The organism is Microcoleus sp. PH2017_09_SFU_O_A, from assembly GCF_020738625.1.
Classification (GTDB): Bacteria; Cyanobacteriota; Cyanobacteriia; order Cyanobacteriales; family Microcoleaceae; genus Microcoleus.
Window position 1 is genome coordinate 56,512 of the sequence record NZ_JAEQCF010000005.1, and the last position, 55,938, is coordinate 112,449.

The 55,938-nt window shown below is 46.5% G+C and carries 65 protein-coding genes (2 of these 65 cut by a window edge); 16 read left to right on the forward strand and 49 right to left on the reverse strand.

The window, feature by feature from the left end; all coding sequences use genetic code 11:
- From prfA to rplC, 31 genes are all read right to left on the reverse strand, one after another.
- Positions 1-226, reverse strand: partial view of a peptide chain release factor 1 gene (prfA, locus tag JGK16_RS02895; protein ID WP_293175967.1) — the beginning only. The gene continues 872 nt to the left of window position 1, outside the view; 226 of the gene's 1,098 nt are visible here — the first part of the coding sequence; the start codon lies at positions 224-226; the stop codon falls past the left edge of the window.
- A 321-nt stretch (positions 227-547) separates the two neighbouring features.
- Entirely contained in the window at positions 548-856 is a 309-nt protein-coding gene (gene rpmE, locus JGK16_RS02900) for a 50S ribosomal protein L31 (RefSeq protein WP_293175969.1), read from the reverse strand.
- A gap of 332 nt (positions 857-1,188) precedes the next feature.
- Entirely contained in the window at positions 1,189-1,599 is a 411-nt protein-coding gene (gene rpsI / locus JGK16_RS02905) for a 30S ribosomal protein S9 (protein ID WP_236504525.1), read from the reverse strand.
- Positions 1,599-2,054 carry a 50S ribosomal protein L13 gene (gene rplM, locus JGK16_RS02910; protein ID WP_293189578.1) on the reverse strand — a complete coding sequence of 152 codons (456 nt, stop codon included), beginning with the start codon at positions 2,052-2,054 and terminating at the stop codon, positions 1,599-1,601. Before rplM ends, rpsI begins: the two co-directional genes overlap by 1 nt.
- A gap of 117 nt (positions 2,055-2,171) precedes the next feature.
- Positions 2,172-3,014 (reverse strand): tRNA pseudouridine(38-40) synthase TruA, encoded by an 843-nt coding sequence (truA, locus tag JGK16_RS02915; protein WP_293175974.1) that lies wholly within the window; start codon positions 3,012-3,014, stop codon positions 2,172-2,174.
- 29 nt (positions 3,015-3,043) lie between these two features.
- The gene (gene rplQ / locus JGK16_RS02920; RefSeq protein ID WP_293133831.1) at positions 3,044-3,394 is read right to left on the reverse strand and encodes a 50S ribosomal protein L17; all 351 of its coding nucleotides are present in this window, start codon (positions 3,392-3,394) and stop codon (positions 3,044-3,046) included.
- A 131-nt stretch (positions 3,395-3,525) separates the two neighbouring features.
- On the reverse strand, positions 3,526-4,470 hold the full coding sequence (locus tag JGK16_RS02925; protein WP_293133983.1) for a DNA-directed RNA polymerase subunit alpha: 945 nt from the start codon (positions 4,468-4,470) through the stop codon (positions 3,526-3,528).
- A 174-nt stretch (positions 4,471-4,644) separates the two neighbouring features.
- A complete protein-coding gene (gene rpsK, locus JGK16_RS02930) occupies positions 4,645-5,046 on the reverse strand; it encodes a 30S ribosomal protein S11 (RefSeq protein ID WP_265233150.1) in 402 nt (133 codons plus the stop codon).
- A gap of 87 nt (positions 5,047-5,133) precedes the next feature.
- Entirely contained in the window at positions 5,134-5,517 is a 384-nt protein-coding gene (gene rpsM / locus JGK16_RS02935) for a 30S ribosomal protein S13 (RefSeq protein WP_293175976.1), read from the reverse strand.
- A gap of 88 nt (positions 5,518-5,605) precedes the next feature.
- Entirely contained in the window at positions 5,606-5,719 is a 114-nt protein-coding gene (rpmJ, locus tag JGK16_RS02940) for a 50S ribosomal protein L36 (protein ID WP_015178722.1), read from the reverse strand.
- A 362-nt stretch (positions 5,720-6,081) separates the two neighbouring features.
- Positions 6,082-6,306 (reverse strand): translation initiation factor IF-1, encoded by a 225-nt coding sequence (gene infA / locus JGK16_RS02945; protein ID WP_006276978.1) that lies wholly within the window; start codon positions 6,304-6,306, stop codon positions 6,082-6,084.
- A 413-nt stretch (positions 6,307-6,719) separates the two neighbouring features.
- The gene (locus JGK16_RS02950; RefSeq protein ID WP_293175978.1) at positions 6,720-7,301 is read right to left on the reverse strand and encodes an adenylate kinase; all 582 of its coding nucleotides are present in this window, start codon (positions 7,299-7,301) and stop codon (positions 6,720-6,722) included.
- Between the two features lie 5 nt (positions 7,302-7,306).
- Positions 7,307-8,611: a preprotein translocase subunit SecY gene (gene secY, locus JGK16_RS02955; protein ID WP_293175980.1), complete on the reverse strand. Its 1,305-nt coding sequence runs from the start codon at positions 8,609-8,611 to the stop codon at positions 7,307-7,309.
- A gap of 103 nt (positions 8,612-8,714) precedes the next feature.
- A complete protein-coding gene (rplO, locus tag JGK16_RS02960) occupies positions 8,715-9,161 on the reverse strand; it encodes a 50S ribosomal protein L15 (RefSeq protein WP_293133857.1) in 447 nt (148 codons plus the stop codon).
- A gap of 136 nt (positions 9,162-9,297) precedes the next feature.
- Positions 9,298-9,843, reverse strand: coding sequence for a 30S ribosomal protein S5 (gene rpsE / locus JGK16_RS02965; RefSeq protein ID WP_293175982.1), 546 nt, complete (start codon positions 9,841-9,843; stop codon positions 9,298-9,300).
- Between the two features lie 144 nt (positions 9,844-9,987).
- The gene (rplR, locus tag JGK16_RS02970) at positions 9,988-10,350 is read right to left on the reverse strand and encodes a 50S ribosomal protein L18 (RefSeq protein WP_293175984.1); all 363 of its coding nucleotides are present in this window, start codon (positions 10,348-10,350) and stop codon (positions 9,988-9,990) included.
- 2 nt (positions 10,351-10,352) lie between these two features.
- Positions 10,353-10,901: a 50S ribosomal protein L6 gene (gene rplF, locus JGK16_RS02975; protein ID WP_293133866.1), complete on the reverse strand. Its 549-nt coding sequence runs from the start codon at positions 10,899-10,901 to the stop codon at positions 10,353-10,355.
- A gap of 249 nt (positions 10,902-11,150) precedes the next feature.
- Positions 11,151-11,555: a 30S ribosomal protein S8 gene (rpsH, locus tag JGK16_RS02980; RefSeq protein ID WP_194010353.1), complete on the reverse strand. Its 405-nt coding sequence runs from the start codon at positions 11,553-11,555 to the stop codon at positions 11,151-11,153.
- Positions 11,556-11,578: 23 nt separating this feature from the next.
- Positions 11,579-12,124 carry a 50S ribosomal protein L5 gene (rplE, locus tag JGK16_RS02985; protein WP_293150725.1) on the reverse strand — a complete coding sequence of 182 codons (546 nt, stop codon included), beginning with the start codon at positions 12,122-12,124 and terminating at the stop codon, positions 11,579-11,581.
- A gap of 127 nt (positions 12,125-12,251) precedes the next feature.
- Entirely contained in the window at positions 12,252-12,614 is a 363-nt protein-coding gene (gene rplX, locus JGK16_RS02990) for a 50S ribosomal protein L24 (RefSeq protein WP_293175986.1), read from the reverse strand.
- Between the two features lies 1 nt (position 12,615).
- A complete protein-coding gene (gene rplN / locus JGK16_RS02995; protein WP_193973611.1) occupies positions 12,616-12,984 on the reverse strand; it encodes a 50S ribosomal protein L14 in 369 nt (122 codons plus the stop codon).
- 130 nt (positions 12,985-13,114) lie between these two features.
- Entirely contained in the window at positions 13,115-13,363 is a 249-nt protein-coding gene (gene rpsQ, locus JGK16_RS03000; RefSeq protein WP_293175988.1) for a 30S ribosomal protein S17, read from the reverse strand.
- 71 nt (positions 13,364-13,434) lie between these two features.
- On the reverse strand, positions 13,435-13,677 hold the full coding sequence (gene rpmC, locus JGK16_RS03005) for a 50S ribosomal protein L29 (protein ID WP_293133890.1): 243 nt from the start codon (positions 13,675-13,677) through the stop codon (positions 13,435-13,437).
- A 136-nt stretch (positions 13,678-13,813) separates the two neighbouring features.
- Positions 13,814-14,233, reverse strand: a complete 420-nt coding sequence (gene rplP / locus JGK16_RS03010) for a 50S ribosomal protein L16 (protein WP_293175990.1) — start codon at positions 14,231-14,233, stop codon at positions 13,814-13,816.
- A 105-nt stretch (positions 14,234-14,338) separates the two neighbouring features.
- Positions 14,339-15,067, reverse strand: coding sequence for a 30S ribosomal protein S3 (gene rpsC / locus JGK16_RS03015; protein WP_293133893.1), 729 nt, complete (start codon positions 15,065-15,067; stop codon positions 14,339-14,341).
- A gap of 115 nt (positions 15,068-15,182) precedes the next feature.
- Positions 15,183-15,542: a 50S ribosomal protein L22 gene (gene rplV / locus JGK16_RS03020; RefSeq protein WP_193973606.1), complete on the reverse strand. Its 360-nt coding sequence runs from the start codon at positions 15,540-15,542 to the stop codon at positions 15,183-15,185.
- A gap of 97 nt (positions 15,543-15,639) precedes the next feature.
- Positions 15,640-15,921, reverse strand: coding sequence for a 30S ribosomal protein S19 (gene rpsS / locus JGK16_RS03025; protein ID WP_041623488.1), 282 nt, complete (start codon positions 15,919-15,921; stop codon positions 15,640-15,642).
- A gap of 131 nt (positions 15,922-16,052) precedes the next feature.
- Positions 16,053-16,916, reverse strand: a complete 864-nt coding sequence (rplB, locus tag JGK16_RS03030; RefSeq protein WP_293175992.1) for a 50S ribosomal protein L2 — start codon at positions 16,914-16,916, stop codon at positions 16,053-16,055.
- A 155-nt stretch (positions 16,917-17,071) separates the two neighbouring features.
- Positions 17,072-17,380, reverse strand: a complete 309-nt coding sequence (locus JGK16_RS03035; protein ID WP_293133910.1) for a 50S ribosomal protein L23 — start codon at positions 17,378-17,380, stop codon at positions 17,072-17,074.
- Positions 17,373-18,005: a 50S ribosomal protein L4 gene (gene rplD, locus JGK16_RS03040; RefSeq protein ID WP_293175994.1), complete on the reverse strand. Its 633-nt coding sequence runs from the start codon at positions 18,003-18,005 to the stop codon at positions 17,373-17,375. Before rplD ends, JGK16_RS03035 begins: the two co-directional genes overlap by 8 nt.
- 137 nt (positions 18,006-18,142) lie before the next feature.
- Complete coding sequence (rplC, locus tag JGK16_RS03045; RefSeq protein ID WP_293133914.1) at positions 18,143-18,778, reverse strand: 50S ribosomal protein L3; 636 nt, start codon at positions 18,776-18,778, stop codon at positions 18,143-18,145.
- Between the two features lie 432 nt (positions 18,779-19,210).
- Between rplC and JGK16_RS03050 the strand changes: the two genes are divergently transcribed.
- The 3 genes from JGK16_RS03050 (at position 19,211) to JGK16_RS03060 (ending at position 20,995) form a co-directional block, all read left to right on the forward strand.
- Entirely contained in the window at positions 19,211-19,687 is a 477-nt protein-coding gene (locus JGK16_RS03050) for an NAD(P)H-quinone oxidoreductase subunit N (RefSeq protein ID WP_293133916.1), read from the forward strand.
- A 122-nt stretch (positions 19,688-19,809) separates the two neighbouring features.
- On the forward strand, positions 19,810-20,415 hold the full coding sequence (locus JGK16_RS03055; protein WP_293133918.1) for a VWA domain-containing protein: 606 nt from the start codon (positions 19,810-19,812) through the stop codon (positions 20,413-20,415).
- A gap of 76 nt (positions 20,416-20,491) precedes the next feature.
- Positions 20,492-20,995 carry a hypothetical protein gene (locus tag JGK16_RS03060; protein WP_293175996.1) on the forward strand — a complete coding sequence of 168 codons (504 nt, stop codon included), beginning with the start codon at positions 20,492-20,494 and terminating at the stop codon, positions 20,993-20,995.
- Between the two features lie 122 nt (positions 20,996-21,117).
- Here the strand turns inward: JGK16_RS03060 and JGK16_RS03065 are convergent, their stop codons facing one another.
- The 4 genes from JGK16_RS03065 to JGK16_RS03080 form a co-directional block, all read right to left on the reverse strand.
- Positions 21,118-21,669 (reverse strand): dCMP deaminase family protein, encoded by a 552-nt coding sequence (locus JGK16_RS03065; RefSeq protein WP_293176028.1) that lies wholly within the window; start codon positions 21,667-21,669, stop codon positions 21,118-21,120.
- Positions 21,670-22,126: 457 nt separating this feature from the next.
- Positions 22,127-22,996 (reverse strand): hypothetical protein, encoded by an 870-nt coding sequence (locus JGK16_RS03070; RefSeq protein ID WP_293175998.1) that lies wholly within the window; start codon positions 22,994-22,996, stop codon positions 22,127-22,129.
- 38 nt (positions 22,997-23,034) lie between these two features.
- On the reverse strand, positions 23,035-24,555 hold the full coding sequence (locus JGK16_RS03075) for a thymidylate synthase (protein WP_293202744.1): 1,521 nt from the start codon (positions 24,553-24,555) through the stop codon (positions 23,035-23,037).
- A gap of 204 nt (positions 24,556-24,759) precedes the next feature.
- A complete protein-coding gene (locus JGK16_RS03080) occupies positions 24,760-25,383 on the reverse strand; it encodes a Uma2 family endonuclease (protein WP_293189576.1) in 624 nt (207 codons plus the stop codon).
- A 77-nt stretch (positions 25,384-25,460) separates the two neighbouring features.
- Between JGK16_RS03080 and JGK16_RS03085 the strand changes: the two genes are divergently transcribed.
- The 3 genes from JGK16_RS03085 to JGK16_RS03095 all read left to right on the forward strand — a co-directional run bounded on the left by JGK16_RS03085 (position 25,461) and on the right by JGK16_RS03095 (position 28,164).
- Positions 25,461-26,036: an HD domain-containing protein gene (locus JGK16_RS03085; RefSeq protein WP_293189575.1), complete on the forward strand. Its 576-nt coding sequence runs from the start codon at positions 25,461-25,463 to the stop codon at positions 26,034-26,036.
- A gap of 141 nt (positions 26,037-26,177) precedes the next feature.
- A complete protein-coding gene (locus JGK16_RS03090) occupies positions 26,178-27,311 on the forward strand; it encodes an ABC transporter ATP-binding protein (protein ID WP_293176006.1) in 1,134 nt (377 codons plus the stop codon).
- Between the two features lie 442 nt (positions 27,312-27,753).
- Positions 27,754-28,164 (forward strand): hypothetical protein, encoded by a 411-nt coding sequence (locus JGK16_RS03095; protein WP_293176008.1) that lies wholly within the window; start codon positions 27,754-27,756, stop codon positions 28,162-28,164.
- 86 nt (positions 28,165-28,250) lie between these two features.
- On the opposite strand, the gene JGK16_RS03100 is transcribed toward JGK16_RS03095, so the two are convergent.
- The 3 genes from JGK16_RS03100 to rbfA all read right to left on the reverse strand — a co-directional run bounded on the left by JGK16_RS03100 (position 28,251) and on the right by rbfA (position 31,056).
- Positions 28,251-28,481 carry a DUF4327 family protein gene (locus JGK16_RS03100; protein ID WP_293150704.1) on the reverse strand — a complete coding sequence of 77 codons (231 nt, stop codon included), beginning with the start codon at positions 28,479-28,481 and terminating at the stop codon, positions 28,251-28,253.
- Positions 28,482-28,837: 356 nt separating this feature from the next.
- Positions 28,838-30,484, reverse strand: coding sequence for a glycoside hydrolase family 3 N-terminal domain-containing protein (locus JGK16_RS03105; RefSeq protein WP_293176010.1), 1,647 nt, complete (start codon positions 30,482-30,484; stop codon positions 28,838-28,840).
- A 119-nt stretch (positions 30,485-30,603) separates the two neighbouring features.
- Positions 30,604-31,056, reverse strand: a complete 453-nt coding sequence (rbfA, locus tag JGK16_RS03110; protein WP_293189574.1) for a 30S ribosome-binding factor RbfA — start codon at positions 31,054-31,056, stop codon at positions 30,604-30,606.
- A 148-nt stretch (positions 31,057-31,204) separates the two neighbouring features.
- Between rbfA and sipA the strand changes: the two genes are divergently transcribed.
- Positions 31,205-31,426 (forward strand): regulatory protein SipA, encoded by a 222-nt coding sequence (sipA, locus tag JGK16_RS03115; RefSeq protein WP_293176014.1) that lies wholly within the window; start codon positions 31,205-31,207, stop codon positions 31,424-31,426.
- Positions 31,427-31,694: 268 nt separating this feature from the next.
- On the opposite strand, the gene JGK16_RS03120 is transcribed toward sipA, so the two are convergent.
- On the reverse strand, positions 31,695-35,018 hold the full coding sequence (locus JGK16_RS03120) for an EAL domain-containing protein (RefSeq protein WP_293176016.1): 3,324 nt from the start codon (positions 35,016-35,018) through the stop codon (positions 31,695-31,697).
- Positions 35,019-35,589: 571 nt separating this feature from the next.
- Here JGK16_RS03120 and JGK16_RS03125 point away from each other — a divergent pair.
- Entirely contained in the window at positions 35,590-36,030 is a 441-nt protein-coding gene (locus JGK16_RS03125; protein ID WP_293176018.1) for a pentapeptide repeat-containing protein, read from the forward strand.
- A gap of 178 nt (positions 36,031-36,208) precedes the next feature.
- Here the strand turns inward: JGK16_RS03125 and crtH are convergent, their stop codons facing one another.
- Complete coding sequence (crtH, locus tag JGK16_RS03130) at positions 36,209-37,753, reverse strand: carotenoid isomerase (RefSeq protein ID WP_293176020.1); 1,545 nt, start codon at positions 37,751-37,753, stop codon at positions 36,209-36,211.
- A gap of 501 nt (positions 37,754-38,254) precedes the next feature.
- Between crtH and upp the strand changes: the two genes are divergently transcribed.
- From upp to JGK16_RS03145, 3 genes are all read left to right on the forward strand, one after another.
- Positions 38,255-38,905 carry a uracil phosphoribosyltransferase gene (gene upp, locus JGK16_RS03135; RefSeq protein WP_293176030.1) on the forward strand — a complete coding sequence of 217 codons (651 nt, stop codon included), beginning with the start codon at positions 38,255-38,257 and terminating at the stop codon, positions 38,903-38,905.
- A 217-nt stretch (positions 38,906-39,122) separates the two neighbouring features.
- Entirely contained in the window at positions 39,123-39,593 is a 471-nt protein-coding gene (locus tag JGK16_RS03140; RefSeq protein WP_293176022.1) for a TMEM165/GDT1 family protein, read from the forward strand.
- A gap of 189 nt (positions 39,594-39,782) precedes the next feature.
- Positions 39,783-40,085, forward strand: a complete 303-nt coding sequence (locus tag JGK16_RS03145; RefSeq protein WP_293176024.1) for a TMEM165/GDT1 family protein — start codon at positions 39,783-39,785, stop codon at positions 40,083-40,085.
- Positions 40,086-40,164: 79 nt separating this feature from the next.
- Here JGK16_RS03145 and JGK16_RS03150 read toward each other — a convergent pair whose 3' ends face one another.
- Positions 40,165-40,671, reverse strand: coding sequence for a DUF4149 domain-containing protein (locus JGK16_RS03150; protein WP_293176026.1), 507 nt, complete (start codon positions 40,669-40,671; stop codon positions 40,165-40,167).
- A 265-nt stretch (positions 40,672-40,936) separates the two neighbouring features.
- On the opposite strand from JGK16_RS03150, the gene JGK16_RS03155 reads away from it, so the two are divergent.
- Positions 40,937-41,257 carry a nucleotidyltransferase domain-containing protein gene (locus JGK16_RS03155; RefSeq protein ID WP_293185527.1) on the forward strand — a complete coding sequence of 107 codons (321 nt, stop codon included), beginning with the start codon at positions 40,937-40,939 and terminating at the stop codon, positions 41,255-41,257.
- A 281-nt stretch (positions 41,258-41,538) separates the two neighbouring features.
- Positions 41,539-42,798, forward strand: a complete 1,260-nt coding sequence (locus JGK16_RS03160) for an MFS transporter (RefSeq protein WP_293185529.1) — start codon at positions 41,539-41,541, stop codon at positions 42,796-42,798.
- 163 nt (positions 42,799-42,961) lie between these two features.
- Here the strand turns inward: JGK16_RS03160 and hisIE are convergent, their stop codons facing one another.
- The gene (gene hisIE, locus JGK16_RS03165) at positions 42,962-43,612 is read right to left on the reverse strand and encodes a bifunctional phosphoribosyl-AMP cyclohydrolase/phosphoribosyl-ATP diphosphatase HisIE (RefSeq protein ID WP_293189573.1); all 651 of its coding nucleotides are present in this window, start codon (positions 43,610-43,612) and stop codon (positions 42,962-42,964) included.
- Positions 43,613-43,938: 326 nt separating this feature from the next.
- Between hisIE and hemL the strand changes: the two genes are divergently transcribed.
- Positions 43,939-45,237 (forward strand): glutamate-1-semialdehyde 2,1-aminomutase, encoded by a 1,299-nt coding sequence (hemL, locus tag JGK16_RS03170; protein WP_293189571.1) that lies wholly within the window; start codon positions 43,939-43,941, stop codon positions 45,235-45,237.
- A 392-nt stretch (positions 45,238-45,629) separates the two neighbouring features.
- On the opposite strand, the gene JGK16_RS03175 is transcribed toward hemL, so the two are convergent.
- The 7 genes from JGK16_RS03175 to JGK16_RS03205 all read right to left on the reverse strand — a co-directional run bounded on the left by JGK16_RS03175 (position 45,630) and on the right by JGK16_RS03205 (position 52,627).
- Positions 45,630-46,685 (reverse strand): tetratricopeptide repeat protein, encoded by a 1,056-nt coding sequence (locus tag JGK16_RS03175; protein WP_293189570.1) that lies wholly within the window; start codon positions 46,683-46,685, stop codon positions 45,630-45,632.
- 467 nt (positions 46,686-47,152) lie between these two features.
- A complete protein-coding gene (locus tag JGK16_RS03180) occupies positions 47,153-47,929 on the reverse strand; it encodes a BMC domain-containing protein (RefSeq protein WP_293185534.1) in 777 nt (258 codons plus the stop codon).
- 340 nt (positions 47,930-48,269) lie between these two features.
- Entirely contained in the window at positions 48,270-48,965 is a 696-nt protein-coding gene (locus tag JGK16_RS03185; protein WP_293189569.1) for a carbon dioxide concentrating mechanism protein, read from the reverse strand.
- 368 nt (positions 48,966-49,333) lie between these two features.
- Complete coding sequence (locus JGK16_RS03190) at positions 49,334-50,962, reverse strand: ribulose bisphosphate carboxylase small subunit (RefSeq protein WP_293189567.1); 1,629 nt, start codon at positions 50,960-50,962, stop codon at positions 49,334-49,336.
- 176 nt (positions 50,963-51,138) lie between these two features.
- On the reverse strand, positions 51,139-51,444 hold the full coding sequence (locus JGK16_RS03195) for a EutN/CcmL family microcompartment protein (protein WP_293185538.1): 306 nt from the start codon (positions 51,442-51,444) through the stop codon (positions 51,139-51,141).
- A gap of 421 nt (positions 51,445-51,865) precedes the next feature.
- Positions 51,866-52,207, reverse strand: coding sequence for a carbon dioxide-concentrating mechanism protein CcmK (locus JGK16_RS03200; RefSeq protein ID WP_006635058.1), 342 nt, complete (start codon positions 52,205-52,207; stop codon positions 51,866-51,868).
- 108 nt (positions 52,208-52,315) lie between these two features.
- Complete coding sequence (locus JGK16_RS03205) at positions 52,316-52,627, reverse strand: carbon dioxide-concentrating mechanism protein CcmK (protein WP_006635059.1); 312 nt, start codon at positions 52,625-52,627, stop codon at positions 52,316-52,318.
- A gap of 636 nt (positions 52,628-53,263) precedes the next feature.
- On the opposite strand from JGK16_RS03205, the gene JGK16_RS03210 reads away from it, so the two are divergent.
- Together JGK16_RS03210 and JGK16_RS03215 are read left to right on the forward strand one after the other, a co-directional pair.
- Positions 53,264-55,138, forward strand: coding sequence for an NAD(P)H-quinone oxidoreductase subunit F (locus tag JGK16_RS03210; RefSeq protein ID WP_293185539.1), 1,875 nt, complete (start codon positions 53,264-53,266; stop codon positions 55,136-55,138).
- Positions 55,139-55,555: 417 nt separating this feature from the next.
- Positions 55,556-55,938: the 5' portion of an NADH-quinone oxidoreductase subunit M gene (locus tag JGK16_RS03215; RefSeq protein WP_293189627.1), read on the forward strand. 1,132 nt of this gene lie beyond the right edge of the window; 383 of the gene's 1,515 nt are visible here — the first part of the coding sequence; it begins with the start codon at positions 55,556-55,558; its stop codon lies off the right edge, out of view.

Consider the following 55,938-nt stretch of genomic DNA (forward strand, 5'->3'; position numbering starts at 1 on the left):
CGCTCGCAGCTTCCTTAAGAACTTGCCGCGCGCCCACCAAATCTTCCTGAGTAGTTTTCCACAGGTCAAAAGTATCGACCACTTCCTCCAAGGACGATCGAGCTTTTGCCACCCGTTGGAACTCATAATTATCCCTGGCGACATCCGGGTCAGCCATGCGGCGAGTCAACTCATGAAAAGTTTGCTCCACCGACTTCAATTTATCCAGCAAATAAGATTCAGCCATGTCAAATGTCCTCCGTCAATCGATTTTAGATTTTAGATTTTAGATTTTAGATTTTAGATATTGAAGAGAAGTTGGGATAGAATCGCGATCTTTCCTCAGCGGAAGGGCCGTAGCAACTCTTCAGTCTAAGCTCTCCAATCCGAGGGCGGATAGATTTTAGATTTTAGATTTTAGAATTGAAGAGAAGTTGGGATAGAATCGCGATCTTTCCTCAGCGGAAGGGCCGTAGCAATCTCAAATCTCAAATCCAAAATCCGAGAGCAGTCAGTTACCAGTAGAAAAAAACTACTTCCAACCGACTGCGGACAAATGACAATCCGGCTACTTCTTCTTTTTGCCTTTAGCAGCAGCCTTAGCAGCATCTGCTTTCGGGTCTTCCATTTTCAGCGGCCCCGACATAGCATCTGCCTTCGGCATTTCTACTTCCGTCATGCCGTATTTCCGCATAAAGCGTTCCACACGACCTTCAGTATCAATAATCTTCTGAGTGCCAGTATAAAAAGGATGATTTCCCGACCAGACATCAACTTGAAGCTTTGGTCTAGTCGAACCAACAGTCATCACAAGTTCGCCGTTGCAATAAACCTGAGCTTCGGGATACCACTCAGGGTGAATGCCTTCTTTCGCCATTTTTTTTACTCTCTAATTTTTGACTTTACAACCATTTTAGCCGTCATCGGACTTGTACGCCAACAACAGCCGTAATTTTGCCCTATCTGCTTTGAAAACCAGAATCAGGAATCTGAAAAAAACCTTGAAAAAAGGAGGATGGAATCTAGAAAATTTTTCTTTCTTCCCTCTTCCCTCTTCCTTGCTCTTAGCAAATATTCAGGGTTTAAAACCTCCACTCCAGGAAGCCGAATTGTTTTGAGAACTACGCTAGGGCTTAGCGGAGAGTTAAATCCCAGTATTAAAAAGCTCAACTGTCAACTGTCAACTGTCAACTGTCAACTGTCAACTGTTTAACGTTTCGAGTATTGAGGAGCCTTGCGAGCTTTCCGCAAACCGTACTTTTTACGTTCTTTAGCCCGCGGGTCGCGAGTCAAATAGCCCTCAATCTTCAGAGGTTTCCGGTTGTCCGGGTCTAACTGACAAAGTGCTCTAGCGACACCCAAACGAATCGAGTCAGCTTGACCTGTCAGGCCGCCGCCTTCGACTTTCACCAAAATGTCGTACTCATTTTCTAGACCCAAAGTTTCCAAAGGAGCCTTAGCGAGTGCCAAATAAGTGGGGTTGAATTGCAGGTACAAATCTCCCTCTTTACCATTGACAGTCAGTACGCCTGTGCCGGGAACCAAACGTACCCGCGCTACGGAACACTTGCGGCGGCCTGTACCCCAGTACACAGCGCGGCCGGTATCTGTTGCTTGCATTACTCATTTCCTCCCGGAATCGTGTGAACAATTAATTCTTCTGGTTGTTGAGCTGCGTGCGGGTGGTTAGGGCCAGCGTACACTTTCAACTTAGTAAACAGTTGTCTGCCCAGAGATGTGTGAGGCAGCATTCCCCGAATCGCTTCTTCGACAATTCTTTCGGGCAAACGTGCTTGCAATTTGGCAAAAGTTTCTGTTTTCATGCCGCCCGGTCTGCCAGAGTGGCGGCGGTAGATTTTTTGGGTGCGTTTTTTGCCAGTAACAGCGATTTTGTCAGCATTGATGACAATTACGAAATCGCCGGTATCCATGGAAGGAGTGTAAGTGGGTTTGTGTTTGCCCCGGAGGTGCATGGCAACTTCTGTTGCCAGACGGCCCAGGCGCTGGTCGGCGGCATCGACCACGTACCACTTGTGCTCTAGGGAGTCTTTAGTAGGGACGTAAGTTTTGTTCATTGTTAGTTGTCAGTTGTTATTTGTTAATTGTTATTTGTTAGTTGTCAGTTGTTATTTGTTAGTTGTTATTTGTTAGTTGTTGCCAATAACTAATAACCAATAACTAATAACTAATAACTAATAACCAATAACTAATTTGGGCTGAGTGTCGTACCAAACATCGGTGGGAAAGGGAAAGTCCTGATAGCCAACCCGCAACAGGCATAAACCTTGAGCGGGAGCGGCGTATTTTACCATTTCTCGGCGTTCGTTGACCCAGATATCAGTGAAATTGTCGATCGCCCTTTCCCCCCGACCCACCTGCACCAGCAACCCCACCAGCAGGCGCATCATCCCGTACAGAAACCCGCTCGCCTGAACCTCAATATAGATAAGAGGCCCAGAACGGTGACACTCTGCCGCTTGTACGTCCACCCAAGAATGGGGGCGTGCAGACCCCGCGCGGTGGAAAGCCGCCAAGTGATGCCGCCCGATCAGCGGTGTCAAAGCTGCCTGAATCAAAGATTCGTCCACAGGTGCGTGATAGCAGTGCCAAGCATAAGGACGCACAAACAGATTAGGAATCGGGTCTGTATAAAGGGTGTAGCGATAGCGCCGCCAACTGGCTGAGAACCGAGCGTGCCAGGTAGGTTCCACCTTTGCCGAAGCTCGAATTAAAATATCTTTTGCCAGTCGAGAGTTGAGAACGCTTGCCCAGCGGTGAGCCGGAATTGGGCCATCAGCATCAAAATGGGCTACTTGAGCAGCGGCGTGAACTCCCGCATCCGTTCTCCCGGCCGCGTACAGCGTTACCGGGCGTTCCAGCACATTTGATATTGTTGTTTCAATTTCTTCTTGTACTGTACGCTGGTTCGGCTGTCGCTGCCAACCGTGAAAGTCAGTGCCGAGGTATTGGATTACCAAAGCAATGCGTTGTGTCGATCGGGCATTTTCGATTGGGGATTTTGGATTGTCAGTCATAAATCAAAAATCTCCCACCCAAAATTGCATTAAACCAGTTCAACGATCGCCATTTCGGAATTGTCTCCTTGGCGGGGGACAGTTCGCACTACGCGGGTGTAGCCCCCGTTGCGCGAGCCGTACCGTTCTTGGGCAGCCTCAAACAAGGCGTGTACTAACTGTTTGTCATAGATATAGCCCATAGCTTGCCGGCGAGCGGCCAAGGAGCCATCTTTGGCCAAGGTAATCATTCTGTCCGCTTCTGGACGCAGCGCTTTGGCGCGGGCGAGAGTGGTAGTGATTTTACCGTGGCGGATTAATTCGGTGGTCAGCGAGCGCAACATGGCGCGGCGCTGGTCAGCCGGTTTGTTTAGTTGGGGGACGCGACAGCGGTGACGCATAGCAGTTGGTAATTGGTAATTGGTAATTGGGCGCGGGGATAGACAGTCTGCGAACTCGGGGGTGAATTCTTCTTGGTTCTGAAGAACTCACGCACTGAAAATGCAGAACTTTTTTACCCGTTACCCGTTGATTAACTTTTAGCTGATTTTTCCTGTGGCAAAGTAATGCCCAAGCGTTTTTGTAAAGCTTCAATCACTTCTTCTGCGGACTTCTGCCCGAAGTTCTTAATCTCGAGCAAGTCTTCTTGGGTATAATCCAATAAGTCTGCAACTGAGTTGATCTGAGCCCGCTTGAGACAGTTGTAAGCCCGGACTGACAACTGCAATTCTTCGATCGGAATTTGGCTCGTAGGATCGGCCTCACCTGGATACTCGGGTTTGAGAGAATCTTGGGTGATGTCTTTGAGAGGTGCAAATAAATCTACCAGGATGTGTGCAGATTGACTCAGAGCTTCTTGAGGAGTCACGCTGCCATCAGTCCAGATTTCCATAACCAGCCGGTCTTTCTCAGAACTGCCACCGAGCCGAGCATCTTCCACGCTGTAGTTGACTCTGCGAATCGGCATAAAGATGGCGTCAATTTGGAGAAAATCCAAAGCCGACCCATCATCGCGACTGCGGTCTACTGCTCGATATCCGATGCCTTTTTCAATTCTGAATTCCATTTCCAGAACAGATCCCGGTGAGAGAGTCGCAATGTACTGCGATTTATCGATCAATTCCACCTCAGAGGGCAAATCGAATCGATCGGCAGTAACTGTAACTGGCCCCTCAATCCGCAACCTACCGATTTGTGGCTGCTGGGAATGAGTTTTTAGAACAACCTCTTTCATGTTCAGGAGAATTTCCAGAACGTCCTCACGTACCCCTTCGATCGTGGCAAACTCGTGATTGACGCCCGCGATGCGGACTGAAGTTACTGCTGTTCCTTCCAAATTTGACAGCAGAACTCGCCGGAGCGCATTCCCAACAGTTGTTCCCTGACCGCGATCGAGCGGTTCTAGAACAAATTTTCCGTACTGACTGCGGTCTTTGTCAGTGTTAGACTCTATACATTCAATTTGAAACTGCGCCACGGAGTGACCTCCCTTTTCCACTTTGGATTTTTGATTTTGGATTTTAGATTGCAGAGCATACCCCTGAACGGATTTCGGATTTTGGATGGACGGGGCAACAGTTAGAACCATTAGTTTTTGACTTTAAGCAGTTAGCCAATATCCAAAATCTAAAATCTAAAATCTCAAATCGTTTTAGACTCTACGCCGCTTGGGAGGGCGACAGCCGTTGTGAGGAATTGGGGTAACATCTCTAATCAGGGTAATTTCCAGTCCCGCCCCTTGCAAGGCCCGAATTGCAGTTTCTCGACCTGCTCCCGGCCCGCTTACCATTACTTCTATTTGGCGCATTCCCTGGTCATTGGCTCTGCGGGCTGCACTTTCTGCTGCTGTTTGAGCTGCAAAGGGAGTACCCTTTTTAGCTCCTTTGAAACCGCTGGAACCTGCTGATGCCCAGGATATTACTTCGCCATTTAGGTCGGTAATAGTCACAATCGTATTGTTAAAGGTAGACTGGATGTAGCCTACCCCATTCGGTACGTTACGCTTCTGCTTTTTTGCACCAGATTTCTTGCCTGTTTGTTGTCGTGGCGGCATATTAGTCTCTTTATCGTTTTCATTGAATTAGTCTCCCCAAAGGCGGGGAAACAGTCAGCAGGAACATAAATTTCCTGCAAACTGCTGTTATTTCTTGGACGGTGCTTTTTTCTTGCCCGCCACTGTACGGCGGACGCCGCGACGGGTTCTGGCGTTGGTACGGGTTCGTTGACCCCGCACCGGCAGACCCAAACGGTGACGCCGACCGCGGTAAGTCCCGATATCCATCAGGCGCTTGATGTTCATTGACTCCCAGCGCCGGAGGTCTCCTTCGATTTGGTAGGTGCTTTCTACATGAGCCCGTAGAGTAGTCACGTCGGCCTCTGTTAAATCCTTGACGCGAGTGTCAGGATTTACGCCTGTTGCAGCGATAATTTTTTGGGCCCGCGACAGACCTATTCCGTAAATGTATGTCAGACCTATTTCGACGCGCTTATCGCGTGGAAGGTCTACACCGGCAATCCGTGCCACACTTTTTGTCTCCCTAGTTTTCCTATTTGGCTACAATATTGAATTAGGCAGCACCTGCGTGCATTGCCCAGCCCAATTTTCCCGTTTTCTAACCTTGGCGCTGTTTGTGTTTCGGGTTAGTACATATCACCATCACTCGACCGCGACGGCGGATGACGCGACATTTTTCACAAATTTTTTTGACAGATGCTCGAACTTTCATCTTTCTTCCTGCCTGGAGAACCCCGCTCTACCGGAGAGCACGCACGCTGGCCCGTAGAGCGGTGGGAGGAGAGGCTGGGCAAGGTGTAGGCCTCTCCTCGATTAAATTGTATAAAGTGCGGGTTGTTTTTTGAAGGAGATCGCTTGCACCCACTCCCATTGCTGGGTAAAGTTCGCTTGCGCCAGAATGTTGGCGATCGATACTTAAACGGCGTAGCAATGACTTAACCCGGTACGCCGCTGGGTTGTTGACGCCCTTCTCGGCAACACTACAAACGTAGCATTATAGCATAAATTTGAAGCTTTTTACCAAATTCTCTCTAATTAAACTTAGAATTAGTTTTTAGAAAGTTTTATCTAAGCCTATTTTTTCCGAAGGCGATAAGTAATCCTGCCTTTGGTCAAGTCGTAGGGAGTTAATTCAACTTTGACGCGATCGCCAGGCAGAATTTTGATGTAGTTGCGGCGGATCTTGCCGGAAATGTGAGCTAGCACGTTAAACCCATTATCTAGGTCAACGCGAAACATCGCATTCGGCAGTGATTCCGTCACTGTCCCTTCCATTTCAATTAAATCTTGCTTAGACAATTTGGTATTTACCTCAACTCTACATTTGATTAACTAGGAGTGTCCCAGCGTTTGCTTCAAAACCTATTTACCAAGTAAGGAGCGGCCGATTTTAGATTTTAGATTTTAGATTTACTCCACAGATGCATCAAAGGAGCAGGAACTTCGGTCTAAAATTTGGGATCTCGACGATTGTCGGTGGCTTGTATCCGTTTTGGGCGGGTTGAAGGCGAACGGGGCAATAATTCGGGTAACTCGATCGACTGCTTGACTCAATTAACCCCTTGCTTCAGCTTTACTTGAGTAAAGTTGTAGCAAGTAAAATCGAGTTCAATCCTGTTTCTAGCAACCCTCACAAAACCTGATAGCACAAAAAGCTCCTAGTTAACATATCTTAGCAAAAGCTGGTGAGTAACAAGCTGTATTGCGAGGGTTCAAGAGTCGCCAGAGAGCGCTTGTTGCAGTTCTGCGGTGACTACTTCCATATCGCGATCGCCATCAACCGCAACTAACTGTTCGCGAGCGCTATAAAACTCAATCAAAGGCTCAGTTTGCTCGCGATAAACTTGCAACCGGCGCCGGATCGTCTCCTCATTGTCATCCTGGCGGCCCCGCGACAGTAGGCGAGTCACCAAAACATTGTCAGGTACGTCCAAATTGACAGCTCGCAGATCGCAATCCTTTCCAGACTTACTTCCCTCAGTACCAACATCACACAGCAGTTTGTCAAAAAACGCTGCCTGCGCCACAGTACGGGGAAATCCGTCGAGAATCCAGCCCGCACCAGCATCTGGTTCATTCATGCGTTCTTGGACGATATCCATCAATAACTCGTCGGGAACCAACTCACCAGCATCCATGTAGGATTTAGCTTTTACACCCAAGGGAGTTTTCGCCACCACGCAGGCGCGAAGGATGTCACCCGTAGAAATGTGGGGTATTTTCCAGAGAGCGGCTAAAACCTGAGCCTGAGTTCCCTTTCCCGCCCCTGGAGGCCCCATAAAAATCAATTGCATTGCGATTACTTCACCATTCCTTCATATCGCTGGGAGATGACGTAAGTTTGAATTTGCTTGGCAGTTTCGATCGCCACACCCACTAGAATCAGTAGGGAAGTTGCACCAAACCCTCTAAAAGTTTGGACGCCGATCGCGCTTTCGACAGCCGTTGGTACAATAGCTACCAGACCGAGAAAAATCGCTCCCAAGAAAGTCAAACGGTTCAAAACCTTCTCCACATAATCGCTGGTTTTCTGACCGGGACGAATCCCAGGAATACTGGCACCCATTTTCTTCAAGTTCTGAGACATATCTACGGGGTTGACAATCAACGAAGCGTAGAAATAGCTGAAGAACAGAATCAAAGTCAGATAAAACAGCGCGTAAGCCCAAGGCGCAGGGCCGTTCGGACTCAACACATTAGCAACTTGAACCAAAAACGGCTGATTGAGAGACTGAGCAAGGAAAGAAGGCACAATCAACACCGAAGATGCAAAAATAATCGGCATCACTCCGCCTTGATTCAAGCGCAGGGGTAGATAACTGCGACTCTCCCGATAAACTTTGCGACCGACTTGGCGGCGGGCAGAAATAATCGGAATGCGGCGAGTACCTTCCTGAACAAAAACAATCCCGACAATCGTCACCAAAAAGACCAGCAGCAGAACAACTACGCGGCCGACAACTTGCGTGTCGCCACTTTGAGCCAATTCAAAAGTTTGTCCCAAAGAGCGCGGTAAAACCGACACAATGTTGATAAAAATCAACAGTGATGCTCCGTTTCCAATACCTCGCTCCGTCACCACTTCCGATATCCACATCACAAACATCGACCCTGCTGTCAGAGCCAAAGCAGTCTGGGGGATGAAAAAAGCCGATGGAGTCTGAGCAAAAGGGCTGACCCAAATCGCAATGCCAATGCTTTGCAGAATAGCCCAGCCCAAAGAAACGTAGCGAGTAATTTGAGAAATCTTGCGCCGCCCTGCTTCGCCGTCATTTTTCTGCATATCTTCTAAACTTGGCAGAGCCGCAGTTAGGAGTTGCACAATAATTGAAGCATTGATGTAGGGCAAAATCCCCAGCGCGAAAATCCCCAAAGCTGACAGCCCGCCTCCTGAAAACAAGTCCAAAAAGCCAATTAAAGGGCTATTTTGGACGTTTTGGGCAAAGGCGGCGCGATCGATGCCGGGGACTGGCAAGTGAACACCCAGGCGCACTAAAATCAATAAGCCAATGGTGACGAGGATGCGGCCCCGCAAACCAGCAGCTTGAGCCATCTGCATGAACGTCTCTTGTGCAGTTGGCGCTTTCTCTTTACTAACGTCCATAGTTACGATTTTGGATTTTAGATTTGGGATTTTCGACTAAATCATTTTCTGATAGCAAGAAGAGAGGATTTGAGATTTGGACAAACTCTCAAACCTCAAATCTTCACGCAACTACTTCGCAACTTCCGCCGGCGGCTTCAATTTTGGTGCGAGCACCTGCGGTAAAGGCCGCCGCGCGCACTTGCAGAGCCACATTCAGTTCGCCATCTCCTAAGATTTTCAGCGGCCCGTCGTCAGTAGTGACAATTTTTGCTTCGATCAAAGAGGTGAGAGTAACTTCTGTGTTTGCTGGCAGTGATGCTAATTTACTTACATTAATGGTAGTGTACTCTTTCCGGTTCACTAAAGGGAAGCTCTTCAGCTTGGGCAGGCGGCGGTAAAGAGGATTTTGACCACCTTCAAAACCGGGTCTAGTGCCGCTACCGGCTCTAGCTTTTTGACCGCGCATCCCTTTACCGGAACTCGCGCCTTGACCGGCAGAAATACCTCTACCCAAGCGACGCGGGCGTTTTGTGGAACCCGCTTTTGGTCGGGCGTCTTGCAATCTCATAGTTTTGATAGTTGGTAATTGGTAATTGGTAATTGGTAATTGGTAGTTTTGAGTTTTGAGTTTTGAGGAATGAAAGATTTTTATTCAAAACTCAATACTTAATACTCAAAACTGACAATTTCCAGTTCCCTAGTCCTTAACCGTAGAGGTTTTCTACTGGAATTCCGCGCTCTTGAGCAACTTCGGATAAGGTGCGAAGAGTGGAAAGGGCGTTGACTGCGGCTCTAGCGTTGTTTAAAGGATTTCCTGAACCTAGCTGTTTGGCTAAGATGTTGCGGACTCCTGCTAGTTCGAGAACAGTTCGCACTGCTCCCCCTGCAATTACCCCGGTTCCGGGTGCTGCTGGACGCATCATAACTTTGGCTCCGCCACCTGCACCGTTGATCGGGTGAGGGATGGAGTTTGATTTGGTGAGGGGAACTTCAATTAGGTGCTTTTTGCCGTCAGCGACGCCTTTTTTAACGGCACCGATTACGTCGCTAGCTTTGCCGACTCCCACTCCAACTTGACCGCGTTCGTTGCCGATAATGACTATGGCGCGGAAGCTGAGTTTTTTACCGCCTTTAACTACTTTGGTAACGCGACGAATCTGAACAACCCGTTCTTGCCATTCGGATTCTTTTTCGCGCCCTTTGTTGTTATTGCTTTTTTTCTTGTTGCGCTGTTCTTTTTGTTCTGCCATGTTTTGTCCTTGGGGAATTGAGGATTAGTAATTGGTAGTTGGTATAGAGAAATTAACAATTAGGAATTAAGAATTTTGTTATAGATTCTCTTTTCCTTCTTCCTTCTTCCTTCTTCCTTCTTCCTTCTTCCTTCTTGCTTCTTCCTAAAAGTCTAACCCGGCTTCGCGAGCTGCGTCGGCGAGGGCTTTAACGCGACCGTGATAGAGGTTGCCTCCGCGATCGAATACGACTTTGACTATGCCAGCGCTGGAACACCGTTTGGCAATCAACTGACCGACTTGGGTGCTGGCGTTGCAGTTGGCTCCCGAACTGAGTTCGGCTTTCAATTCTGGATCGAGGGTTGACGCAGCAGCCAAAGTGTGCTGTGCCGTGTCGTCGATTACCTGGACGTAGATGTGATTGGACGATCGAAATACCGCTAATCTGGGACGTTCGGCGGTGCCGAATACCTTGCGCCGCACGCGGCGGTGTCTGCGGTGGACTGATTCTTTGCGAGTAAGCTTCATTGTTACTTCTTACCTGTTTTGCCTGTTTTACCAGCTTTGCGCCGGACGACTTCGCCGCTGTAGCGAATGCCTTTGCCCTTGTAAACTTCGGGCGGACGCACCGCGCGGATGCGGGCTGCTGTGTTGCCTACGAGTTCTTTGTCAATACCGGAGACAATGACGTTGGTGTTGCCTTCAACTGCCATGGTGATGCCTTCTGGAGGAGGCATTTCAACGGGCTTGCTGTAACCGACGTTTAAAATCAGGTTCCGTCCTTGAACCTGTGCCCGATAACCTGTGCCGATAATTTCCAGACGACGCTGAAAGCCTTGGGATACACCTTCGACCATGTTGGCGACAAGGGTGCGACAGAGGCCGTGCAATTGTCTGGCGACGCGAGATTCGTCCCGGCGGGTAACGAGTAAAGTCTCGCCTTCCATTCCTAGGAGGATTTCGGCGGGGATTACTCGGGAAAGTTCACCTTTAGGGCCTTTGACGGCTACTTTTTGACCGTCTAGGGTGATGGTGACTTTTGTGGGGATGCTAATCGGACGCTTGCCAATTCGCGACATAGTTTTTGTCCTTTGTTTTTAGTTTTTAGTGTTTGATTATTAGTATCTAGTTATTAGTCTTTAGCGATCGACTTTTGAGTGTTTTTCCATGGTATGCGTGATTAATGACTCGTAATAAACAAGTACAATTCGCCGACACTCATGAGTGGATAATCCCCAAATCTTAGACTTTTGTTTAAGCTTGCAGATTGAATGCTGCAAGTTAATCTAAAATCTAAAATCGACTGACTAATGACTAATGACTAATGACTACCAAACATAACAAAGCACTTCACCGCCTAAACCTTGGCGTCGAGCTTCTCGATCGGTCATAATGCCGCTGGAGGTGGAGATAATGGCAATGCCAATTCCGCCTAATACTCTGGGCAGTTCTTTGCGGTTCGAGTAAACGCGCAGTCCTGGTTTGCTGACTCGCTTAAGTGCCGTGATAATGGGCTTGCGAGTTTTACCTTTGTACTTTAGAGAAAGCACTATAGTTCGCTTTACGCCTTCTGGTTCTGCTTCTTCAAATTCGCTGATAAAGCCTTCGTTTTTGAGAACTTGGGCGATGCTACGGGTCATTTTTGTAGCTGGAATTTGTGTTGTTTGGTGGCGCGCCATGCAAGAATTGCGAATGCGCGTCAACATATCTGCTATGGTATCGTTAGCTGCCATGTGAAAGATCCTTACTCTACTGCTTAGTTGTCCCGGAAGGGCATTCCCATTTCTTTGAGCAAGGCGCGTCCTTCTTCGTCGGTGTTTGCTGTGGTGATAATTGAAATGTCCATGCCTCGAATTTGATCGATGCGGTCATATTCTATTTCTGGAAAGATTAGCTGTTCTCTCAGACCCAAGCTGTAGTTGCCGCGCCCGTCAAAGCTTTTGGGACTGATGCCGCGGAAGTCGCGGATGCGTGGGAGTGCGAGGTTGATGAGCCGATCGAGAAAATCGTACATCCGATCGCCCCGCAGCGTCACCATCACGCCGACTGGTACTCCTTTGCGGATTTTGAAGCCTGCGATCGCTTTTTTCGCGCGAGTCACCACTGGTTTTTGTCCGGTGATGATGGCAATTTCATTCAGCGACGAATCCAGTGCCTTAGCATTTTGAGAAGCTTCTCCCAAACCGCGGTTAACGGTAACTTTGATAAGTTTGGGAACCTGATGGATATTAGTATATTTAAACTGATCCATCAGTGTGGGAACGATTTTACCTTGATAAAGAACTTTGAGTTTGTCCGGCATAGTTTTGGTGTTTCGTTAACTGTCCCTGGGCTTGGTCAGGGAATTGTTCTTTGTCAGTTGTCAGTTGATAGTTGTCAGTTGTTAGTTGCCAATTAAGGACTAATGACTAATGACTGAGGACTAATGACTAATTATCGAGGATTTCTCCGGTTTTTTTGAGTTGTCGCAGTTTGCGGCCGTCTTCACTAAATGTATAGCAGACGCGGCTGGCGACTTTCTCTTTTTCGGAATAGTGCATCACATTTGAGCTGTGAATGGGAGCCTCAAAGGTGACGATTTTTCCCGATTCCCCTTCTTGTTGGGGTTTGACGTGCTTGGTTCGGATATTTACGCCTTTAACAATTACTTTGCTGACTTTAGGATATGTCTTTAAGATTTGTCCGACTTTTCCTTTCTCTTTGCCAGTAATTATTTGCACGGTGTCGCCTGCTTTGACGTGCATTCTGTAGCGCTGCGGTTCGCTAGTTGGTTTACCCTTTTTTCCGTACATTTTAAAGTACCTCTGGGGCTAAGGAAACGATTTTAGTAAAGTTTTTGTCGCGCAGTTCGCGGGCTACTGGGCCGAAAACGCGAGTGCCTTTGGGGTTGCCTTCGGGATTGATAATCACGGCTGCATTGTCGTCAAAACGAATGCTCATGCCGCTGTCGCGACGCAAGGCTTTGCGGGTTCTGACAATGACGGCTCTGACGACATCGGATTTTTTGACTGCCATATTGGGGATGGCGTCTTTGACGACGGCAATGATGACATCGCCGACTCCGCCGTAGCGACGGTTGCCGCCTCCCAATACGCGGATGCACATGAGCTTGCGGGCTCCGCTATTGTCGGCGACATTGAGGTATGTCTGGGGTTGAATCATGGTGATTGGGGAAAAGGTAATTTGATGCTTGCTAACTGCTAAGTGCTAATTGCTGCTAATTGATGGTTAATCACAGGGTCGATCGATCGAGAAAGCCGATCGCACTACGCGAGCAATTAGAAATTAACTGTTAACCCTTTGTTGCACCGAAAATCTCAGCAACCGTCCAGCGTTTGGTTTTGCTCAGAGGGCGAGTTTCAGTGATGCGGACACGATCGCCCGATTTGCACTTATTTTCTTCGTCGTGAGCTTTGTAGCGCTTGGTGCGGACTACGATTTTGCCGTATTTGGTGTGGGAGGAGCGGTTTTCGATCGCTACCACGACGGTTTTGTTCATTTTGTCGCTGACTACTACGCCAACTCGTTCTTTAACTGCCATACCTACCTATTGTTGTTGTGCAATTGAGTTTTTTTGAACTACTGTGCGAACCTCGGCTCGGCTGCTGCTAACTACTCGCTGACTGCGGTGGGAGCAGACTTGAGAGCTGCCTCAGCAGCGATTTGGCGTTCGCGTTCAACTGTCATTAATTGAGCCAGCCGGTGTTTGGCGTGCTTGAACAGGTGAGGCTTTTCCATGCGGCCGGTAGCTTGCTGAAGCCGCAAGTCCATTAGTTGGCGCTTGACGGCTAAAATTTGCTCTGCTACTGCTGCATCGCTTAATTCTCTAGCTTCTTTAATCTTGGTCAAAGACATAGTTGTGTGCTTTATCGTTAGCGGTCTAGTGAAGACAGAATTCTTTCTGATGCTGAAGACCGAAGGGAAAAAAAGTTGTACGTGCCAGATTTTAAATTTCTGACGAATGCAGACCTAATTCTACCTTCGATCGCCACTATGACGGGCTTTCTTCGCGGGTGATGAACTTGGTTTTAATCGGTAATTTGAAAGATGCCAAACGCATTGCTTCGCGGGCAATTTCTTCAGTGACGCCACCAATTTCAAACATAATCCGACCGGGTTTGACGACGGCCACCCAAAATTCCGGTGCGCCTTTACCAGAACCCATCCGGGTTTCTGCTGCGCGCTGGGTGACTGGTTTGTCGGGGAAAATGCGAATCCAGATTTTGCCACCCCGGCGGATATAGCGGGTCATGGCACGCCGTCCGGCTTCTATTTGGCGGGAAGTGATCCAGGCTGGTTCGACGGCTTGGAGGGCAAAGTCGCCAAAGCTAACTGAGCTGCCGCGGGTGGAAATACCGCTCATTCGCCCGCGCTGTTGTTTGCGGAATTTTGTTCTTTTAGGGCTTAACATGACTGGGGAATTCAGTAATTGGTAATCGGTATAGCGGACAGCACGAACTTACTCGCCCGGGATCTGTCAACTGTCAACTGTCAACTGTCAATTGTCAATTGACTGTTAGCCTTCGTTCGATCGATCTTCAAAGTTCTGACGGCGGCGCTTTTGTTTGGTGCGGGGCACGGCTGCATTTGGTGCGGCTTCTTGTTCCTGTCCGGGAATAATTTCGCCTTTGAAAACCCAAACTTTAATCCCGAGAATACCGTAGATGGTTTGAGCGGTGCAGTAGGAATAGTCGATGTCGGCCCGCAGGGTGTGCAAGGGGACTCGGCCTTCGCGCGTCCATTCTGTACGGGCGATTTCTGCGCCGTTGAGGCGTCCGCTAACTTGAATTTTGATGCCTTGAATGCCGACTTTTTGAGCGCGGGTGATTGCTTGGCGGACTACTCGGCGGAAGGATACGCGCCGTTCTAGTTGCTGGGCGATATATTCTGCGATCAGTGTGGCATCGGCGTCTACGCGCTGAACTTCAACGACGTTGATGCGAATTTGGCGGTTGTTGCCGAGTTGCTGCTGCAAACCGACGCGCAAAGTTTCGATACCTGCTCCGCCACGGCCTACGACTACGCCTGGTCTGGCGGTGAAGACTTCTAGGTCGATTTGATCGGCTTTGCGCTCAATTCTGACCGAGGAAATACCAGCATTACTGAGGGTTTTGCGGACGTACTTGCGAATTTTGAAGTCTTCTTGCAAGAGTTCTGGATAGTTTTTCGGGTCAGCAAACCAGCGAGAGCGGTGCTCTTGGGTAATGCCGAGACGAAAACCAATTGGATGTATTTTTTGGCCCATAATATTTGATGAGTTAATTGGTAATTCGTAATTGGTAACTGGTAATTGGTAATTGATGATTACCGATTTTTGGTCAACTTTAAGCTGTTTATTACCTATTACGTTTTTCCGTGGTTTAGTCTTCTAAAAGCGGAGCAACTATTACCGTAATGTGGCAAGTTGGCTTGCGGATTTGGTAGGCGCGACCTTGAGCGCGGGGTCTAAAGCGTTTGAGGACTGGGCCTTGGTCTGCGTAAGCTTGAGAGACTACGAGCTTGGTTTTGTCCAATCCTGCGTTGTGTTCGGCGTTGGCTACTGCCGATCGCAAAACTTTGACGATTGGTTCGCAGGCGCGGTAGGGCATGAATTCGAGTAAAATCAGCGCTTCTTGGTAGCTTTTGCCGCGAATTTGGTCGAGGACTCGGCGCACTTTGAAGGGCGATGTCCGGATATAACGGGCGATCGCCTTAATTTCGGATGTGGTATCTATAACCATTTCGATTTGGGTAAGTAGGTAATTGGCAATTGGGAAAAAGGTAATTGGTAATTGAATGAAAAAATTTCGATTACCTATTACCTGTCACCTAATTTGGCTATCTTTTCGCCTTTTTATCACCACTTTTCGCGTGACCTCTAAAGGTGCGAGTGGGGGAGAATTCTCCGAGTTTGTGACCTACCATTTGGTCTGTCAGGTAGACTGGGACGTGCTGTCTGCCGTTGTGAACTGCGATCGTGTGACCTACCATTTGAGGCAGGATTGTGGAAGATCGCGACCAAGTTTTAATTACTTGTTTTTGGCCTGCGGCGTTGAGTTTTTCAATCTTTGTCATCAGATGATCTGCGACAAATGGGCCTTTTTTTAACGATCGAGACATGGTTTTGGTAATTAGTAATTAGTAGTTGGAATTGAATAGGGAAGAAAGTTGCAGGAATAAAAGAGTACGGACAACTTTTTCGTTGTTCCTTCTTCCTTCTTCCTTCTTCCTTCTTCCTTCTTCCTTCTTCCTTAACTTTGTCTGCCGCCCTTCCCACGCTTGGAAGATTTGCGACGGCGCCGGACGATTAAAGCGTCGCTGCGCTTGTTTTTGCTTCGAGTTTTGGCACCCAATGCTGGTTTGCCCCAAGGAGTCATAGGCCCCGGACGCCCGATGGGCGCTCTGCCTTCGCCACCACCGTGCGGGTGATCCACCGGGTTCATTACACTACCGCGAACGGTTGGTCTGCGACCTTTCCAGCGGGTACGGCCTGCTTTACCGAGGCTGATGTTTCTGGCGTCTGTGTTGCCAACTTGACCGATCGTAGCGTAGCAGTCGGCGCGGACTTTCCGTTGTTCGCCGGATGGCAGTTTGAGGGTGACGTAGCTACCTTCTTTTGCCATTAGCTGAGCGCTGGATCCTGCGGAACGGACGATTTGTCCGCCTTTTCCTGGTACTAGCTCGACGTTGTGGACGCTGGTACCGAGGGGAATGTTCTTCAGGGGTAGGGCGTTGCCAATTTCGATCGGCGCGTCTGGGCCTGAGACAATTACTGTACCGACGTTTAAGTTGAGCGGGTGCAGGATGTACCGTTTTTCGCCGTCTTTGTAGAACAAAAGGGCGATGCGGGCGTTGCGGTTGGGGTCATATTCGATCGCCTTGACGGTAGCAGGAATGCTGTGTTTGTCGCGGCGGAAGTCGATCGTTCTATAAAGCCGTTTGTGACCGCCTCCCCGGTGGCGACAGGTAATGACGCCTCGGTTGTTGCGGCCTTGTTTGGTGTGCTTGTTGCTAGTTAGAGACTTTTCAGGCTCTGACTTGGTAATCTCAGCGAAGTCCGAGACGGTATGTTCCCGGGTGCTGGAGGTATAAGGTCGGTAAGAACGAATGCCCATAATCGCTTTTAGATTTTAGATTTTAGACTTGGGATTTTGGACTTGACAGTTTTGGATTTTAGATTTGGGATTAAGTTAACTTGCGAGTTTCCTGGATGGGAAGTTTGCATCAGTTAACTGGAATCTAAAATCTAAAATCTAAAATCCAAAATTGGCTAAACTTCTGGGAATAGGAGTTTGCGGATCGAGTCTCCGTCTAGCAGAGTTACTGTTGCTCGCTTGTAGCAAGGTTTAAAGCCGACGAATTTACCTACTCGGCGCTTTTTTCGCGGCGGGTTTTGGGTGTTGACGCCAATGACTTTGACCTTAAATAGTTCTTCGATTGCAGCTTTGATTTGAGGCTTGGTCGCTTTTGGCGCTACGTCAAATGTGAATTGATTTAATTCCATCATTCGGGTAGCTTTCTCGGTGAGAATCGGACGCTGGATCAAATCTGCGTAGTCGCGGGGGTCGATTTTACTCACCGTAAATCTCCTGAATTTTTGCTATGGCTGTAGAGGTGACGATTATTTTGTCAGCCGCGAGAACGTCGTAAACATTCAGAGAAGTTGCCAAGATGACGTTGACTAATTCGATGTTGCGTCCTGACAGGTAAACGTTGAGTTGCGGTTCTGGCAAGATTAACAGAACTTTTTTATGGGCTTCGATACCCCAACGGGCGATCGCACTTAGCAATTCTTTGCTTTTCGGTCTCGGAAATTGCTCTGCAAATTCTTCAACCACAATGATGTCTTCGGTACGGCTAAAGAATGCTGTCCGCAAAGCGAGACGGCGTTCTTTTTTGTTCATTTTGACTTCAAAGTCTCTGGGTTTCGGTCCGAAGATGACACCGCCGCCCCGCCACAACGGAGAACGGATCGAACCTGCTCTGGCTCGACCTGTGCCTTTTTGACGCCAGGGTTTGCGGCCGCCGCCTCTAACTTCCGATCGAGTTTTGGTGCAAGCATTCCCTTGACGGGCGTTGACCATTTGCCGTCTCAAGGCTCTGTGAACGATGTGAGACGCATTTTCTTCTTTGGCTACGCGAAGCTCTAAAGTTGTTTCTCCAACTTCTTCGCCTTGCCAATTTCGCACTACACAGTTAACCATATCTTTTGTCCTTTTTCCTTTGTCAGTTGTTGGTTGTTAGTTGTTAGTTGTCAGTTGTTGGTTGTTATTTGTTGATTGTTAGTTGTTAGTTGTTGCTAATAACCAATAACCAATAACAAATAACCAATAACCAATAACTACCACCCAACTTTTTTCTCAGGAACAACATTGACTAAGGCGCCAGCTTTTCCGGGAACTGCTCCCTTGATCAGCAACAAATTCTGCTCTGCATCCACCCGGACAATTGTCAGTTTGCGGACGGTAACTTGAACGTTGCCCATGCGTCCTGCCATTCTTTTACCGGGATAGACGCGTCCGGGAGTGGTTCCAGGTCCGATCGATCCAGGTTCGCGGTGATTCTTAGAACCGTGAGACATGGGGCCGCGTTTGAAGTTGTGGCGCTTTTGAAAGCCTGCAAAACCTTTACCGATGCTGGTACCGATGACATCTACGATTTGTCCCGGTGTAAAAGCGTCTGCTTTTACTTGTTGGCCTAATTCAAAGGAACTGGTATCTTCCAAGCGGTATTCGTGCAAGTGGCGCAATGGATTCGCCCCCGACTTGGCAAGGTGTCCCAATTCTGGCTTGTTGAGAGCCTTTGGTTTTACTTCTTCGTATCCAATCTGAATGGCAGTGTAGCCATCAGTTTGTTTAGTTTTGATTTGAGTTACTGTACAAGGCCCTGCTTGTATGACGGTGACGGGGATTGCTCTCCCTTCAGCGTCAAACACTTGAGTCATGCCTAGTTTAGTGCCAAGAATGCCTACAGACACGGATTTTTTTCCTTTTATTTACGCAAGAGGTTTCGGATTGCGAAGTTTACGTCAATCCGCTTGCTCTTGTGCAGAAACATCTATTTCAGTGTTCCTGCAATTAACTGTTATCAACCAACAGCTTTCCTCGGTGTTTAAAATTTGAGTTTTAAATTTGGGAGCGAGCTTGTGGAAGTCTTGCAAGGGTTGAGATTCTAGGTTTTTTACCTATTCGATCTCCGAGTTTAATGTCGGTCTTGCTTATTTGGGCTAGGACTTGAATAGCAAGCTACTCAGTATCCTTTCACAGCGCCAGTTAACAATATTACATGAAGTGTTTGTTATTTGTCAAGGCCTTTTTTGATAACTTTTCGCCTCAGCTTTAGCATTTATAATACTTTAAGCTCGCAATGGGCGATCGACCAAATTTTAAACAGCAGGCTAGACAAATTTATGGGACTGATTACAACTGGTGCGGATATGATTCGGGATTTGGAAAAGTCGGGGTCGCTAGCCCTGTACGTTCCTTTAGAGGGAGGATTTGAGGGCCGTTACCTGCGACGGCTGCGGGCTGCCGGCTACGGTGCGTACACGATTACGGCGCGGGGTTTGGGCGATTTGGCGATGTATTTGACCGGAGTTCACGGGGTGCGACCGCCGCATTTGGGCAAGAAAACTACTGGCAATGAAGGGGCTGTGGGTTACACCTACTACGTACCTCCAATGTTGCAAACTCAATTAGATAATTTGCCGCCGAAATCTAAAGGACTGGTGCTTTGGATTATTGAAGGGCAGGTTTTGTCGAGTCAGGAAGTTGAGTATTTGACTGTTTTGCCGACGCTAGAGCCGCGAGTTAAAATAGCAGTAGAGATGGGGGGCGATCGAGCTTTTAGCTGGAAGCCGCTTAAAAACGCTTTAGTTGCAGCTTAAATTCGGGTATTTGCGATCGCAAATCAACTAAAAAACGCAGCGAGCAAAATCAAGCTCAACCGCTTATGCTCGCTGGTTTTGCTCTTTTTTGGAAAAACTTCTTAATTAACAGGAAAAATCTTATGCTTCAGAACCGCGATTATACAATCATCATTGACAAAAGCGGCAGTATGTACACCAAAGACCAGATGGGAGGAAAAAGTCGCTGGGCGCTGATGCAAGAATCGACTGTCGCACTGGCGAATAAATGCGAAGAACTTGACCCAGACGGCATCACAGTTTACGTTTTTTCTGGTCGCTTCAAACGCTACGAAAATGTAACATCAGCTAAAGTAGTGCAAATCTTCCAAGAAAACGAACCTTCCGGGACTACAAATTTGGCTGCGGTGCTGCTAGATTCTCTCAACAATTATTTTCAGCGCAAAGCATCCGGTAAGACCAAGCCAAATGGCGAAACCATATTAGTGGTGACGGACGGCGAACCGGACGATCGCAAGGAAGTAATGAAAACAATTATAGAGGCATCGCGGAAGCTCGATCGAGATGAAGAGCTGGCGATTTCCTTCATTCAAGTAGGGAATGCCCCGGAAGCGACTAAGTTTCTCAAGATATTGGATGACGAACTGCAAAGCGCCGGAGCTAAATTCGATATCGTTGATACAGTGACGATGGATGATATCGAAGGAATGACCCTGACGGAAGTATTGCTGAATGCAATAACTGATTGAGGAGGCTGCGGGTTGTTTGCGGGACTATATTTGTGCCTGGTTGCTGGGCAGGATTTTTTAAAGGGGGTTTTAAGTCATGGAATCGATCGATCGCCTGTTAGCTGAACTTAGGGCAGAATATCAAGCATCTCAAAAAAATCGCGACGCGCCAAGTCAGCCGCCAGTGGAAGCACAACCGCTTTCCCAACCAGCAGCAGTGCCGTCAAATCAAACTTTTAAAACAGCAGATATCAAGTATTCTGGTACTTTTGACAAGGATTTAGCTGAAATCAAGGCTGAATACGAAGCACAAAATAAAGCTCAGGAAGTGGCTGCACAACAACCGCTTCAGCCTCTGCACGAAGCAGAAAATAAACCTCAGGAAGTGACGGCACTAGCACCGAAGCCAGCAGAAAAGATTGTGCAGTCAGAGTTAGACGTACAAACGCACAGGCAGAAAGTTAGGCAAGCTCAGGTTTGGCTGAAGAATTTGGATAAAAATTCCGATGAGAGATATTGGTTCGATCAGTTTGCTTTTAAGTATAGTTCGAGGATAGATGCGGCGATCGACTATTTGCAAGCTGTGAATGAGTTTGATTGAAAAGGTTTGTAGTGAGGACTTTAGTCCTTCTTTAATGCGGACTGAAGTCCTCACTACCAACCCAAGAGAGAAGGTTTGTAGTGAGGACTTTAGTCCTTCTTGAATGCGGACTAAAGTCCTGACTACGAACCGAATGGTCGATCGTCTTTTGGAACAGATGTAGGATTCAGCAGAAATGAAGCCGATCTTTTTGCTGTACTTTCAGATAGCTTAATTTGTTTGAATTCAACAATACCATCGGCTATAAAAGAATCTCTCAAGGCCGCCTTTTCTCCGCTGTTAAAAACAGTTTCGTAAAATACTTCGCGAATGCCGGCGGAAATAATTAATTTCAAACAATAAATGCAGGGTTCTAAAGTCACATAAATGCTAGCTCCAGCCGTAGATATGCCGTGTTTGGCAGCAGTGGCGATCGCATTTGCTTCAGCGTGAACCGCCCGCGACGGCAAAGTTTTGCTAGCATCGCAACTGCTCAAACCCGGATAGCAGAAGCCTTGAGCCGTGCAGTGTACCGAACCTGAGGGGGAACCGTTGTAACCCGTAGCTAAAACTTGCCTGTTTTTAGCGATTACCGCGCCGACGGGAAATGCCAGACAAGTCGATCGCGTTGCGGCCAATTTTGCCAACATCAAAAAGTATTCATCCCAATTTGGTCTTTGATAGGTTTTATTCATAAGCTGCTGTATTTTTTTCTGTTCCAAAACGTTTTTAAGTTGGTTCAAAGCATCTTCATAAGTCTGAAACTGAACTTCAGCAATTACTGTAGGGATACCCAGTGGAAATCTTGATATAACTTTATCTTTTTCATAAATAATCACAATAGGAATATTATTCATTTCAGCATAAGCTAGCTCCATTCCCACACCAAAAGAGAAGGAGCCAAGGTAAGCAATGACTAAATCTGATGTACTAACTTGATGTTTGTCTCTCTCAAATACTTGGCTAGGACTAATGTCAGGGTTATTGATGGGATCGGTATACATATGTGGAACATACGCTTGAAAACCTATTTCTTGGCAAAGCAGACCAATGGCTTCATAGAAACTCTTGACTTCTGCTGGTTTCTCAATTCCTGTTAAAGCACCAGATATATATACTTTGTTCATTGATTTTTACGCTTTCTCAACAGTATTATTTTGGAACAGAGGTTGCTTTAGGGGTGGGTGCTATTTGTGTCTTTGGTGTGATGATTGGTTTTGGATCAAAAGAAGGTGGTGAAGAAGGTTTCAAAACTGCTACCCATGTCCCAATTGCTCCCCCAATTGCTGCTAATGCCGCGACAATCGTAGCCCAAACCATCGGTTCCCACTGTGGCAAATACTTAAAAACTAAACGGTAGCGAATAGATTTCTGTTTAAGCTCATCCTTGGCTTTTTTATATTCAGACGATTGCTCTAACGCTTTTAAAATATCATTTTTATCTCCTTTTCTCCACAGATTTTGTGAATCGTTTAACCAGCTTCTAAGTTCCGGCGGTGTTGGATAGTCTTCAGGAATAGCATCATGAAGCTTACCAGGATCGTCTCTATATGCCGAAGAAAAAGAAGATTTTGAACTCAACCTATGAATTCTTAAATATGCAATAGTATCACCTACTTTAATCTGTATATCGTTGTCTGATAAATTATGAAGAGCTATAGCCATCACACCTCCATAATTAGGATTAACTCTTGTTCCAAGATGTCCTATTCCCTGTGACACTAATTTTACTTGTGAATGAATTACTCCACATAAATAATTGTTAACAAATACTGACTCATTAGTCCATATTATAGCTGTTTTTCGGCTGGGAATTTTAATAAGTTTATTATCCTGTCGATCTTTTAAAAGCAAGGTTTGTTTCTGTTGAGTTTGTTGATCTATGTTAAATGTATAAGCATATTCACTTGCCGTTAGGCGTAAACAGCAACCTCTGATGCTATGTTCTTTCCCTTTAAAAGGATAAATAAATATCCCTCTACCTAGCTCATTGATAATATCCCACTCGCTTAGAACCGACATAAACTATTTCCTATGCTTTAACTTTACGACGCTTAGATTTATTGATCCTGAATATATTTTTTGCCAGTTGCAATGCAGCCAAAAGCCTTCTGGATTTCTAGCCCTAAGTAACCTGAATGTTCAGGCTGTATTGCCGGAGAATTAGCACAAATTTCTCGTAATAGCTTGAGAGGATCTCTGCCACTATAATGCTTGGTAATTTCACCACTACCAGGAGTTGTTTGGGAAACAACTATTGTTTTATCCTCCAATTTGATGATGAAGTTTCCCACTGAATCGCAATCAGAATAACTTGGATCGAAATAACGTCTACGTTCTGCATCAACTATTTTTTGATAGTGCTGGTTGATAATCCGGTCAACTGAATCGAAAGTATCATCGTAGATATGAGCACTCTGACTAATGGTAATCAGTGGACCCATCTTGAGATCGTACTCCGATCGATCGGCGATCGCGTCTCGAATGTGTTCTTGCAATTTTCGCAATCCTATAGCGTTAGCAGGCCAGGCGCTAAACATATCGTTACTGCGGAAAGTAGCAGTCATTGACAGTTCGTTATCCACAACTCTTAGCCAGATATGGTTAAGGCATGGACTGCCACCTGAATCGTGATCGGCTACATCCCACAGCGACATAACTGCACTAGCAGCGTCAATCTCACCTATTAATTTATTAATAACTTGTTCAATCTGGTCGCGTCCATTAAACCAAGAACGAAGACGCTGCCCATAAGTGTATTTAACACCTTCTCGTTTCACTGAATCATCTAATATTTGTGAAGTGTATTCTTGAACAAAAGGACGGTCAATGGGCAGATAATTTGGTTCGGGGAAATAAAAGCCTGGTGGCTCATTTTTCACCACAGCTATTAAATCAATTAATTCTTGCCATTTGCCATCGTAGCCAGTCGGTCGAATTGTACCTGTTGTTTTGATGCGATGAATAATTTTAACCCAAGTTTCTGCAATAGTTGTTCCTTCTATCCGATGACCGTAACGCGGTCCAGGTTGAATAGTAGGAACGATTTCAGAGATAGGAAATTCTAAGTAATTACCCCAGGGTTCAAGTATGTTCTGTTGTGAGTAAGACTTGACAGAGGCTACAGCTTCAGAAATGGATTTTGCTTCTACAGGTTCCTCTATCGATTGTCGTAATTGTTCCAAAGCACTAGCTGGAATTTCAATATCAATATACCCAGTAATGGGAGATTTAATCACCCAACATTTGCGTCCGGTATCACTGGTTCCTTCTGTAAACCCATTACGGAAGAAGTCCAGCAGGCACTTACATCCACCAGCATTGAGGTCTTCTTTTGTAGCGTTCATGATTACTAAAAAGCGAACATGGGGATTGAATAAAAGATTCCGAATCAGAAAGCTAATTCCACGAGTTGAACTGTACAACTGTCCAATCACAGCAAACTCATGGGGGTGAAGGTGTTTGGCGATCGCTTGCTTTACAGTCCATCCAGTCACTACAGCGGTTTGACCAGTTCCGCAAATCAGTTGGTTTGGCTTGTGTAGTGGTTTGTACTGGAATAGGGTTGCCTGCTGACTCATTACTGTGATGGTGACTACAAGTCAAAAAAAACTGCTAGAACAGCTTAACAAACTTTGAGGACATTTTTGCTAAAATTTTACCAAGATTTTTATGAATGAACCGCATGGTAGAGGGGGCAGAGGGTGCAGTGGAGGAGAAGAGAGAGATTAAGCAATCATTAATTTCAATAAAATCTGAATATTTAGCAAAACAATTTAAGTTTTTTAAATGAGTAGTTCGTTGACAGCTACGCTAAAACCTGCAAGTACAGTTTGAGTGTTAACAACTTCATCTGCATTAAACAACAGCCAGCGTTCCCCGGCATTCACAAATATTAATCTAGCTTCAGGAAAAAGCAGCCAGACTTCTTGACAGCCCGACTCCAAATATTCGTGAGCTTTTGCAAATAATTCTTCGCCGCTATCTTCGGGAGAAGCAACTTCTGCTATCAAGGGAAAACTTTGGGAAAATGCTGTAAAATTGCCTGATTGTGGCAGCAGTTCGGGAGTAATGTAAGCGATATCTGGTCGGCGGCCCTGCTTGTTAGTGCGACAAAGTATTTCGGTCAGAACTTCTCCTCCCTGTCCGCTGGAATTTTGGTAATTTCTCCAGGATGTAGATAGTTTAGATTGAGCCAAACTGTGTTTGAATGTCATTCCTGTTTTCTCTACTAAGTTGCCGTCAACCCATTCCATTCTATCAGGCGGTTTGACTAAAAAATCTTCGAGAGATATGATTGTTTGTGGATCAGATTTGGGTTGAATTTGTGGTGTATTTTCTAATTCGGGCGGTGATTCTGGCTGTGATTTTTTGTCGGCATTTTTTGGTATGATTATAGTAGCTGTCACGATCGCAACCTCTCTTTGAATATTTTAAGTTTACAGGAGATTAGCCTTTGATGACTGGATTAAATAAGGTAACTTCTATGATACTATCAAACCGATTTTCTGAAGCCCTCACCTATGCCGCCGAATTGCACGCAACTCAAGTCCGCAAAGGTTCTGGTGTTCCGTATATCGCTCATTTATTGGGTACTGCTAGTATAGCTTTGGAATACGGGGCTTCGGAAGATGAGGCGATCGCAGCTTTGCTTCATGATGCGATCGAAGATCGAGGCGGCCCCACCACCCGCGAAGCCATCCGCAACCACTTTGGGGATATCGTCACAGCGATTGTAGACGGCTGTACCGACAGCGATGCGACGGCGAAACCCCCTTGGCGCGATCGCAAACAAGCTTATATCGATCGCATTTCTCAAGCTTCCCACTCCGTCAGATTGGTCTCGGCGGCTGATAAACTTTATAATGCGCGATCGATCCTGAAAGATTACCGTGAATTAGGCGATCGCGTTTGGGAACGCTTCAAAGGCAAAAAAGATGGTACTCTCTGGTATTACAATTCTTTAGTAGAAGCATTACGCCAAGCTGAATCTACACCAATCGTTGAAGAATTAGCCCGCACAGTTTTAGAATTGAACAAGCTTTCCGAAGATAAAAGGTAAAAGCCATAGGACTAATGCCAACTGGCACATATCGTAGGTGCGTCAAATCTGGAACCCTAGATAATCGTTGTATAACTTCGTCTGACGCACCCTAGAGGTCTAGCAGATAACTAATAACCAGTAACCAATAACTACTAACAAATGGCAAACGTTCGCTTAGAAAATATTACTAGACGCTACCAAAATGTCACCGCGATTGAAAACATCAGTTTCAAAATCCCGGATGGAGAATTTTGGGTATTAGTCGGGCCCTCCGGCTGCGGAAAGTCTACAATTATGCGGACAATTGCAGGTTTGGAAACTGCAACTTCTGGCAATCTTTATATTGGAGATAATTTAGTTAATAACATTCCGGCGAGACAGCGCGATGTCGCAATGGTATTTCAAAATTACGCGCTTTACCCGCACATGACTGTCGCCGAAAATTTGGCTTTTGGATTGCGGATGCGGAATGTTGATGCTGCAAAAATTAAAGAAAGAGTCGAAATTGTAGCCCGATCGCTCTCGATCGATCACCTCCTCAACCGCAAGCCGAAACAGCTATCAGGCGGACAGCAGCAGCGGGTAGCACTCGGAAGGGCGATCGCCCGCGAACCCAAAGTATTCCTTTTAGACGAACCGCTTTCTAACCTCGACGCCCAACTGCGAGACGACACTAGGGCCGAACTCAAACAACTCCATCAAAGGCTGGGAATTACCACAGTTTATGTCACCCACGACCAAGTGGAAGCGATGACTTTAGCTGATAAAATTGTAGTTTTAAATGGAGGCAAAATTCAGCAAATCGGAGACCCGCAAAGCATTTACGCTAAACCAGCTAATCGGATGGTTGCCACATTTTTAGGCAATCCTGCTATGAACATTTTACCTGCAATTTATGCAAACGAATCTTTTCAGGTAGGAAGTCAATCTTTAGCCTGTCCGCCCTCGATTCATAAAAGATTGCAGGCGAAAGAAGGACAAGCATTTGATTTGGGAATTCGTCCAGAAAATATAGAAATCTTTACGCCACAAACAGCAGAAGAGGATGATTTCAATAGGGATATTTGGGCTTTAGAAAAAGTCCCTCTCGATGTAGAGGTAAAAGTAGTTGAACCTCTGGGGCGAGAAATTTTAATCCGGGCGAGTTTACCTGCGTTGGGTGCTGAAACTACTGTACAGTTACAAGTACCGGCGGGTGTTCGCTTGCGTCCGGGCGATCGGCTGACGGTACAGCTTGACTTCGATCGACTATTTATTTTTGACCCATCCACCGGCGAGGCGCTGTATCCCTAACCGCATTAAATCTCAAAGGTCAAATAGATTTGATTTATGCACTTGCAACCTCAGAAACCCGGTTTCTACGAATATTTCTCGTTTCTCGTTGCAAATTTTTCTCAGAAACTGGGTTTCTAGCCCCGGCTTTCTGCGATCGCAGTCGGTAACTCCTGTTCCATCTCAAATCTCAAATCTCAAATCTCAAATCGCTCGACTGTTCCATCCACAGGCTAGGTCTCAGTCTTCTTCACAAAACTTTACACTTGACGTTTCGGAATTTACGCAGTAATGATAGAATGATTGTATTGCGAAAAAAAATCATCCCTCTAAAGGCGTACTTTTGTGAACGGGCATCGCGACCAAAAACTTCGCATCTGCGCTCGAAAAGCGGCAATCCCGCCGCATAGGGATTAACTGGCGAACCAAAAACTCCGAAAAACTTTCTAGCGGCATTTCTTAGATGAATCCCGATAACCTGCCTCAAATGCTGCAAACTGGATTTCACCTAACTTTAGGTGCAACTTCCTTTTTACTTGAGACACTGCAAGATCCCCAGAAGCGAGAAGAAAATCTGGACAAACTTCGTCAGTCGGATTTAAGTCCACTAGCTTCGGAGTTGGTTGAAAAAGGAGAAATGACCGATCGAGAAGCCCGTAATTTTGTCGATACTATTTTCTCTCAACCAGGCGATCGGGAGAATGCACGCAGCGAGGAATCCGGATCGCATCAGCAATCGGATACAGCAACTGACACTCCTCCCGAGTTGGTTGTACAGCCTGATGTAAAACTAGAGATTCAAGAATTAACTGCACAGATGGCAGCGCTCAGAATAGAGTTGGAAAATTTGCGCGCTGAAAATTACCCTGATTAAAGGATCAAGCATCTTTAACACAGCCCGAATTTAGTTGGAAACCCACTTGCAAACCCACTTGCAAACTTATTAAACAGAACCACAATTTAGTCGTTGTCCCAGTTTTCAGTACCGATTAAGTCGGCGATGCGATCGCGCAACAAGAAATCGCATTTTTCCAATTCTCCTTCTACGCAAGCCCATTCTCGGGGCGGAATGAACTGACACAGTGTGTAAATAGGCTGTTGCCTGCTGAGTACGCCTTCATGGACGAGGTGGCGTGCTTCGTCTTGGATAACATCTAAAGAGTATTGGATTCTGATAGTTGACTGAATCATAATGCGCCCTCAAGGTTTTACTACTAAAAAATTATGGCCCTGTTAATAATATAATCCAAACTTAGGATTATGGAAGTTAATTTTTTTTCTGTATACTGAGATACTGTTTGCAGATTAATTTGAAAAACTTATAGAGATGATGAGCGAGCAATGGGATCTGCTTGGGGATTTTGAGACGTGGCAGATATTCCAGGCTAACACGCGAATATACGGCAAAGCTTCATTCAGGACTTAGAAAGTTGCGACAGATTCCCGGTTTCTGGATGCTGCGCCGCAAAAGCAAAATTTTTGACAGAAACCGGGTGGATCGATTTAAGTGCTGATGAAGCCAAGGAAAGACTCAGCAGTCTGGCAGATCAAGCATTCCCCGTTTTGTTAATGCCGAACAGCAACTCTAGAGTGAGAGATTGCGCTGCGGGCATTTGTCCGAAACAAAATATATAAGGAATAGTCGGAGGCAAGTGCGGCAAAAATTGTTCTAAAACGTAGGGACTTCCGTAAACTACCACAGCTTGCAGTTCTCCCGTCTTTAATAAATTCTTAAACCAATCTTGAGCCGCTTGGGTCAATCCGGCACTACCTCGGAAGCAATTGCCGCGAATGAAAATTTGCAGCAGTGTCGGAGAAAAATGCTCTGCGCTTGAATTATGACTCAAATCGCCTGTCCGATCGTCAATTAGTTGCAATTCGTAACCAAACTGTTCGGGAATAGCGATCGCCGGAGTGTGTTTTCCCAAAAACTCGCAACCCAAAACATCATCTACCACAATCAAATTCCGCAAAATTTGCTTGTCCGAGGGTTTTTTAGCCACTAAAGGCAAAGCGCCACCAAATTTTAAAGAATCTCGCAAAATATCGGCAGCCGTCGCCCTTGCCTCTGCTGTTGCCAGCAAAATTAAGTCGCTGGAACTCCCACCCTTGCTCAGAGGCGGTTGAGGGGGGTCGAATTTGGGATTTGTCGCTGTTTGGTCGATCGACAAACCCACTTTAATTTTCGCCTTCCAGATTCGATTGACAGATTCCTTGATTTGTGCTGTGTCGAGTCGCCCTTGAGTGACAGCTTCGCAGACAGCCAGAATCGCCCCTTCTGGGTCAAGCGGCATCAGCAAAACATCAGCACCAGCCTCAGCCGCCAAAACAGCAGCCTCGTTCGCGCCGTACTTATTGGCGATCGCGCCCATCACCAAAGCATCAGTCACAATCAAACCATCAAATCCCAACTCTTCCCGCAGCTTTCCGATCAAAATTTTGCGAGAAAGAGTAGCCGGAAACTGGTCATCCCAAGCCGGAATCAGCAAGTGAGCACTCATCACAGCATCGACCCCGGCGGCGATCGCCCCTACAAAAGGAGGCAACTCAATCTCAGCCAATCGATCGGGCGAATGCGGCAAAACCGGCAATTCCAAGTGAGAATCAACCGCCGTATCTCCGTGGCCGGGAAAATGCTTAGCCGTAGTTAAAATCGGGTGTTCGAGAGCACCGCGAATAAAAGCACTTGCCAATTTTCCGACAATTTCCGATGTCTCGCCAAAAGCGCGGACGTTAATCACAGGATTGTCGGGATTGTTGTTAACATCGACCACCGGTGCGAGAATCCAATTGAGACCGATCGCCCTAGCTTCGATCGCAGTCACAGCCCCCATTTGTTCCGCATAGCGATCGGCTTTACCTGCATCGTGCCGCGCAATTTCAGCAATAGCCATCGGCGGCCCAAACCAAGTCGCTCCGGCGAACCGCTGGCCGACACCTTCCTCAATATCAGCAGCCAGCAGCAGCGGAAATTTTGCCCAAGACTGCAATTGGTGCGATCGAACAGCCAATTCCGCAGCACTTCCCCCCACCAAAATTACCCCACCCACGCCCAAATTTTCCAGATAATAGCGGAGTTTGTCGGCCGTTGGTTCCCAGGCCCGATAGCGAATTTGGTGGTCAAACAAGTAGCCTGAAGCGCGCACCACGAACATCTGGGCTACAAGTTCGGGCAAGGAAAGATTGTCAATCATTCGATTTTAGATTTGGGATTTTAGATTTGGGATTTGGGAATTGGGAATTGGGAATTGGGCATTGGAATTATAGATTTGGACACTCGCATTACATAATTCCAATGCCACCGGATTTGAGATTAATCCTCGTCTTCTTCTAAATCATCATCATCATCATCATCATTTGCCAATTTTTCGCCATCATCCGTCAATTCTTCGTTGTCAAACATACCTGGTTTGCGATCGGCAGAAAGCTGATTCAGCAGTATCACCATTTTATCACCCCGTTCCAGGGAACGGTCTTCGAGAAATATCACTTCCGGCGTCCGACGCAGTTGTACCCGCTGGCCTAACTGGTTGCGGACATAGCTAGTTGCCGATTTCAAACCTTCCATAGTCTCGGCCTTGGCCTCATCAGTACCGTAAATGCTGACAAAGATTTTTGTATGCTGAAGGTCTCCCGAAACAATGACATCGGTAACGCTAACCATACCTGCACCGACTCGATCGTCCTTAATGCCGTTGATCAACATCAGGCTGACTTCCCGCTTAATCATTGAAGCTACGCGCTCTATGCGACGACTTGTAGCCATACCAATTATCCCCTACTTTTATATCAGCCATTTTCTATCAATTCTTAGTTTGACACAAAGCCGTAGGCGGGAGTTCTGCCAAAAGTACGCCACAATGAATTTTGGCTAACCTAGCCGTGTCCCGATCGCCAATAAAAACATAAAAACTATGGATAAAGAATTTACCATTGGTCAAAAAGTCCGAGTTGTGGCGATGCCACCTTTCGTGAAAACTGCCGAACCGATGCCGATGCTGCGGCCTGCGAATGTAATTGCGATCGGGGCCCAGGGTGTTGTGATCGATCGGCGTCCCGGCAATTATTGGGGCATTCGATTTGAAAAAGGTGCTTTTCTCTTAGACAGTCAGTACATTGAAGCTGCTATCAGTTGACTGTTGACTGTTGACTGTTGACAGGAAAGCAGTTGGCGGTTGGCTTGTTGAATAGTTGTCATTGGTAATTGGGAATTGGTAATTGGGAAATTCTCCCTCTTCCTTCTCTCAACGGGAGCATCTCAGTTTTGCAAGAAGCATTTTTTCTTACAGTGCGAGCGTCCCCGCTCGCGTGTGTACAAGCACGCGAGCGGGGACGCTCGCACTATAGCAAAACTGAGATGCTCCCCTCTCAACTGTCAACTGTCAACTGTCAACTGTCAACTATTCAAGAAGCTAACTTGGTCTCAAAACCCAAAGAATCAACCGAAAATTCTCCCAAAACTTCCTCTACAATAGGAGAGCCAAAAGTAAAAGTTTGAGGCTTTCCCAAATAATAACCTTGACCGTAATCTACCCCAAGTTCCTTGAGTTTATCCATAACTGCTTGACTTTCCACATACTCGGCAATAGTTTTAATTCCCATGGCGTGGGCAATTTTGGTAATAGCTTCAACCATGACAATATCAATAGGATTCTCGGCAAGATTCTTAATAAAATTGCCATCTATTTTGATATAGTCAACAGGCAAATTTTTCAGGTAAGCAAAAGAAGACATCCCGCTACCGAAGTCGTCCAAGGCAAACTGGCAGCCGAGTTCCTTGAGTTTCCAAATTAAGCAGGCTGCTTTGCTGAGATTCGCGATCGCCACGGTTTCGGTAATTTCAAAACAAATTATTTCCGGCGGTATTTGATAGAGAGAAAACTGCTCTTGAATAAAGTCGATGAATTTTTCTTCGTTAATGCTGTCCCCAGAAAGGTTGATCGCATAAAGGCTAGAATATTTGTCAAATGAAGCTTGTGAATTAGACAAGGGGCAGCAAGCAGGTAAGGTAACTATATTATCGTCTGCCCCGTGGTTTTGGACTAAGAGATTTGCCGTGAAAATTTGAGATAAATTGCTAAATAAAGTGCGAATTACCCAGCGATCGATCGCGTGCATCAAGTTATAGCGTTCGGCTGCCGGAATAAATGCCATTGGTGAGACTAACTGACCAGTCTGAAGTTGAAGGCGGAGGAGGATTTCGCAGTGGGTGCCGGTGGTGGGGAGCTCTCGCAAATGTACGATCGGCTGAGAGTACAAGCGAAACCGATTATCTTCTAAAGCTTGATTGATTTCGACCACCCACTGGGTTTCGCCGTGCTGTTTGATTAATTCGCGATCGCCCGGTTGATAAACCTGCACCCGATTGCGGCCTTTATTTTTAGCAGCATAGCAGGCTAGATCTGCCGCGCTCAACACCGCAGAAGTCGATACTGTTTTGCGATTAATTGCCACCAAACCGATACTGACGCCGATCGCAAAAGTTTTGTCCTGCCACGCAAACCGAAATTCCTGAATGTTTTGCAGTAGCAATTTTGCAACATCTAAGCCCTGTTCTGGCGGACAATTGTACAGGAGTACAGCAAACTCATCGCCGCCCAGGCGCGCCAAAATATCGGTTTTGCGGATATTGCTTTTAAGTAGCTGGCTGACTTGGCGCAGCAGTTCGTCGCCTGCAACGTGACCAGAAGTATCGTTAACTATTTTGAAGCGATCGAGATCCAGGTAAAGCATCACGTGTTCTTGACCGTAACCTTGAGAACTGTGCAGGGCGTGTTCTAGCTGGTACTCAAATTCGTGACGGTTAACCAATTGCGTCAGGGGGTCGTGAGTTGCCTGCCAGGTGAGTTGTCGCGCTTGAGTTCGCACTTGGGTGACATCTCGAAATACAACGACGGCCCCGACAATTGTGCCGTTGCTGGCGTGGATGGGGGCGACGCAATGGTCGATCGCAAATTCGCGGTTGTGGCGGGCAATCAGCAAGCTGTTGTGTCCTTGGTCAACAATCCGACCTTCGTACAAAGCAATTTGAGCGATATTTTCGATCGGCATCCGAGTAGTTTCGTCAACTATTCTCAACACGCCCGCGAGGGGCAAACCTTTAGCTTCTGAGGTTGACCAACCCGTGAGTTTTTCGGCAACTGGATTGAGGGTAGAAATGTAGCCGTGGCTGTCAGTAGCAATTACTGCATCGCCGATCGATTGCAGAGTAACTTGAGCTAGTTCTTTTTCCTTAAAAAAAGCTTGTTCCATGCGCTTGCGATCGCTAATATCCCGCTGCACGGATACCCAGTGAGTCAGGTTTCCCGACTCGTCAGCAACGGGTACGCTGTTGAGTTCCACCCAATAAGTTGAACCGTCTTTGCGGTAGTTGATCAATTCCAAGCGCAGGGGTTCTCGGCGAGAGAAAGCGCGACGAATTTTTGCAACTTGAGAACCATCGCTGTCGGGCCCGCGCAGACAACTCGGTGTTTGGCCGATAATTTCTGCGGGCCGATAACCGGTCATTTGGGTAAAAGCTTCGTTGACATAGATGATGGTGGGATCGGAGATATCGCTGTATCCCGCATCCATTATTACGATCGCATCGTTAGCGTTAACTACGGCAGATTCTAACAGTTGCAGCCGCACCTCTGCCTGCTTGCGGGTAACGATTTCCTGTTCCAGTCGGCTGTTAGTCAAGCTCAAAGATGCGATCGCTTTTTGCAATTCGCTAGTCTGTTCTTGGACGCTGGCGTGCAAAATATCGATCGCCCCGGACATTTCCATCGGGTCAAGTACGCTCAGTAAAGTGCTTTGAGTAACTATTCCCAGCAGTTCTCCGCCTTCGGCAGTGACTACTAACCTGCGGACTAAACGCTGCTGCATTTCCTGATGAGCCACCCAAAGCGAGTCTTCTGGCTTGAGACTAAATAAAGGGCTACTCATTACAGTTTCGGCGATCGTCTGCGACAAATCTATATCTAAAGCTTGAAATTCGACAATATCCCGTTCCGTGACTATACCTAGAGGAATTGGGAACGACAAATTCATCGATAATTCTGTTGGCGCTGTAATTACCACGCAGCTAACGCGGTGCTGCGCCATCAACTCGGCTAAACTCATAACTGACGAGGTAACAGGCGCTTGAATAACTTGTGCAGTCATTACTTCTTTCACCAGGCGCATTTTTAAGATATTTGCCGGTTGCACCATGCCTTGGCGAATGCTTTCTGGGGTAATTACTCCTAAAAGTTGACCGTCACTGTCTAATATTGGCAAATGGTGAATTCGTTGTTGCCCCAACAGAATTAAGGCGCTAAAAATGTCTCGATCTTCACCTTTCGTCAGAGTTGCTGCCGGCTGCTGCATAACTTCTGCGATCGTAACATTTTTTAAGTTTTTGCCCGATGCAATCAAATCGACGAGATCCCTCTCGGTGAAGATTCCTTGCAATTGGGAATTTTGAGCAGATTGGGAGTCGGATTTTTCGAGGGATTGTTCGACGACAAAGACGCAGATACCTCTGGCGTCTCTGAGGGCGCTTGAGGTGAGGGGATTTGGGATTTCTGTGAGTTGCGGGTAGATATCGGTGGGTGGAATGTCTGCGTTTAGAGAGCAACTTCCGCGCCGTTGGCCCATCAGGGTAATGACTTCTGCTAATGGGGTATCGGGCGCAACTGTCAAGGGGGAGCGGTCAATTACTTGATCTAAAGTCGGCAGATGCTTGGAGGAATCATTTTTTATCATAGGATTTAATTCATTTTGGCGATCGTCGCACAGACTCTACCACAGTCATAAAAAGCCCTGCTTTCCATGCAGTGCGTGGATTTTTACAGCGCTGCTGAGACATAATTAAATTTTTTTGTTAAAAATCCACCCGATGTGTGGTTGGCGAGCTGGCGGGTGACAGCTCTGCCTCTACCTCTAAAGTTATAACCGTATATGGATTTTAAGTGTGCAAATTCTGTCCAATGACAGTTTTATTAACAAATATGTATTGGGGGAACTTTTTTCGATAGAATCAACCTATAACATCATTCATCACTAATCATATCCATCTTTAGAAGCAAACGTCTGTTTGCTGTCCGGGCTAACCTAGAAAAGGTAACTACAAAAACAGACCGTATTAAGTTCGGCAGTGTTAAGTTTTACGATATTAAGTTTTGCGAGCTTTTCTAGACCACCTGCCAGTTGCGGAGGACAATGAATATCACAGCAGGTCTGTGAATTCGATCGCAAATTTGCGAAAACGACCGTGGTAAGCTTGTAGATATAAACAGAAGAACTTAAACACCAAGTCTGGCGAGGAAAAGGGATTATGAAACGCCATCTATTAGCCGCAACTTTTTTAATTGCTCCCCTACTGTTGGCCGGGCCCGCTAGCGCTGCAAATCCCGCTCAGGTCAAGCAGCTACTCTCCACTGGGCAATGCTTTGGGTGTGACTTGTCAGGAGCAAATTTGGCGGAGGCTCATTTGATTGGTGCAGATTTGAGAGAAGCGAATTTGCAAGGCGCAAACCTCTCCAATGCTAACCTCGAAGGCGCTGACTTGACCGGCGCTAACTTGACGGGTGCCAACTTAACCGCAGTTTTCCTGACTAACGCCAGTTTAAATGGCGCAGACCTCGATCGGGCAAATCTGACAGCCGCCATCATCAACACCACTGACGTATCAGGCGCATCAATGGAAAACATGACTATTACTGATGCCAAAATCTACAATACCCAAATCGGCGTAGGCGGCAGCTACGAGCAGTAAACTCTTTTAAATAATGCGAAGTGCCAATTTTAAGTTAAAAAACCCGGTTTCTCTCCAGAAACCGGGTTTTTAGTCTTTAGGTTTGTAGTGAGGACTTCAGTCCTATCTTGTTGGATAAGGACTGAAGTCCTCACTACAAACCTGATTGGGGTTATTTTAAATGTGACGAACCCTACCACTAAAAACCCAAATCCACAGCAATTCGATGGGCGCAAGCAAACCCAGAAAATGCCACCGCATTTAAACCCTGTCCGGGAAACGTACTATCGCCGACACAATACAAACCTGGCATAGAAGTTCGATTAAACGGCATTCCCAACAAACCCATTAACTTCTGGCGGGGAATCGGCCCGTAAGTTCCATCTTCGCGGCCCAAAAAGCGGCGGTGAGAACGCGCCGTCCCAACTTCCATATAATCCAAACCAGCATCTAAACCCGGAAAAATCTTTTCTAATCTGTCAATAATTCTGCCGCCAGCCTCTTCTTTTTTATCCTCGTATTCCTGTGGCGAAAGTCCTTCCCACTCTTCCATCCAACTCGAAGTAAAAGCATGAACAATGTGATATCCTGCCGGAGCTAAATCTGGGTCGAGTACCGTCGGAATTGATACTAAAATAGTTCCTTCTGGCGCTTCCATTTTGTCCCAATCTTCTAACAAAATGTGGTGGCAGGCAGTACCAGCAGGGATGACGCTGGCTTCTACTCCTAAATGCAAGCTCAAGAAACTGGGGGCTTTTTGATAGCGCTGCTGCCATTTCTTCTCGCTAGCTGGCATCTCTTCAGCAGGCAGCAGTTTCTCAAAAGTATCCCAGCGGGTGGCGTTAGAAACTATCCGCTTTGCCCGGTAAACTTCGCCGGTTACTAGCTCGACTCCGACAGCGCGACCGTTTTCTGTGATAATTTTTTTGGCTTTAGCTTTGTACTGAATTTTGCCGCCGCATTTTTCTAATCCTTCTACTAATTTTTGGGCAATTTGACCGACTCCGCCTTTGGGATAATTGATGCCGCCGTAATGTCTGTCAGAAAATACCATTCCGGCGTTAATCATCGGCGTTAAGTCTGCGGGTACTACAGACCAGTAGTAGCATTCCATGTCGATAAATTTCAGCAAAGTCGGGTCTTTTATGTAGCGCCGCGCTATGTCGCCAGTATTTTGAGGGAGATATTTTACTAATCCCAAACAGGCTAAAGGATTCTGAAAAAAGACTCGAACTAGATATCCAGGTTCTTCTAGGGATAGCAATTCCATGCCGTTGAGGCAGTTGAATACGTTCCAGCATTCGCCGTAAAATTTCTGGATGCCTTCGCGCTCGTGAGGAAACCTGTCAATTAATTCTTGCAAGTATTTGTCATAAGGCTGGGGAACTTCCAGATCGAGACCTGAGGGTAGGTGATAGTGAAGCTGTACCGGATCGGGGATTGTTTCTAGGGTGACGTTGACGGCTTTGAGGGCGCGGGTGAGGAGGTTGGTGGTGCCGCGCTGTCCGAACCCAAATATCATGGAGGCTCCGACATCAAATCTGTAGCCTTCTCGATCGAAATATCCAGCACTACCCCCCGGAATTGTGTAGCTTTCGAGCACCAAAACTTTGGCTTTCTTGGCTGCTAGCTGGGTTGCAGTCACGAGTCCGCCAATGCCGGAACCGATGACTATCACATCAAACTCTTGCTCTGTCGGGCGGGAGTTGGCGGAGAATAACTGGGATTGGGTAGGGGCTGACATTAGGTTAAAAATCTTAATATTTTTACAATTTTACAGTCGATCGCTCCAGAAGGAAGAAGTCCTTAGTCCTTAGTCATTAGTCAGCAGTCATTAGTTATTTGTTAGTGGCTACCAATTCCCGATGCTATAAGGCCCAATGCCCTGTTTGGCCAATGCCCAATTACCAATTCCCCGTGCCCCTGCTTCAAAAAAAATGCGGGAACAGTCTACCATTGCCGACTGCCCCCGTCTGCCTATCCTTTGAGAGGAGAACACTAAAAATTACTATAGCCTTGTTGCTAATTTATGTCAATACTATTGAAAATATATTTCAATAAAGTGACGAAGGTCTACAAACAAAGAGACTTATAGGATTTTAGATTTTAGATTCAAAGAATGGAAGATTGTGATAAGTTGCACAGAGCGATCGTTAGCGAAGTCCGCCCCTACGGGGGGCTACGCCAACGAAAACGATCGCACCGCATCAAATCCTTCAAATCTAGCAATTTCCCCAATTTCCTCATGCCCCTGCAACTGCGCGTTTACGTTCCGCCCCACCCGTTAATTAAACATTGGCTGGCTGTCGCCCGCGACGCCGCCACCCCATCGGTACTTTTTCGTTCTGCGATGACAGAATTGGGACGCTGGCTGGCCTACGAGGCAATTCGAGATTGGCTACCGACAGTGGAAGCAACGGTGCAGACGCCTTTGAGCCCATGTGCGGCGACGTTTATTAACCCGGAAGCTCCGTTGGTTGTGGTACCGATTTTGCGGGCTGGTTTGTCACTGCTGGAAGGAATTCAGACGGTTGTGCCGCTGGCTTCGATTTACCATCTAGGTATGGCGAGGAATGAGGAGACGCTGGAGCCGACTTGTTATTTGAATAAATTGCCGGCGCAGTTTAACCCCCAAACGCGGGTGATAATTAGCGAGCCGATGCTGGCGACTGGCGGGACGATTGTGGCGACGATGCAGGAATTGATTTCACGGGGAATTGATCCGAGTTTGATTCGGATTATTTCTGTGGTGGCTGCTCCTCCGGCTTTGAAGCGGCTGAGTACGGAGTACCCGAGTTTGGTTCTTTATACGGCAACGATCGACGAAATAGTCAACGAACAGGGGTTTATTGTACCTGGTTTGGGTGATGCGGGCGATCGAACTTACGGCACATAAACCAGGGAATTTTGGATTTTGGATTTTGGATTTTGGATTGACTCGACAGATAACTGTGGGGCTTATATCCGTGTTTGGGTGAGGCGAGCAGTTTCTGGAATTGGTTGCGGAATCTCCGGCAAAAAAAGATGGGCCTGGCGCAGGTAAAAGCAGGCACAGATAAAGTTAAAATCCAAAGTAGAAGTCAAAAATAAATAGCGTTTAGCACTCATTGCCCGTGAAACTTGATTCTGTACCGCCAAACTCGTCTGCTTCTGACTCAGAAACCCCCAATTCTGATTTGCAACCACAAGTACAACTACAAAAACTTAAAGAGACTTCTGAGATTTGTGCTGCTTTAACCCCGGAGCAGGCAGAAGTTTCAGTGAGTGCAAACCCCGATATCTGTCAGGAAGAAAAGCAACTGAAGCCGAAGCACTGGGCAATTTTTGCTTCGACTTTTGTAACTATCTTTTTAGCTGAAGTTGGAGATAAAACTCAAGTTGCGATTTTGTTGATGACGGCTGAATCTCGGAATCCTTGGATTGTGTTTGCGGGTGCGGGTTCGGCTTTGATTGCAACGAGTTTGTTGGGAGTTTTGCTGGGAAGGTGGCTGGCGACTCGAATCGATCCGAAAACTTTGGAGAAGGCTGCGGGAGTGATTTTGCTGGCGATTTCGGCGGTTTTACTTTGGGAAGTGCTGAGTTAAACGATTTTAGATTTTGGATTTTGGATTTTAGATTTGGGAATTACTGATTATGTTTGGGTAAGTCCAAAGAAACCGGGTTTCTGGCTAAATTTAGCGATTAAACCGAGGATTTTGGACAGAAACCCGTTTTCTGGGAGCCTGTGGGTAAGTTGTAGATTTCTAAAAAGCTAACTGATAACTAAAAAAAATATGGATTGGCAACTTTTAGGCATAACTTTTATTACGGTGTTTTTGTCAGAATTGGGTGACAAAAGTCAATTAGCTGCGATCGCCCTTGGTAGCAGTTGCAACTCGCCGCGGGCTGTATTTTTTGGTACGGCGTCGGCGCTGCTGCTGGCGAGTTTCCTTGGTGTTTTGGTTGGACAAGGTACGGCGGAGGTGTTACCGGAGAGGTTGGTAAAGACGATCGCTGCGATCGGATTTGCGGTGATGGGCTTGCGTTTGTTGTGGCCGAAATCTGAATTATCTGATGTGTCAGAAGAATCCGAATAAGAGGACACGGCAGTGCCGTTTCCCTACCCCAATTCATTGTAGGGAAACGGCACTGCCGTGTCCTAATTTTTATGGTTGATTAAACTTCGTTTTGGTAGCACCAGCCAAGCAGCGTACCGCCGACAGCCAACTTTAGCGCTTCCAAAACAAAATATCCTTGGTGCAGTGTATTCATGCCGGCGGGCACTTCTGCTGCGGAGTCGAACAGATTTAGCTGCATTCCCAAGGCGCTCATTTGAGGTGTGAGCCCGTAGGTGTCAATCAGGGCGATCGCCAGAAGTACCAATGATAATACGATTGCTGTGCGAGTACGCTTGCCGGAGTCACCCATTAAATTGCTCAAAACCATCAAACCCGTTGCTACGAATCCCGAACAGATTAACTCAACGCGGTTAAATCCCCAGAACATTAAATTTCCGGCTGTTGCAAAATCAGAAGATACCATCATGCCAGATACGTAGAGACTCGGCATAATAACTAGATCGATAATCAGGCTACCGCTGAGCCAGAAAATTAAGGCTACCATGACAATTGCTTGCCAGCGGGGTCTGATTGATTCTACTCTCGACGATGTAATAGCTGTCATAAAAATTAGACCCTCTAAAATTTTCTTCTGCCTTTTCTAGAGCTTAACGAACTTTTTCCTAAAATCGTGTTAAGTATTTTTAAATTAATGGTAACTTTTGTGTAACTGAATTAGAAGAATTGTTAAGCTTGTCGGCGAAAAGTAACAGTTGAAAAATTGTGGCGATCGCCAAAAACGATTGATAATTACTCATTCCAGCAATATACCGATCAAATTTATGTGTTATTATTACAGTTAAATTGCCAAATATCAAAGATATTAGCCAATGATTGAAATAAACAAAATTCTGGAATTAAGTGCGGCAATAGCCAATCAATTTAAACCAGAAAAAATAATTTTGTTCGGCTCTTACGCCTATGGGAATCCCACGAGCGATTCGGATGTTGATATGTTGGTAATTTTATCTTCAGAAGGTAATAATTTTCGCAAAACTTGGGAAATACTAAGTAAAATTCAACCGAAATTTGCTCTAGATTTATTAGTGCGAACTCCTGCTGAAATTGAACAACGGCTAGCTTGGAATGATTTATTTCTCAGGGAAATTATCGAAAAAGGAAAGGTGATTTATGAATCCGCTGACACTTGAATTCATCGAAAAGCTTGCAAACAAATACGGTTGAGGTTTGGTTTGACTCGACAATACCTAAATTATGCTTTAATTTTATTTTAATTCTTCAGTCTGCGGAGGCAGACATCGTTTATACATACCTGGTTTCAACCGCAGACTCTTATAAATATAGCCTTTCTCAAAAAAGTGATGTATGCCCGCTAGTCCTATGCCCTATGCCCTATGCCCTATGCCCTATGCCCTATCCCCTATCCCCTATCCCCATGAGTACCTCATCTTTCTGAGAAAGGCTATAATATATGCCTAAATTTCAATTCTCATCTTGGCTTCCCCGTCTCCCCACTCAAGTCTGGATTCTCGCCGCCGGCAGATTCCTCTCGCAAAGCGGTAGCGGCTTTACTTTATTTTACGCGCCGATCTTTTTTGTCGATCGCGTCGGCTTGTCTGCAACTGCTGTTGGGATTGGTTTGGGTAGCGGTTCAATCTCGGGAATATTCGGCCGCATTTTGGGCGGTTCTTTTTGCGATTCCCAATTTTGGGGAAGGCGGCGAACTTTATTGCTGGCGGCAATGATTTCGGCTGTCGCTTCTTTTCTGTTGGCGGCGACTCATGATTTTCCAGGTTTAGTGGCGGCTAATTTATTGATGGGTTTTGGTGTGGGTTTGTATTGGCCTCCAACGGAAAGTATGGTTGCAGATTTAACTGAGGGCGCACAGCGACAGGAGGCTTTTGCTGTGACGCGGCTTGCTGATAATTTGGGTTTGCAAGTTGGGATTATTTTGGGCGGTGTTTTGATTGCGGTAACGGGGAATTATCGATCGCTCTTTATGATCGATGGTATCTCGTTTTTAGTGCTGTTTGCGGTGGTTGCAAGTGCGATCGCAGAAACCTACAAACCAGCTAATTCAACGGATACAGGCAAAAAAAGTCTCAAAAATGGCTGGATGGTGGCGTTGGGCGATCGCACTTTGCTAGTCTATGCTTTAGTCAATACTCTGTTTACTCTCTACATTTCCCAAATTCAAACCACGATGCCGTTGTATTTTAGCAAGTTTGTGCAGGCGGGGACATCGGGAAGAGGCTTTTCTACGGGTACAATTACGGTTTTGTTTGCTTTTAGCACATTTTTAACTGTGGCTTTGCAGATGCCGATTGTTAAGGCTTTGAGGCGGTTTTCTCATCCCCAAGCTTTGATGATTTCGGCGCTGCTGTGGGGAATGGGGTTTATTGCGATCGGCTTGACGGGAATGGCTGCAACTGGCAATCTATTTTTAGCAGTTGTTGGCTTGACTTTTTTGTCGGTGGCAACGGTTGCTTATACGCCTTTTGCTTCGGCTTTGGTGGTGGATTTAGCACCGGAGTCTTTACGCGGCGTGTATTTAGCGGTTAATTCTCAGTGTTGGGCGATCGGCTATTTAATCGGCCCACCGCTGGGCGGTTTCGCTTTGGATCGAGGTAAATGGGCGGCGGATAATTTCTGGTTGGGCTTGGCTATTAGTGTGATACTGGCGATCGCAATTTTGCAAAAGGTCGATCGAATGTTAAAAAGTAGAATCTAATCATATCAAATAGAATAAATGGCGATTGATGTCAAATCCGTTGGCAATGGAGTAAGATTAAACGAACCGCGAAGGCGCTAAGGACGCGAAGGAAGAGAAAGAAGATGATCCGGTTCTTCCTTCGCGCTCTTTGTGTCTTCGCGGTTTAATCATTCCGATTAACTTATTTTCGCCGATCGCCCAATTTGCGATAAACCGCCCTCAAATCAACCTGATGGTGAGCCAAAGCAACCAAAGCGTGATAAAATAAGTCCGCAACTTCCCCGGCGATTCCGTCTTTATCATCATCTTTGCAAGCCATCACAACTTCCGCCGACTCTTCGCCAATCTTCTTGAGAATCTTGTTATCCCCGCCCTCGAACAACTTGCAAGTATAAGAAGTTTCGTTAGGATTGTCCCGTCGATCGCAAATTACGTCAAATAATTGAGATAACATATCCCCCGGCGGCGCCACAATTTCCCCGTCAACTTGGTGAAAACAACTTCTTTCACCCGTGTGACAAGCAATATCTCCCACTTGTTCGACAGTCACCAGCAAAGCATCGCTATCGCAGTCGTAACGCAGCCCTTTGACATTTTGAACGTGTCCCGAAGTCGCCCCTTTGTTCCAAAATTCGGCGCGAGAACGGCTCCAGAACCAAGTTTGACCGGTTTCCATGGTTTTTTCGAGCGACTCCCGATTCATCCACGCCATCATCAACACTGTGCCGTCTAAGTAATCTTGGACGATCGCAGGCACTAAACCGCGATCGTCATAACGGATCTTTTCAATTGGGATCGATCGGCTCAAACTAGATAAATCAGTACCAGACATAATTTTATTGCAGCTTTTCATATAAATTAACGCTTTCGTGTCGGATATTTTTTTTATTAACCGCAGAGAGCGCAGAGGACACAGAGAGAAGAGAGGAGATTAGGCAAGTGATTGGCCAATTGTCAAGAACTATTTTACAAATTATTACAATTGAGACCTAGGAGTGCTAGTGCGACAAATCCTAAAAAACCCGAGCTAGTATTGCTACTGATTGGTTTGTATCCTAAAATCTACTACTATAGTTTCCTTGAATCGGCTTAGCCTTTAACCAGAAGTCGCTATATTAAGTATCCTACCAACAACAGACCTTCACTAAGGAGAAAACATTGGTTTCTACAACCTTGAAAACCACCAAATCAGAAGAAATATTCGCCGCCGCCCAGAAATTGATGCCCGGTGGCGTTAGTTCCCCCGTCCGCGCCTTCAAATCCGTAGGCGGACAGCCCATCGTCTTTGACAGGGTAAACGGAGCCTACATTTGGGATGTTGACAGCAACCAATACATTGACTACGTAGGTACTTGGGGCCCCGCCATCTGCGGCCACGCCCACCCCGAAGTCATCAAAGCCCTCCACGAATCCTTAGAAAAAGGTACGAGTTTCGGCGCACCCTCGCTGTTGGAAAACGTCCTCGCCGAAATGGTCATCGATGCCGTTCCCAGCATTGAAATGGTACGATTTGTCAATTCCGGTACAGAAGCTTGTATGGCCGTTTTGCGGCTGATGCGAGCCTTCACCGGGCGCGACAAACTGATTAAATTTGAAGGCTGCTATCACGGACACGCCGATATGTTCCTGGTAAAAGCAGGTTCCGGCGTGGCAACTCTCGGCCTTCCAGACTCTCCCGGCGTGCCGAAATCCGTTACCGCCAACACCCTCAACGCTCCTTACAATGATTTGGAAGCAGTCAAAGCTTTATTTGCCGAACATCCGGGCGAAATCGCAGGCGTGATGCTAGAACCTGTTGTAGGAAATGCCGGTTTTATTGTACCGGATGCAGGTTTTCTCGAAGGTTTGCGGGAAATTACCAAAGATAACGGTGCTTTGTTGGTGTTTGATGAAGTAATGACTGGTTTCCGCATCGCCTACGGCGGAGCTCAGGAAAAATTCGGTGTCACCCCAGATTTGACAACTTTGGGTAAGGTTATCGGCGGCGGCTTGCCCGTGGGAGCTTACGGCGGACGGCGCGATATTATGGGGATGGTGGCTCCCGCAGGCCCGATGTATCAAGCTGGTACGCTTTCGGGAAATCCTTTGGCGATGACTGCTGGGATTAAAACTTTGGAATTGCTGCAAAAACCCGGCACTTACGAACAGTTGGACAGGATTACGAAAAAACTGTCCGAGGGATTGCTGAAAATTGGTAAGGAAGCGGGACACGCTGTTTGCGGCGGACAAATTAGCGGGATGTTTGGCTTGTTTTTTGCGGCGGGCCCGGTTCACAATTACGATGATGCGAAAAAGTCTGATGTAGCAAAGTTCGGCCGCTTTCACCGGGGAATGTTGGAGCACGGAATTTATCTCGCTCCTTCGCAGTTTGAAGCTGGATTTACTTCTTTGGCCCATACTGACGAAGATGTCGATCGAACTTTAGCAGCCGCCCGCGAAGTGATGGCTAGTATTTAAGGCTTTGCAGTCAGGAATGCAAGTTCTTAAAACTCAGAGATAAAAAATTAAAGTCCTGACTGTTTTTTGCAGTCAGGACTTTAATTTTTAACAAATAGCCAATCCGCGTTAAAAACCTCTCGGGGCTGTAGCAAAAGGCGAGAAACCCGGTTTCTACAAAATTTTGTGTTTAGTAATGAGAAATCTATGAAGAAACCAGGTTTCTGAGAATTTTTTATTTTTTCGACAACCTATTTAATAACTAATGACTAATGACTGCTATTCGATCGCGGGGACAGCACTATGACTAATGACTAATGACTAATGACTGCTATTCGATCGCGGGGACAGCACTATGACTACTGTCAACTGTCAACTGTCAACTGTCAACTGTCAACTGTCAACTGACTAATTTACTCATTAAGAAATTCACCTTCACAGATAATCGAGTCTCTGTTCTCCAAATCTTCTTGATTCCAAATCGCATTTAATGCTGCCGAACTTAAAGAACTTGAGATCGTATTTAATGTGGTGTTGTAGTATTCTACAGCATTATTAAGTTCCATCTGTGGGGCTTCTTTGAAATAGGAATTAATATCAGGCGTGCAGCGCTGGGCTTGATAGTACAAATAAGCTTCAGCATTAATACACATTACGTGGTAAAAATCCCTATTTGCTGTTGCAATATCTCCCAATTTGTACAGCGCTAAACCCCGGTTGAGATAAGCTTTAACGTAGTTGGGTTCGAGTTCCACTGCTTTGTTAAAGTCTTCAATCGCCAGCTCCATTTGTTTTAATTTATAGCGAACGCATCCTCTGTTATAATAGGCATAAACATTGTTGTGGTCGATGCCGAGTGCTGTGTTATAATCGGCGATCGCCTGGGTGTTGTCTCCTAATTGGTGATAACAGAGTCCGCGATTTATGTAAGCTTTGATATATCTTGGATTCAACCGTAGCGTTTCGTTAAAGTTCTCCGTTGCTGCTTGTTTTTCTCCCAAAAGGTAGTAAGCGCGACCTCGGTTGTAATAGGTTTTATAATTTTGCGAATTGATCGAGATAGCTCGATCGTAGTCTTCTATTGCTTCTTCGTAATGTCCTAAATTAGCAAGTACGAGTCCCCGGTTGTTGTAGATAGCGTGGCTGTCAGGCTTATTTACTAAAGCACAGTTGAGATCGTCAATGGCTTTTTCGTTTTCTCCGAGATGGCGCCAAGCATTGCCTCGATTCAAGTATGCCTCGAACAAATTAGGATTGATATCTAGTGCTTGGCTGAGGTCTGCGATCGCCTTTTGGTAGTCTTTCATATAATAGTAAACCAAGCCGCGATTGTTGTAAGCTTTGGCATCGGCGGGATTGACTTGCAGTATCTGATCGAAGTCCTCAAGTGCCGCTTCGTAGTTGCCTTGCTTGGCGCTGTGCAACCCGCGCTTATAAAAATGGTTGAGGTTCGATTCTTTGATGTTCATAGGTCAACTTTCATTCCTTGCTGGATTCTGGATTGATTCCTTTGCACTCAGTGTTGAGTTCGACAGAGGTTAATCTGTTGAAAGAGCATCCACACAGCACCCCGATTAACTCTTAACTGATTCCAGGAAATCTACCCGAAACAGGATTTTAGGTTTATCTTAACAGCAGTTAAATCCTGTTAAAAGAGCCTGTAACTCGGCTGCATTTACTTCGTGAGTTCGATTTTTTACCCGATCGACTTTTGAGCAAAAATCGAGTTTTCGTTGGCGTTATCTGTCTCTAGATGCCGAGGCGATCGGCTAATCACCAAATTTTGCTCTCGCGGCTGCGAGGCTACAAATCACTACACGTACTCTGTTCTGGTAAGATTTATATCTCGATTCTCAAATTGGTCTCAGTATTTTCCGCACCTAGTCTCTACAAACTTTTGTTGGGTAATTACCAATTCCCGATTACCCATTACCAATTAGCGATTGATTTCCTCTTCCACATAAACTCTCAATTTCTCCAAATCGGGAAGTTCGACCAATTCTTTTTCCTTTTCCTGAACAGAGATAGGCACCCTCACAGGTGTGCGCTGTTCTATCCAGCAACTCGCCAGCGGCAAAGTTTGTTCCAAATCTTCCAAAGGCCTGGGAATTACCATCACGGCGTTCAACTCGCCAATGCGCTCAGCTTCGTACATCCCGGCTTCTACGGCGACTGCGACATCTGCGACTGCACCGCGAATAATTGCCGTGCACAAACCGGCGCCAATTTTCTCGTAGGCGGCTAAGTGTACGTCGGCGGATTTGAGCATAGCATCGCAAGCGCCGACCATTGCGGGAAATCCCCGCGTTTCGAGCAAACCGATCGCCTGATTGCTCAGTCGAGAATAACTACCGCTTTCCGACAGTTGAGTTAGGCGAAAGCCGATCGGCAAAACCACTTCCAAATTAGCCAAAGGCCTAGCAATCACCAGCTTAGAAACAAACTGTCCGAATTGTTCGGCTGTCTGAGCTCCTGCTTCCACAGCCAAACGCACGTCGGAAATGCGCCCGCGGACGATCGCCGTACAGTGACCGGAACCAATTTTCTCGTATCCTACTAAAATGACCCCTGCGGACTTCAGCATCATGTCAGCAGTCCCGACAATTGCCGGAAAACTCTTGGTAGATACCAAGCCCAAAGCGGTGTCTTTGAAATATTCCTGGCGCTGCGATCGCCCGGAGTCACTGCTGTTACGATCTATTTGTCCGTCCATCTTCGATTACCCTTAGAAACTTCCAAAAATAAAAATTTGTTGATAGTTTTAGTGTCTCAGATGAGAAGACAAACTGCACGAGCTGCAAGATACATATTTATGCTGCAAGACCTTAAAAATTGCTGAGCTACAAATAATATGAGATTACCTATTTATATTTTTTTGATTCTTCCTTAAGCATAACTGCCTTTTGTAGAAATTACCATGCCCCAAAATGGATACCAGCACCAGACACTCATGAGGGTCGAGATCGAAAATTTAGACAATATTTTAACGTCTCAGATTCATCTGTGGAATAAATCTCAAATCGAAAAATGGAAAATCTCAAATCCAATGACCTCTATCCGGTACCGCCCGAGAGAGTTTGACCGTTGTCCTGCGATCGATTAAAAGCTTGTCGGTGCGGAAACAGCGTCCCCAGCAACTGATTGATGTGAGCTTGACCGTACAGAATAGTTGGGACTTCTCCTGGTTGGGGAGGCGGATTGGCGGCGGTTTCTGGTGATGGATCTGGGGCTGTCTCTGGCGGTGTTTGAGGCTGTGTTTGGGCGGGTTCGGGCGGGTCGTCGATCGGGCGATCGACGGTTGGTTCAACTGGTGGCGTAGTGCCTGTGGGGGTTTCCGGTGCAGCGGTTTGGGCTTCTGCGGTTTCTGCGGTTTCTGCGGTTGGTTCTGCTGCGACTCGGCGGCTGGTATCTCCGATCAGAGAACCTGCGGGCAAAATTTGCATTTGGTCGATCGCAGGATTAATCAGCGTTGTTCCCGCGCCAATACAGGCATTTGCGCCAATCTTCCCCGCACCTACCACCAACACTCCTGCACCCAGCATTGCGCCCGCTGCGATTTCGAGAGTACCTTCGCGGGCGTGAAGGATAACTCCCATACCGATACAGGCACCGGCGGCGATCGAGATCCGGCTACCCGGATCTGCTTGGAGGATGACTCCTGGGGCGATCGCCACACCTTCATTCACAACTACATCGCCACTCAGGAAAATCTGAGAGTTGCTACTTAATTGCAGTGGCGATAAATACATTCAACTTCACCTTGAAATGAGCTATGATTTTAGATAAAACGACTTTAATTTATCGCTTTTTAGAATGATTTCTTTAACTCTATCAATCTAATAAACGATTATTTACTAATAATGAAAAGCTCGATTTGGACTTACAAATTACCCGAAATAATTGCTTGAAAGCCGGAAGCCTTTTAAGGAGAAATTAAAATCAGACGATTCATTACTCCAATCCCATTTCTTCTTTTGTCAACTGTCAACTGTCAACTGTCAACTGTCAACTGTCAACTGTCAACTGTCAACTGTCAACTGTCAACTGTCAACTGTCAACTGTCAACTGTCAACTACGCGAGCACTTAACGGGAGAAAGCAGCTAATTACCTGACAAATTATGGTCGTTGGATAATTTCTTCGAGTACCCGGCGCTTGGCCTTGGAGTCGATACCGAGCAAGCGGACGTAATCGCCACTGTGTTCTGTCATACAGCTTTCGAGAGCCGAAATTACTTCGGATTCGCGGTTGGTGGCGATCGGCGCGCAACTGCTCCAAGAACCTGTGCGGAAACGGCGCGCGTCGGCGTGTTCCGTGCCAATTTTGTAGCCTTGGGAAAGCAGGTTGCGGATTTGGTCGATCGTCTTGCCGGTCAACTTTCCACTTCCAGCCGAACCAGTCGTCGTGGCTTTGAATCCTGATGTTGCACCCGGTTTAGCCGATTGAGCCACAGGGCCGTCGGGACGCTGAATCAGTTCTTCAACTACGCGGCGCTTAGCTTTCGGGTCAATCCCGATCAAGCGCACGTATTCGCCCGGATATTGGTTCATCACAGATTCTAAAGCGGCGATCGCCTCAGATTCGTTTCTGACTTGCAGCGAAGCCCCGCTTTGCCAAGAACTGGTGCGGAAGCGGCGCGCGTCGGCGTGTTCTGTGCCAACCTTGAAGCCTTGAGCTAGCAAGCCGCGAACTTGAGCCACTGTTTCCGCGCTCAATTTGCTGGATGCGGAACCGCCATTTTGATAGGCAGTTTGTGCAACTTTACCGTTAGATTTGTGAGTTGTGGCGCCGTTACCGTTAGAGCCGTTTTCTCCCGGTCTTTGGACGATTTCTTCGAGTACGCGACGCTTGGCTTTGGTGTCAATCCCGATCAAGCGGACGTATTCTCCTTGGTGATCGGCCATACAAGCCGACAAAGCTGCGATTACTTCAGAGTCGCGAGTTGAGGAAATTGGGCCGCAAGTGCGCCAAGAACCGGTACGGAACCGACGGGCGTCGGCATATTCCGCTCCCACGCTGTATCCTTGGGCTAGCAAATTGCGGATGCTATCGGCTAGAGAGGAACTCAATTGGGTGCCGGCATAGGTAGAATAATTCATTTGAGTGATATTTGAGTTTTTAGCTTGCTCGTTGCGAATTGGTGCTAGACAAGCGATGTTGTCAGCGCAGCGATAACCCGTTCTCAGAGCGTCATTGATGCCGATGACGTGGGTCGCAAATTTAACATCTGAATCTTGAACGTCAGGCAGGCGATCGGCTTGCTGCTGATTAGTGATGATGGCTCCCGAAGGTATGTACTTACCGGGAGGAATCTCCACATCTTGAATTAATACGTGCATCATGACAATGCAGCCGTTGCCCACTCTGGCATTGAACACCGTAGAGCGAAAGCCGATAAAGCACTCGTCGCCCACGTATGCCGGGCCGTGAATTAAACTCATGTGGGTGAGGGAAGTATTTTTCCCCACCCACACAGAATAGGATTTGTCGTCGTCTCCTGTGACTCGGCCTTGTTCTAAACCGTGAATCACTACTCCGTCTTGAATGTTGCTTCCTCCTCCGATATAAAAAGGAGTGCCTTCATCGGCGCGGATAGATGTCCCGGGGGCAATCATCACATTAGAACCGATATGCACATCCCCAATAATGTTAGAAAAGGAATGTACGTAGGCGGTGTCATGAATTTTGGGCTCAGCCAAGTTTTTCGACCAAGGCGTCGGGGGAGCCGCAACGTTGCGGACTGCCATAAATTAAGTTCTCCTAAAACTGAAAATTTTTTTTAGTTGTTAGTTGTTAGTTGTTCACTGTCAACTGTCAACTGTCAACTGTCAACTGCCAACTGTCAACTGTCAACTGCCAACTGTCAACTGTCAACTGTCAACTGCCAACTGTCAACTGTCAACTGTCAACTGTCAACTGTCAACTAGCGGTACGGGTCGTCTTTTTTACTGTAAATGAGGCGATTTTCTACATTGACAGTATCTATAATGCCTACTACCAGAGCATCGATCGGACGGTTTTCGCTCCCTGGCGCGATCCGGGCCCCGCTGCCGCGGGTGACTAAAACCCATTCATCTATACCAGCGCCCACACAGTCAGCGGCTACTTCATAGCCGGGAACTGGCGAACCTTCTTCATCGATGAATTGCAGCAGTAGAAATTTCGATCCTCTCAGCGTCGGCTCTTTTTGGGTACTGACAACTGTGCCGAGAACTTTGGCCATTTGCATTTTAGGTAATAGGTAATTGGTAATTGGTAATTGTCATTTTTACACCGTCACTTGTCTTTTTTTTATGAGTTTTTTTTAGTCTAATTTCTGCATAAAATAGTAGTTTCTTCTACTAACTAATGACTAATGACTCATAACTCATAACTCATGACCCGTAAAACAAACGGATACAAGCTCTAGACGATTTTGACTGTCGATTCCAAAATCTTAGATTTAAACTTAAATCTCCCAGATTAATCTGTGGAGTCAATTTTAAAATCTAAAATCTAAAATCTAAAATCTAAAATCGACTGACTAATAACCAATATCCCATGACTACCTCAATTAAAAATTAAAAATATTAAATCAAAAACATCGCGATTTTTAATTTTTAATTTTTAATTTTTAATTACCAAACGCCCCTAACAGCCTCGGGCTTGTATTAAGATCTGTTGAGAGGACGAATGCCGCTCACGCCTTCGCGGAACTGTTCTACAGCTTCGGTGTAGCGAATGGGTAGCACGTATTCCAAGTTTTCGTGAGGGCGGGCGATAATGTGGGTGGACATCACTTGTCCGCCGTTAACGCGCTTCACTGACTCTACTCCGGCGGCTACGGAAGCTTGCACTTCCGAGACATCTCCTCTTACAATGACAGTAACGCGAGCGCTACCGATTTTTTCGTATCCTACCAAGGTGACGCGGGCTGCTTTGACCATCGCGTCAGCGGCTTCTACAACTGCGGGGAAGCCTAAGGTTTCGATCATGCCAACTGCAATTGCCATTGGTTTTACTCCTGATTGAATATTTTGGGAACTAAACTGTAAATTTTTGACGATCGCGCTGCTTTTCGTCAAACGTTTCGTCAAACGAATTTTTAGCGCGCTAAGAACTTAGTAGCCTCGGAACTGCTCTACTGCTTCTGTATAACGAATTGGTAGAACATATTCTAGGTTTTCGTGGGGGCGAGCGATGATGTGGGTAGAGACGACTTCTCCGCCGTTCACCCGCTTGACGGATTCCACTCCTGCTGCAACTGAGGCTTGGACTTCCGACACGTTGCCGCGCACAATTACGGTGACGCGAGCGCTGCCGATTTTTTCATAGCCCACGAGGGTAACGCGAGCAGCTTTAACCATAGCGTCGGCAGCTTCCACAACAGCGGGAAAACCTTTTGTCTCAATCATTCCCACGGCAATTGACATTTTTGAATCTCCAAGTTGAGGATTAGCGGAATTACCGTAACAAATCTTTGAGAAATCTAAAAATTTGGACGGGGAGGCCCACATTATTTAGGAATGCAGTGTAAAGCTTCCTATCCTTATAGAATAGGGGAAGCTGTCCACCTTGACAATATAAACTAACATCATAATGTTTAATAACAAAAATTAAATTTTTTTATGTTACTTCAAATATTTTAATATTTATTTAATAATCTTAATATATAGAGGAGTAGATGCGGGCGGCGAGCTGGCAGTCAAGTAAGTACAAATACCTGTAAACTAGAGTTCGGTGGGTGGGGGCTGGGGATGTCGGTGTCGGTCAACTTCGAGATTTCCCAGGGGGGATCGCGGGTAAACAGACAAAAAAGACAGTCTTGGCCGAGATGCGGGCTTTTTTTTTTGAGTGCCGACCCCCAGCAGCCTGTAATTTGGTATTCAGAGAATACTAAGTTTTGATGCTTTAATGTATAGTTAATTTTGGGTGCAAATTATTTTGCTAAAGCTATACGATCGGGTTTAGTCAAAGTTTTACGTCAAATTTTTACACTGTGGCGCGATCGCCCGGAACTGCCTTTGTATAAAGGTAGCCGGTAATTTGAAGTTTAAGGAATAAATTAAATGACAGAATTTCTCCTCCAAACCTGTTGGTGGATACCTTTATATGGCTTAATAGGCGCGATTCTAACTTTGCCGTGGTCTACGGGAACCGTTCGCACAACAGGGCCAAGACCTGCGGCTTACTTCAATTTACTGATGAGTGTGTTGGCTTTCATCCACGGGTCAGTGATTTTTACAGCAACTTGGGATCGAGCGCCCCAACATTTGCTCCTCCACTGGGTGCAAGCAGCAGATTTAGATTTGTCTTTTGCCATAGAAATCTCCACGACCAGCGTCGGAGCAATGGAGCTAGTGACAGTTTTGAGTTTGCTAGCACAAATTTACGCTCTCGGCTACATGGAAAAAGACTGGGCGCTAGCTCGATTTTTTGGGCTGCTAGGTTTTTTTGAAGCGGCAATTAGCGGGATTGCGATTAGCGATTCGCTGCTGCTAACCTACGGTTTGCTGGAAGTGCTGACACTCTCAACTTATTTGCTAGTCGGGTTTTGGTACGCTCAACCGCTGGTAGTGACGGCGGCTAGAGATGCGTTTTTAACCAAGCGTGTAGGAGATGTACCGCTGCTGATGGGAGTAGTGACGCTTTCAACTTTAGCCGGAAGTTTGAATTTTTCTGATTTAGAAGAATGGGCGGAAACTGCAACTTTATCTCCTTTAGTTGCGACTCTTTTAGGCTTGGCTTTAATTGCCGCACCTACAGCCAAGTGCGCTCAATTTCCGTTTCACCTGTGGCTCGACGAGGCGATGGAAGGGCCGAACCCGGCTTCGATTATGCGGAATACGGTGGTTGTGGGTGGTGGGGCTTATGTTTTGATTAAACTTCAGCCTGTTTTAGCGCTGTCGCCGATAACTGGTTTGGTGCTGGTGGTTTTGGGTGCGGTGACGGCTGTTGGGGCTTCCTTAGTGGCGATCGCCCAAATCGATATCAAAAGAACACTATCGCATTCTACCAGCGCTTCTATGGGTTTAGTGTTTATCGCGGTCGGGCAGAATCACGTTGACATTGCATTGCTGTTGCTGTTCGCGCACTCGATCGCCAAAGCACTATTATTCATGAGCATAGGGTCAGTGATTGTCACAACCAACACTCAAGATTTAACAGAAATGGGTGGGTTGTGGTCAAAGATGCCCGCCACGACAATGGCTTATTTAGTTGGCGCTGCGGGGATGGTAGCCCTATTGCCGATGGGCAACTTTTGGGTAATGCGACGGTGGCTGAACGGTTTTTGGACAGTGCCATTGTGGTTGGTAGTTGTGCTGCTGTTAGTTAACGGTTTAACTGCGCTCAATTTAACTCGCGTATTCGCCTTAGTATTTGTCGGAAAACCGCAACCCAAAACTCGCAGAGCTCCCGAAGTCGGTTGGCCGATGGCTTTGCCGATGGTAATTTTGACGGTGATTGGGCTGTTAGTGCCTTGGATGTTGCAGCAGTGGCAACTTTTAATTAGTTGGACTGGGCCTTGGGCGGAAACTGGGGATTTTGATAGTTTAAATTTGCTGTTGAAGACTCTGGATACTCCACTGTTGGTGTTATCTGGCTTGATTGGGGTTGGGGCTGGCGTGGCGATTTATTGGTACAACGTTTTACCTCGACCGGTACGACTGCCGATTCCAGCGGTGCAGGATTTGTTTGCTTACGACTTTTATATCGATCGAGTTTACCGCTTGACTGTGGTTTGGGCCGTAGCTTCTATTGCGAAAGTCAGCGCTTGGACTGACAAGTATGTAGTAGATGGGGCGGTGAATTTGTTCGGTTTTGCCACAATTTTCAGCGGTGAAGGTTTGAAATACAGCGGCACCGGTCAATCGCAGTTTTATGTGTTGACTATTGCGGGGGGAGTTGCGGCGTTACTGGCGCTGATTATTTGGCAATTCTAAACCGCAGATTTTGGTGGATGAACGGGGATAAACGCAGATAAATTGTTTTTGGTTTGTCTGCTTTGTCCCTAGTTTTATTCAAAGTCGATCGGCCACAATTCTATAACCGGAACTTCCCAACCGGGTAAAAGTTCGGGCAGTGAAATTATGTCGTAGTGCTGTCGCCCCCGAGCGAGTATTGTACACCTTGCTCGGGGGGGACAGCACTCCCAGAAAAGATATTTTTTGCAAAAATGAGATGCTCCCATTTAACTTGCAAATCTTCTCGATCTGTAAGACTAGAAGTCATAGGAGGATTTTCGAGAAATTTGCATCTATTGTAATAAGAAAATTAACCGATCGCTATTTTATGCAGTGGCTTTGGGTTAATCTTAAATATAGTTCTAAATATTGTGTAATAAAGGAAAGTTTTAATTGATGCTCAGTGCTTTAATCTGGATACCAATGTTGGCGGCCGCCCTGATTGGGTTTTGGCCCGGTGCGATCGCCTCTAAAATAGTTCGGAATGCCGCGATCGCCATTGCGGGTGTAACTTTTATTCTATCGGTGTTTGTGGCAGCTCAGTTTGATGCCAACAGCAGTCAATTACAGTTTTCGGAATTTATTCCTTGGATCGATGATTTGGGATTTAATTACAATCTCGGCGTTGATGGTTTGTCTCTGCCCTTAGTAATTTTAAATACCCTACTGACAGGTGTAGCGATTTACGCTACGGATGAGGCGATCCGCAGACCTCGACTTTATTATTCTTTGATGCTGTTAATTAGTGGCGGCGTCACCGGAGCTTTTTTATCTCAAAA

Bases quoted from the DNA above. Each gene is read 5' to 3' on its own strand.
- rpmE (WP_293175969.1), bottom strand. From the start codon at position 856: ATGGCGAAAGAAGGCATTCACCCTGAGTGGTATCCCGAAGCTCAGGTT.
- rpsI (WP_236504525.1), bottom strand. From the start codon at position 1,599: ATGCAAGCAACAGATACCGGCCGCGCTGTGTACTGGGGTACAGGCCGC.
- rplM (WP_293189578.1), bottom strand. From the start codon at position 2,054: ATGAACAAAACTTACGTCCCTACTAAAGACTCCCTAGAGCACAAGTGG.
- truA (WP_293175974.1), bottom strand. From the start codon at position 3,014: ATGACTGACAATCCAAAATCCCCAATCGAAAATGCCCGATCGACACAA.
- rplQ (WP_293133831.1), bottom strand. From the start codon at position 3,394: ATGCGTCACCGCTGTCGCGTCCCCCAACTAAACAAACCGGCTGACCAG.
- rpsK (WP_265233150.1), bottom strand. From the start codon at position 5,046: ATGCCGCCACGACAACAAACAGGCAAGAAATCTGGTGCAAAAAAGCAG.
- rpmJ (WP_015178722.1), bottom strand. From the start codon at position 5,719: ATGAAAGTTCGAGCATCTGTCAAAAAAATTTGTGAAAAATGTCGCGTC.
- JGK16_RS02950 (WP_293175978.1), bottom strand. From the start codon at position 7,301: ATGCAATTGATTTTTATGGGGCCTCCAGGGGCGGGAAAGGGAACTCAG.
- secY (WP_293175980.1), bottom strand. From the start codon at position 8,611: ATGGACGTTAGTAAAGAGAAAGCGCCAACTGCACAAGAGACGTTCATG.
- rplO (WP_293133857.1), bottom strand. From the start codon at position 9,161: ATGAGATTGCAAGACGCCCGACCAAAAGCGGGTTCCACAAAACGCCCG.
- rpsE (WP_293175982.1), bottom strand. From the start codon at position 9,843: ATGGCAGAACAAAAAGAACAGCGCAACAAGAAAAAAAGCAATAACAAC.
- rplR (WP_293175984.1), bottom strand. From the start codon at position 10,350: ATGAAGCTTACTCGCAAAGAATCAGTCCACCGCAGACACCGCCGCGTG.
- rplF (WP_293133866.1), bottom strand. From the start codon at position 10,901: ATGTCGCGAATTGGCAAGCGTCCGATTAGCATCCCCACAAAAGTCACC.
- rpsH (WP_194010353.1), bottom strand. From the start codon at position 11,555: ATGGCAGCTAACGATACCATAGCAGATATGTTGACGCGCATTCGCAAT.
- rplE (WP_293150725.1), bottom strand. From the start codon at position 12,124: ATGCCGGACAAACTCAAAGTTCTTTATCAAGGTAAAATCGTTCCCACA.
- rplX (WP_293175986.1), bottom strand. From the start codon at position 12,614: ATGTACGGAAAAAAGGGTAAACCAACTAGCGAACCGCAGCGCTACAGA.
- rplN (WP_193973611.1), bottom strand. From the start codon at position 12,984: ATGATTCAACCCCAGACATACCTCAATGTCGCCGACAATAGCGGAGCC.
- rpsQ (WP_293175988.1), bottom strand. From the start codon at position 13,363: ATGGCAGTTAAAGAACGAGTTGGCGTAGTAGTCAGCGACAAAATGAAC.
- rpmC (WP_293133890.1), bottom strand. From the start codon at position 13,677: ATGTCTTTGACCAAGATTAAAGAAGCTAGAGAATTAAGCGATGCAGCA.
- rplP (WP_293175990.1), bottom strand. From the start codon at position 14,233: ATGTTAAGCCCTAAAAGAACAAAATTCCGCAAACAACAGCGCGGGCGA.
- rpsC (WP_293133893.1), bottom strand. From the start codon at position 15,067: ATGGGCCAAAAAATACATCCAATTGGTTTTCGTCTCGGCATTACCCAA.
- rplV (WP_193973606.1), bottom strand. From the start codon at position 15,542: ATGGTTATAGATACCACATCCGAAATTAAGGCGATCGCCCGTTATATC.
- rpsS (WP_041623488.1), bottom strand. From the start codon at position 15,921: ATGTCTCGATCGTTAAAAAAAGGCCCATTTGTCGCAGATCATCTGATG.
- rplB (WP_293175992.1), bottom strand. From the start codon at position 16,916: ATGGGCATTCGTTCTTACCGACCTTATACCTCCAGCACCCGGGAACAT.
- rplD (WP_293175994.1), bottom strand. From the start codon at position 18,005: ATGGTTAACTGTGTAGTGCGAAATTGGCAAGGCGAAGAAGTTGGAGAA.
- JGK16_RS03050 (WP_293133916.1), top strand. From the start codon at position 19,211: ATGGGACTGATTACAACTGGTGCGGATATGATTCGGGATTTGGAAAAG.
- JGK16_RS03055 (WP_293133918.1), top strand. From the start codon at position 19,810: ATGCTTCAGAACCGCGATTATACAATCATCATTGACAAAAGCGGCAGT.
- JGK16_RS03060 (WP_293175996.1), top strand. From the start codon at position 20,492: ATGGAATCGATCGATCGCCTGTTAGCTGAACTTAGGGCAGAATATCAA.
- JGK16_RS03065 (WP_293176028.1), bottom strand. From the start codon at position 21,669: ATGAATAAAACCTATCAAAGACCAAATTGGGATGAATACTTTTTGATG.
- JGK16_RS03070 (WP_293175998.1), bottom strand. From the start codon at position 22,996: ATGTCGGTTCTAAGCGAGTGGGATATTATCAATGAGCTAGGTAGAGGG.
- JGK16_RS03075 (WP_293202744.1), bottom strand. From the start codon at position 24,555: ATGAGTCAGCAGGCAACCCTATTCCAGTACAAACCACTACACAAGCCA.
- JGK16_RS03085 (WP_293189575.1), top strand. From the start codon at position 25,461: ATGATACTATCAAACCGATTTTCTGAAGCCCTCACCTATGCCGCCGAA.
- JGK16_RS03090 (WP_293176006.1), top strand. From the start codon at position 26,178: ATGGCAAACGTTCGCTTAGAAAATATTACTAGACGCTACCAAAATGTC.
- JGK16_RS03095 (WP_293176008.1), top strand. From the start codon at position 27,754: ATGAATCCCGATAACCTGCCTCAAATGCTGCAAACTGGATTTCACCTA.
- JGK16_RS03100 (WP_293150704.1), bottom strand. From the start codon at position 28,481: ATGATTCAGTCAACTATCAGAATCCAATACTCTTTAGATGTTATCCAA.
- JGK16_RS03105 (WP_293176010.1), bottom strand. From the start codon at position 30,484: ATGATTGACAATCTTTCCTTGCCCGAACTTGTAGCCCAGATGTTCGTG.
- rbfA (WP_293189574.1), bottom strand. From the start codon at position 31,056: ATGGCTACAAGTCGTCGCATAGAGCGCGTAGCTTCAATGATTAAGCGG.
- sipA (WP_293176014.1), top strand. From the start codon at position 31,205: ATGGATAAAGAATTTACCATTGGTCAAAAAGTCCGAGTTGTGGCGATG.
- JGK16_RS03120 (WP_293176016.1), bottom strand. From the start codon at position 35,018: ATGATAAAAAATGATTCCTCCAAGCATCTGCCGACTTTAGATCAAGTA.
- JGK16_RS03125 (WP_293176018.1), top strand. From the start codon at position 35,590: ATGAAACGCCATCTATTAGCCGCAACTTTTTTAATTGCTCCCCTACTG.
- crtH (WP_293176020.1), bottom strand. From the start codon at position 37,753: ATGTCAGCCCCTACCCAATCCCAGTTATTCTCCGCCAACTCCCGCCCG.
- upp (WP_293176030.1), top strand. From the start codon at position 38,255: ATGCCCCTGCAACTGCGCGTTTACGTTCCGCCCCACCCGTTAATTAAA.
- JGK16_RS03145 (WP_293176024.1), top strand. From the start codon at position 39,783: ATGGATTGGCAACTTTTAGGCATAACTTTTATTACGGTGTTTTTGTCA.
- JGK16_RS03150 (WP_293176026.1), bottom strand. From the start codon at position 40,671: ATGACAGCTATTACATCGTCGAGAGTAGAATCAATCAGACCCCGCTGG.
- JGK16_RS03155 (WP_293185527.1), top strand. From the start codon at position 40,937: ATGATTGAAATAAACAAAATTCTGGAATTAAGTGCGGCAATAGCCAAT.
- JGK16_RS03160 (WP_293185529.1), top strand. From the start codon at position 41,539: ATGCCTAAATTTCAATTCTCATCTTGGCTTCCCCGTCTCCCCACTCAA.
- hisIE (WP_293189573.1), bottom strand. From the start codon at position 43,612: ATGTCTGGTACTGATTTATCTAGTTTGAGCCGATCGATCCCAATTGAA.
- JGK16_RS03175 (WP_293189570.1), bottom strand. From the start codon at position 46,685: ATGAACATCAAAGAATCGAACCTCAACCATTTTTATAAGCGCGGGTTG.
- JGK16_RS03180 (WP_293185534.1), bottom strand. From the start codon at position 47,929: ATGGACGGACAAATAGATCGTAACAGCAGTGACTCCGGGCGATCGCAG.
- JGK16_RS03185 (WP_293189569.1), bottom strand. From the start codon at position 48,965: ATGTATTTATCGCCACTGCAATTAAGTAGCAACTCTCAGATTTTCCTG.
- JGK16_RS03190 (WP_293189567.1), bottom strand. From the start codon at position 50,962: ATGGCAGTCCGCAACGTTGCGGCTCCCCCGACGCCTTGGTCGAAAAAC.
- JGK16_RS03195 (WP_293185538.1), bottom strand. From the start codon at position 51,444: ATGCAAATGGCCAAAGTTCTCGGCACAGTTGTCAGTACCCAAAAAGAG.
- JGK16_RS03200 (WP_006635058.1), bottom strand. From the start codon at position 52,207: ATGGCAATTGCAGTTGGCATGATCGAAACCTTAGGCTTCCCCGCAGTT.
- JGK16_RS03205 (WP_006635059.1), bottom strand. From the start codon at position 52,627: ATGTCAATTGCCGTGGGAATGATTGAGACAAAAGGTTTTCCCGCTGTT.
- JGK16_RS03210 (WP_293185539.1), top strand. From the start codon at position 53,264: ATGACAGAATTTCTCCTCCAAACCTGTTGGTGGATACCTTTATATGGC.